Below are 57,671 nucleotides of genomic sequence, written 5' to 3' on the forward strand. Positions count from 1 at the left end.
CGTGCTGGCTGGGGTGAAAGTCGGGGCGCAGGTACTCGCGCCAGGGGCGCCAGGTCTCGCGCACCAGACCGCCCTTGCCGAACAGCGTGCGTGCGGCGCTGGTCCACGTGCTCCATTTCCACAGCGAGCCATCGCGGCGCAGGTTCAGCACCGTCTGGCGCAGCACATCGCCGAGGAACACCACCGTGATGCGACGGAACCAGGTGATGCGCCACTCGTGGTTGCCGCCCAGGGCCTGGTAAAGGTCGAAGGCCGTGTTCTTGTGCTCGGACTCTTCGGCACAGTGCCATTGCCACATCGTGGCCAGGCGCGGCTCGGCGCCCTGCAGTACCTCGGGGTGGGCGAGCAGCCATTCGGCGAGCAGGGCGGTGAAGTGCTCGTTGGCAGCGGTCACAGCCAGCGGATGGCGTGGGTCGGCGCCCGCAAACAGCTTCATGCGCTCTTGCGCACGCGGGGCCCATTCATTGGCGAGGCCCTGCTGGTCGAGGTGGCCGTTGAACAGCGCGTGGATGCGGCGGTGTGTGGCCTCCTGCCCGATGAAGCCACGCACTTCGTCGGCAAACTGCGCCTGCCTGTCGGGGGGCAGGGCCTTGTGGCCGTCACGCACGGCGTCGATAAAGAACTGCTCGCCCACCGGGAAGCTCATCGACAGCGCGTTGAACAGCGCAGAGCGAAACGCGTCGCCACCACACCAGTGGCGCGCAAACGGCGTCTCCAGGTCGATCAGCAGGCGGCGGACAACGAGTTCGGTCATTAAGAGGGCTCCTGGCGCAAGGGGGCCACGCGGTGGTGCATGGATTTGGTACTTTGCAGTACCGGTGGATTTGTATGATGCAGATCAACTATGGTACTGTCAAGTACCTCGTCGAATTTTCTGCATTGCGATCAGCCTCCATGAGTGACGTCACCGCCCCAATTGCTGCGCCCGCTGCACCCGCTGCGGGCACCGAACACCGCGCCCGCCTGCTGGAGGGCATGGCACGCGCCGTGGCCGCCAAGGGCTATGCCGACACCACCATTGCCGACATCGTGCGCGAAGCCAGCGTGTCGCGCCGCACCTTTTATGAAAATTTTGCCGACAAGGCCGAGTGCCTGACCGCGCTGTACGAGGCGGCCAGTGGCAACGCGATTGCGGTGCTGCGCTCTGCCATCGATCCGCACAGCGACTGGGAAGCCCAGGTGGAGCAGGCCATGGCAGCCTACTTTGGCGTGTTGGCACGCAACCCCGTGCTGCTGCGCACCTTGTTCATCGACATCCTGGGCCTGGGCCCCACGGGGCTGGCCGCGCGCCGCCGCGCCAACCAGCAACTGGCCGACCTGATGCTGGACGTGGTGAACAACCGCGCGGGTGAGCGCAAACGCAAGACGCCCCTGCAGCCCATGATGGCCATGGCGGTGGTGGGGGGCATCAACGAGATGGTGCTGCACTCCATCGAGCAGGACCGGGCCGGGCAGCTGCAAGAGCTGGTGGAGCCCGCGGCAACTTTGTTGCGGGCGGCGATCTCGGCCGAGTTCTGATCGTTGTGTGGGAGACCGTACTGCGATCGGTGCAGCCAGCGCCTCACACCTCGTTGGCAATCTCGATCAGGTTGTCGTCCGGGTCGTAAATGTAGACCGAGCGCAGCCGGTGGCGGGCGCCCGTTGCGCCCACTGGGCCTTGCACGATGGGGACGCCTTCGGCCTGCAGGTGGGCGATGACGTCGTCGAGCGGCATCTGGGTGAGAAAGCACAGGTCGCCGGAGCCCGCCGTCGCGTGGCGCACATTGGGGTCCACCACCGTGCCCACTTCGTGCAGGTTGATCTTTTGCGCGCCGAAGTGCAGTGCGTACCGCTGGGGCTTGAACTCCCGGGCGGTCATGCCCAGCACACGCTCATAAAACGCAATGGTTTTGTCGATGCTGGCGACGGTGAGCACGACGTGGTCGATGGATTCCAGAACAATGGGCATGGTGTAGGGCGGGGGGATCAGGCGAGAGAAGTATGGCGCGCCAGTGTGGCGGGCTGCAGCCAGCGCTTGTTGGCCGTAAACACCACCGCGAGCAGCAGCCCGGCCAGCAGGGCCATGAACCAGTGCAGGGGCGATAGCGGCACAAACCTGAAAGCGTTGGCCAGCCACGGCACGGTGGTGATGGCCGTCAGCGCGGCCAGCGTGCCGCCCGCCACCCACAGGCTGACCGGGGTGAGTCCCGCCCACAGGCTGCGCCACACCGTCTGGCTGCTGCGGCTGGGCAGTATGAGCGCGGCGTTGGCGGCCACCAGCACCACAAACGCGGCCGTGCTGGCGGTGGCGGCATGTGCGGGCTGGCGCAGCAGCCAGGCATACAGGCCCACCACGGCAGCGGTCACCACGCTGCCCTGCAGCACGCTCAGCAGGATGTGGCGGGCGGACAGCAGGGGTTCGTCGGCCGCGCGCGGCGGCTGCTGCATGAGGTCGGCAGCGCCTTCTTCGGCCTCGAACACGATGGAGCAGGCCGGGTCGATGACCAGCTCCAGAAACGCGATGTGCAGCGGCGCCAGCACCAGCGGCAGCCCGAACAGCACCGGCAGCAGCGCCAGCCCAATGATGGGCACGTGCACCGCCAGCGTGTAGACCATGGCCTGGCGCAGATTGGCAAAGGTCTGCCGCCCCCGGTGAATCGCCAGCACGATGGCTGCAAAGTCGTCGTGCAGCAGCACCAGGGCGGCAGCCTCGCGCGCCACATCGGTGCCGCGCTGGCCCATGGCGATGCCGATGTGTGCCGCCTTGAGGGCGGGGGCGTCGTTCACACCATCGCCCGTCATGGCCACCACCTCGCCCTGGGCCTTGAGGGCTTCGACCAGTGCCAGCTTCTGGTGTGGCTTGATGCGCGCAAACACGCTGACCTGCCGGACCTGGTCGGCCAGCACCTGCGGCGGCATGTGGACCAACTCGTCGCCGGTGATCACGCGGTCGTTGGCGATGCCTGCCTGGGCGGCAATGGCGCGCGCGGTGCGGGGGTGGTCGCCGGTGATCATCACTACGCGAATGCCCGCCTGGCGGCACTGCGCTACGGCCTGGGGCACCTCGGGGCGCAGCGGGTCGGCCAGGGCCACCAGGCCCAGCCATTCAAAGTCAAAGTCGTGCTGGGCTTCGGGCCAGGTGTCTTGCGTGTGGTGCCGGGCCTTGGCCACGCCCAGCACCCGCAGGCCCCGATCCGCCAGGCGCGCGGCCTGGGCGCTGACGGCAGCGCGCTCGGCGTCGGGCAGGTGGCAGAGGTCGGCCACGGCTTCGGGTGCGCCCTTGGCGGCCACCGTGTCGTGTGCCGAGGTGCCGTCGCGCCACAGGTGGCTCATGGCCAGCAGCTGGGGCGACAGCTCGTACTCGCGTGCCAGCGACCATGCGGGGTGCAGGTGCTCGGTGTCCACCAGGTGGTCGGCCGCCATGCGGTGAAAGGCCTGCTCCATGGGGTCGTGCGGTTCTATCTCGCTGGCCAGCACGGCGTATTCGAGCAGTTCGTGGAAGGCATCGGGCAGCGCGCTGCCATCCGCAGCGGCAGGCAGGTTCTGCACATCCAGCTCCTGGCCCGCAATGCACAGCGCCGCCACTGCCATGCGGTTTTGGGTGAGGGTGCCGGTCTTGTCCACGCACAGCACCGTGGTCTGGCCCAGCGTCTCGATGGCGTTGAGCCGCCGCGTGAGCACCTGCTGTGCCGCCAGCCGCCGCGCGGCCAGGGCCAGGAAGATGATCATGATCACGGGCAGTTCTTGCGGTAGCACCCCCATGGCCAGCGTGATGCCCGCCAGCACGGCCTGCAACCAGTCGCCGCGCAGAGCCCAGAACAGGGCCACCAGCAGCGCGCACAGCGACAGGCCAATGACCACCAGCTTGCGCGTGAGCCGCGCCATTTCCTCGCGCAGCGGCGAGGCCTGCAGGGCAATGGTGTCGAGCGACTGGCCAATGCGGCCCAGCTCGGTGTGGCGGCCCACAGCGGTCACCTTCAGCAGGCCCTGGCCGCTGACCACCAGCGTGCCCGCAAACACCTTGTCGGCAGGTTGTTTGGCCACAGGCTCCGACTCGCCGGTCAGCATCGACTCGTTGGCGGCCAGTTCGTGGGCCTGCAGCAGCGTTCCGTCGGCCGGGATGCGGTCTCCCTCGGCAATCATCAGCAGGTCTTCGCGCACCACGTCGCGGCCGGCAATGCGCACCAGGGTGCCGCCGCGCAACGCCAGCGCGCGGGGGCTGGAGAGGTCGCGCAGGGCGTTCAGCGCGTTGTCGGTGCGGCGCTCCTGCAGCACCGTGATCGCCATGATGATCACCACAAAGCCCAGCAGGATCATTGCCTCGTGCGCGTCGCCCATGGCGAGGTAGATGGCACCTGCACCCAGCAGGAGCAGGAACATGGGCTCGGTGACCACGTCCCAAGCCATGTCGCGCAGCGTGCGGCGCTGGCTGATGCCCAGTTCGTTGGGGCCTTCTTCACGCAGGCGCTGGGCGGCCAATGCCGGGTCGAGGCCAGTGGGGGAGTCGGTAGTGGGCATGTGGGGCGTGAGGCTGCTTTGCAAGGAGGGTCGCAGCGGTGTAACAGTTATACCGCGCGCTGGTGTCAGCCGCCCTGACGGAGCGCAGTGCGCCGCATCCCATCCGCCTTCTTCACACTTCGCACATCACAAAGTCTGCCTTGCCGACATTGCATTCGGGGCAGCGCCAGTCGTCGGGCACGTTGGCCCAGAGGGTGCCGGGTGCGATACGGTGGTCGGGCAGGCCCGCAGCCTCGTCGTAGATCCAGCCGCAGACGGCACACATGTAGATTTTCATAGGGCGGTTCCTTCGTGTTCGGTGGCTCTGCGTCAGTCGTCATCGTGGTGCCGTTGGCGTTCGGTCGATGTGCCGTTGGCAACCCAGCCGCTGGGCGACTGCTGCCACTGCCAGGCACCAAAGGCCAGTGTTGCGATCAGCAGCAGGGCGGCGAGCCAGGTGCGGTTCTTCGGGACCAGGTCCGGCCCCTTGCCCTCCACCCGGCCGGTGAGCATGGGCAGTGCCTGGTTCTTGCGGCGCAGCAGGCTCAACCCTGCAATCAGCGCGATGTGGGCCAACACCACAAACAGCAGGGCGTTGCCGAAGAACTCATGCACTTCTTCCATCGCTTCTCCCATCCAGTTGCCGCCCAGCGCGGCACCCCAGTCGTTGTACGTGGCATATCCGCTGAGGGTAAGGGGCACCACCAGCGCCAGCAGCAACACAATGGCCAGCGCCATCAGCAGGTTATGGCCCTGGGATGGGGCCTGGGGCAATGTGCGCAGCCATGCGGGCGCCCCAGCCAGCTTGCGCCACAGCAGGCCCAGGCCCGAGGTGCGTGGCCCGAAGATGCCGTACAGCAGTCGAAAGCCCAGCAGCCCCGCCATGGTGTAGCCCAGCGTGACGTGCAGCAGCCGCCAGTGTTCGCCGTCGGCTGTGGCGTAGGCCCCCGCAAAGCACAGTGCAAACAGCCAGTGGAACATGCGTGTGGGCGCATCGGTCACCCGGCGACTGGGAGCCCTGGCGGGGGCGGGTTGCGCCGAGGCATCGGCGGGATGGAGGGTAGGTGTGTTGTTCATCGTGTGTTCCTTGATGGGGCGCAGTTCAGATTCACCGCTCTCAGTCGTTCCAGGCGCGGCGTGAGCGGGCATCCAGCCCCGCCGGCATGCGCAGGTTGTGTTCGTCAAACTGCCCCTGGTCCGCGCCCGTGTGGCAGGCCGCACAGTTGGCGGCGCTTTTCACGCTGGCGAGCTTCCAGGTGGTGGGTTCGATCTTTCGGTGCTTGCGTTCAAACCAGGCCGAGCGGGTGATACGGTCCTCGGGTGGCTCCTCGTTCACCCGCTTGTAGGTGCCTGCGTGGGCCTGCAGCCACTGGTTGAGTTGGCGTACGGTGGCAGCGTCCAGCGATGCGTCGGTGCCGTAGTGCTTGTCCAGGCCCGTCATCACGCGGTTCCAGGATGCTGCGGGCAGCAGGCCCGGCGGGTAGGCGGCGTGGCAAGCGGCGCATTCCTGTGTGTAGGCACTGGGCACGTTGCGGGGCATGGCGCGCCCGCTGTCTGCATGGGCGCTGGAGAGTGACAGCAGGGTCAGTGCGCACACAGCGGCGGCCAGGGCTGCAGGGCGTAATTGGGCTGGTTTTTGCATGGTGTCGGTCTCAGGGCTTGAGGGCATTGAGGTAGGCCAGCACGTCGGCTTTTTCCACTGCTGTGCATTCACGGCTCAGCACGTCGTTGCAGTTGCGGCGGAACCACTTGTCCACCTTGGCGGTGTCGGTAAATGCCTTGGGGTTGAAGGCCGGAGCCAGGGGCGCAATCGACTTGCCGGTGCTGGCGTGTTTGCCCTGTGCGGTGGGCGGTGTGCCGTGGCAGGATGCGCAAGACCATTCGCCACCATGGCGTGCGTTGAAGAACACCTTGCCTTTGTCGGCATTGCCTGGGCTGCCGGCCTGTGCGCTCCAGTGGGCGAGCTGCTGGGCTGCGGTGGTGTCAGCGGCGTGGCTGATGCTGGTGGTTGCAAGTGCACAGAGCGCCGCCAGAGTCAGGGTGCGAAGGGAAGTCATGCTGTGGTCCTTGTGGGTTTCATCGCTTGTGCAGCCATTGTTGAAATCCCCGCCTGAACGGCGTGTGAAAGGGCTGTTCATCGGCCGTTCAGATATCGCGCAGGACAATGCGCCCATGCCTTTCCCCTTCCACGCTGCTTGTGCGGGCCGCCATGTCCGGCGCATGTGCTTGGCGGCGTGTGTGCTGGGGGCTACAGCGCTGGCCGTGTCATCTGCCTGGGCCAGTGGCAAGGAAGACCACGACCGCGCACGGCAGGCCGTGCAGGCGGGCCAGGTGCTGCCACTGCCCGTCGTGCTCGATCGCCTGCAACGCGAGGTGCCTGGCCAGGTGCTGGAAGTGGAGCTGGAGCAGGAGCGCGAGCGCTGGATCTACGAGATCAAGCTGCTGACGCCTGCCGGGCAGTTGACCAAGGTCAAGCTCGATGCGCGCACGGCGGAGGTGCTGCGTGTGCGATCCCGAGAATCGCGCGAAGATCAGCAGCGAAGCCGTGACAATCGCTGACACCCTTCCGACCACGACACCTCCATGCGCATCCTGCTGGTAGAAGACGACACCCTGCTGCGCGCCCAGTTGCGCAATGCCCTGCACGGCGCGGGCTACACGGTGGACGAGGCAGACAACGGGCGCGACGCGCAGTTTCTGGGCGACACCGAGGCAGTGGATGCCGTGGTGCTGGACCTGGGCCTGCCGGTGGTGGACGGGCTCACGGTGCTCAAGCGGTGGCGGGCCGAGGGGCGCAACATGCCGGTGCTGATCCTCACCGCGCGCGACAACTGGCACGAAAAAGTCGCAGGCATCGATGCCGGTGCCGACGACTACCTGACCAAGCCCTTTCACCTCGAAGAACTGCTGGCGCGCCTTCGCGCACTCATCCGCCGCGCCAGCGGGCAAGCGTCGGCCGTGCTGCAGTGTGGAGACTGGTCGCTGGACACACGCAGTGGCCGCGTGACCTGTGCGGGCCAGCCGGTGACGTTGACAGCGCATGAGTACAAGGTGCTCGACTACCTCATGCACCGGCCTGGCGTGCTTGTGTCACGCGCGGAGCTGACCGAACACATCTATGCGCAGGACTTTGATCGGGACTCCAACACCATCGAGGTCTTTGTGGGGCGCTTGCGCAAGAAGATGTTGCCTCCTGCGGCTTCGTCGGCTGCCCTGACGGATTCGGCCCGCATCGAAACCGTGCGTGGCATGGGCTACCGCCTGGTGCCGCCATGAGCGCGCAGGCTGTGCCACCTGCGCCTGCCGTGCACTGGTCCCGGTCGTTGCGGGTGCGGCTGCTGGCCGTCACGCTGGCGGGGGCGGCCGTGGCCATGGCGCTGGCTGGGCTGGTGCTGAGCGGATTGTTCCGCGAGCATGTGCAGCAGCAGTTTCAGGCTGCACTGCAGCTGCAGCTGGACCAGATCACGGCGCGGCTGGAGTTTGACGCCCAGGGGCAGCCGGTGATTGCTGCCGAGGCGCTGTCCGACCCCCGCTGGCTCAAGCCTTACTCCGGCCTGTATTGGCAGGTGGACGCCATGGCGCCCGACGGGCGGGAACGGGCAGGGGTGTTGCGCTCGCGCTCGTTGTGGGACACCAGCCTGGCGCTACAGGTGGATGCGTTGGCCGATGGCACCGTGCATGTGCACGAGATGACAGGCCCGCAGAGCGCGCCTTTGCTGGTGCTGGAGCGCACGGTGCGCGCCGAGGGCGTGCATGCAGCGCGCTGGCGCTTGATTGTGGCCGCCGACCTGCAGGCCACGCAGGCAGCCACGGCCCGGTTCACTGGCGTGCTGGGGCTGTCGCTGGCGGTGTTGCTATTGCTGCTGGTCGCCGCCGCCTGGGCGCAGGTGGCGGTGGGGCTTAAGCCCCTGCAGGCGCTACAGCGCGCGGTGCAGGATGTGCAAGAAGCGCGGGCTTCGCAATTGCAAGGCAGCTTCCCTGCGGAAGTGCAGCCGCTGGTCGACGACTTTAATGCCGTGCTGCGCCGGCATGGCGAGGTGGTGGAGCGGGCACGCACCCAGGCGGGCAACCTGGCCCATGCGCTCAAGACGCCTCTCACGGTGCTGGAGAACGCGGCCCGCACACAACCGCACACTGATGACCCGGAGCTGGCGGCGCTGGTGCGAGAGCAGGTGGTGGTGGCCCGCAGGCACATCGACTGGCACCTGGCGCGGTCGCGGGTGGCGGCATCTGCGCGCTTGCCCGGGCAGCGCACGCCGCTGCAGCCGGTAGTGGATGGGCTGGTGCGCGTGATGAACAAGGTGCATGCGGACCGGTTGCTCGATATCAGTGTCGAGTCTTCAGCGGTGCCGCTTTTCTTTGCGGGCGAGGCGCAGGACCTGCAGGAAATGCTGGGCAACCTGCTGGACAACGCCTGCAAGTGGGCGCAGGCTGCGGTGCGGCTGCAGATGCAACTGCTGCCCGCCGGATCGGGCGCTGCGCAGCCCCAACTGGTGGTTGCGGTGGAAGACGACGGCCCCGGCATTGACGCCGCGCAACGTGATCAGGCGCTGGAACGCGGCGTGCGCCTGGATGAAACCGTGCCCGGTACGGGACTGGGCTTGGCCATCGTGCAGGACCTGGCAGCTTTGTATGAGGGGCGGCTGGATCTGGAGCCCACAGGCCTTGGCGGCTTGCGGGCGACGCTCACCCTGCCTGCTGCGAGCGCTCTCTGAGCCGCAGTGGCTGCGGCTGATCGACACGCCAAAAAGGTCCTGCTGGGCGGGGCGCCTGGAGAAAAACCGCCAAAGCGGAAACCCATTAAAAAAGCCCGCCAAAGCGGGCTAAGGCCCTGACAAATTCCCCTGAATTTTACAAAGCCTTGGAGTGATGGAGACAGGGTATCACCGTCTGCCGTGTTTGACCACTTTTGTTGTGCAAGCGGCCTTCAGTGCCTGCTTTCCACGCTGTTTTGCATGGCTGTCTGAGCGACGGCGTCCAGGGCGTTGTCCACCACGGTGTGCTCGGACAGCACCTGCATCGCTCCCTGTTGCAGAAGCCGGTCCAGCAGCCGCAGGGTCATCGATTGGGTGCGGCCAGCGGCGCTGGTAAAGAGGAACAGGTTGCCGTGCGAGCCGATCCAGGACAGCTGTGTGCGCTCCCACTGGCCCGCCACCTGCAGATTGACCCAGGTGCCCACCGTGATGGTGGCGGCGGGCAGCGGCAGGGGCGCAGCGCTGCTGGGGGCAGCCTCGGGGGCCGTGTCTGCGCCCTCGCTCTCGGGCGATTGCGAGATATCGATGTAGCCGGACTCCCTCGCTTCGGAGGGCGCAACCCAGGGGTCGTCGTCGTCAAGGGGCGCCGGTTGTTGCGGCTCTGCCGCGGGCGTTGCAAAAGTCGCTGCGGCTGCAGGGGCTGGCGCAGCCACCCGGGGCCCGGGTTTGAAGGCCTGCTGGTGCAGTTGCATCAGCAGCTCAAAAACAGCCTCCGTGCGGTCTGCAGGGTAGTCGATGGACGCCAGACCTTCGCGCAGTTTGGCCAGCAGCTTGGGCAGCAGGCGAGCCAGCTGGCCCGTGTTGGCGCGCGTCAGTTCGGGTTGTACGCTCCAGATCAGCGCGTCCACCAGTTCCTGGTAGCGGCCCGGGTCGGTCGTGCCTGATTTGTCCGAAAGACGCGCCTCCGCCATGACCTGGGCCCAAGCGCCCAGCAAAAAGCGCGAGATGGCGTCCGGCACCTTGCCGATGTCGGGCAGCAGCCAGATCTCGCGCGATATCTGTGCGGCCAGCAGATGGCGCTGCTCTGCATGCTGCAGGGCCTCGATGGCGCGCAAGCGCTCCTGCTTGAGCGCCTGGTCCTTCTCGGCCCATTTGGCGTGCAGTTGCTGCAGCACTTGTTCAAAGTCATCAGCGCTGTCGATGGTGGCGGTAGCCAGCGGGCCTGCGATGTGCATGAGCGAGCGCATGAAGCTCTGAAAACCAGGGGCTTCGGGGCTGTTGAAGGCCTGGCTGCGGTCGGTGATGTCCTGCAGCAGGCGGCGCGCGGCATGCTCCTTGTGGCTGAAAAAGCGGGGGTCGGCCAATGCCAGCTGCATCAGCGCAGGCTCCAGCGCGCGGATGAACTGTTGCACCGGCCACAGCAGCCGGGTGTCGCGCGCGATGTTGTCCACCATCAGCGCCACCACCTCCATGCTCAAGGCCTGGCCCAGGCCCTGCGCCTGCGCCCGCTGCGCGGCAGCAGGGCTGCCGTCTGCATCGTTGCCGGCTGGCGCGCGTGGCGTACCCAGGCGCTCCATCATCTGGCCGACCTGGTTCATCTCTTGCAGCGCCTCAAACGCCGCGGGCACCGTCATCGCGAAATCCGTGGCCGGTGGGTCGATCTGCGGTAAACCTTGTGACGGGTGTTCAAACTCCCGGTCAAACCGGTCTGCGAAAGATTCCTGGGGGTTGTCGCCGCTGGCGTGCATGTCCGCAGGGGCGGGTGCGTCATTGAACTCGCCTAGCAGCAGGCGGCGCAGGCGGTCCAGCGTCAGCAACGGGTCGCCCGTGCTGGTGGACGACACGTACAAGTCGTTGTCGGCTGCAAAACCGGGGGACGTCCCGGCGTCGGCCGGCGCCACAAAGACCACTTCACCCGTCGCCTGCCGCATGGCATAACCCACAGGCTTCACACCACTTTGCTTGAGCTGGTCGATTTGCGCGAGGTACAGGCTGCACAGCTCGGCGCCCAATGCCTGTGCCATCAGCCCTACCCAGTCGTGGCGCACCTGGGGTGTGACCTGCATTTGCGACACCACGGACTGCAGAGCCTGCAAGAACACGTCGGGGCGCAGCGGGTTGTGCTCCGGCTGCACCCGGGACAGCCCCTGGGCCGCGCACACCAACGCGTCCAGGTCAGCCAGCGGACCTTCCACTGCAGCGATCAGTACCTGACGGGCACGTGCGCGCTCCACGCTGTCGTTGATCTGCGCCTCGTCCATCAGTTCGAGGTCGTCAAAGTGCACGGTGAACAGGGACCGCGTGGGCTTGTCGTCGCCCTGTGCCGTGTCCTGGTCCAGCGCCTTGCGCAGTGCGTCGGGGTAGCGATCTGCCATCACCGATGCCAGCCGCACCAGTTGCTGCCGTGCCTCCTGCATCGCATGGTGCTCGCCAGGGGTACGGGCACTGTCCAGGCGCGCTTGCAGGGACACGCGCGTGGCCTCAATGACGCGCTCCACCACAGGCCGGGCCTGGGCCAGCGCGATCTGGACGATGCGCTGCTGGGTCGCAGCGGGGCTGTCGGTCGGGGCCGGGGCGGGCAGGGTGGTGTGTGTCAAGGCCATCTTCAGTGGAACGCGATACCAGTGGCTGCTGCAGTGGATGCGATGTTACGCGTCAAAAAGGGGCCAGAGGCCCCTTTTTGACGATGGTGGGGCGGTTTTACCCGCCGTGGAACTTGACCACCAGCGGCACGATGAGCAGTGCCACGATGTTGATGATCTTGATCAGCGGGTTGATGGCCGGGCCGGCCGTGTCCTTGTAGGGGTCGCCCACGGTGTCACCGGTCACGGCGGCCTTGTGCGCCTCAGAGCCCTTACCGCCGTGGTGGCCGTCTTCGATGTACTTCTTGGCGTTGTCCCACGCGCCGCCGCCGGTGCACATGCTGATCGCGACAAACAGACCTGTGACGATGGTGCCCATGAGCAAGCCGCCCAGCGCCTTGGGCCCCAGCAGCAGGCCCACCACAATGGGAACCACCACCGGCAGCAGGCTGGGGATCACCATTTCCTTGATGGCGGCGGTGGTCAGCATGTCCACGGCCTTGCCGTATTCGGGCTTGCCCGTGCCGTCCATGATGCCCTTGATGGTGCTGAACTGGCGGCGCACCTCCACCACCACAGCGCCTGCGGCGCGGCCCACAGCCTCCATGGCCATGGCGCCGAACAGGTACGGAATCAGCCCGCCGATGAACAAGCCCACGATGACCAGCGGGTCCGACAGATCAAAGGTGATGGCCTTGCCGTAGCTCTCCAGCTTGTGGGTGTAGTCGGCAAACAGCACCAGGGCAGCCAGGCCGGCGGAGCCGATGGCGTATCCCTTGGTCACGGCCTTGGTGGTGTTGCCCACGGCGTCCAGCGGGTCGGTGATGTCGCGCACACTGCTGGGCAGCTCGGCCATTTCGGCAATGCCACCCGCGTTGTCGGTGATGGGACCATACGCATCCAGCGCCACCACAATGCCCGCCATGCTCAGCATCGACGTGGCTGCCACCGCAATGCCGTACAGGCCAGCCAGGCCATAGGACACGATGATGGCCGCGCACACAAACACCACGGGCCAGGCCGTGGAACGCATCGAAACGCCCAGGCCCGCAATGATGTTGGTGCCGTGGCCGGTGGTGGACGCCTGGGCAATGTGCTGCACGGGCGAGTACTGCGTGCCGGTGTAGAACTCGGTGATCCAAACCAGCGCGGCCGTCAGCACGAGGCCGGTGGCGCAGGCGCCAAACAGCCGCAGCTGGGTGCCCGTGGCCGTGACCGCGTTGTCCGGCATGATCCACAGCGTGACGAAGTAGAAAGCGATGAGCGACAGCACGCCTGCGATCGCCAGACCCTTGTACAGCGCGGGCATCACGTTCTTCATGCCGGGCGTTGCCTTGACGAAGAAGCAGCCAATGATGGATGCGACGATGGACACCGCCCCCAGCGCCAGCGGGTACACCACCGCATTGACCTGGGCCGTGGCCACCATCAGGGCGCCCAGCACCATGGTAGCGATCAGTGTCACCGCGTAAGTCTCGAACAGGTCGGCCGCCATGCCTGCGCAGTCGCCCACGTTGTCGCCCACGTTGTCGGCAATCACGGCCGGGTTGCGCGGGTCGTCCTCAGGGATGCCGGCCTCCACCTTGCCCACCAGGTCGGCGCCCACATCTGCGCCCTTGGTGAAGATGCCACCGCCCAGGCGCGCAAAGATCGAGATCAGCGATGAGCCGAACGCAAAGCCGATCAGCGGGTTGAGCAGCGTGGCCAGATGGGTGGTAGGCGTGTGGTTGCCATTGCCCGCCAGGAACCAGTAAAAGCCCGTGACACCCAGCAGACCCAGCCCCACCACCAGCATGCCGGTGATGGCACCGCCACGAAACGCGACATCGAGCGCCGGGCCAATGCCTTGAGTGGCCGCCTGCGCGGTGCGCACATTGGCGCGCACCGAGACATTCATGCCGATGAAGCCGCAGGCGCCCGAGAGCACGGCCCCCACCACAAAACCGACCGCCGTGGTGCCGTCCAGAAACACGCCGATCAGAACCGCCAGCACCACGCCCACAATGGCAATGGTCTTGTACTGGCGGGCCAGGTAGGCGGCGGCGCCGGCCTGGATGGCGGCTGCAATCTCCTGCATGCGGGCGTTGCCCGGGTCTTTGGAAAGGATCCAGCCCCGGGCCCAGATGCCGTAGGCCACCGCGATGAGCCCGCAAACGAGGGCGAGGATGAGAGGGGATGTCAGTGCTGAACTTGCAGCCATTCAATTCTCCTTGGTGTGTTGCACGGAGGGGGACCAACGCATCGGTGGCTTCCCCGCTGCGTTGCTTCCTCGTGCTACCCATGCGTTTCGCGCAGGAGCCGATTGGCCAACAGGCCCAATTTACAGGCAAACGCCGGTTTGCAAGCGGGCAGAAAGGGGCGTGCGCCTAAAATCAGGGTTAATCCCGACGCTTCGTTGCGCTGCATCAGTGCCGAAGGCCTCGCGGGTTATCGTCAACAAACCACTATCCAAAGACATGTCCCTCAACAACGTCCCCCCAGGCAAGAACGTTCCTGACAGCTTCAACGTCGTCATCGAAATCCCGATGAACGCCGATCCGATCAAGTACGAAGTGGACAAGGAATCGGGCGCCATTTTTGTGGACCGTTTCATGACCACCGCCATGCACTACCCCACCAACTATGGGTATGTGCCGCAGACGCTGTCGGGCGACGGCGACCCGGTCGATGTGCTGGTGATCACGCCTTACCCGCTGTTCCCCGGCGTGGTCGTGCCCTGCCGCCCCCTGGGCATCTTGATGATGGAAGACGAGGCCGGTGTGGATGGCAAGGTGATTGCTGTGCCCACGTCCAAGATCCTGCCCATGTATGACCACTGGAAGACCATCGACGATGTGAACGCCATGCGCCGCAACGCCATCGCCCACTTCTTTGAGCACTACAAGGACCTGGAAAAGGGCAAGTGGGTCAAGGTGCTGGGCTGGGAAGGCATCGACGCCGCCAAGAAGGAAATCACCGACGGCATCGACAGCTACAAGAAGTCGCAGGCCTGATAGGTCAGATAGGCCGGTAGCGCTGGTGCTGATTGCGCCAGCTGCTATCAAAATAGAAGCACGCCATCCGCCATGGATGGCGTGCTTTTTTGTGGGCAGTGCCCCGGTGGGATAGGGAAAAGCCGCGCAATGTGCGGTCAGACCCGCTGATAGACTGCATTTGGTTACACACTTGGGGTGGTCCCGGTGTCACGAGGTACTTTGAGGTGATTCATGAAAATTTCTGATCTGCGCATCGGCGTGAAGCTGGCAGCGGGTTTCCTGGCGGTGGTGCTGCTGACCGCCTTGCTCGGCGCCATTGCGCTGGTGCAGATGTCCCGCATCCATGCCAACGCCGAGGAGATCGCCACCAACCTGCTGCCCAGCGTCACGCAAACGGGCGAGCTGCGGGTGCTGCTCAACCGCATGCGCCGTGCGGAGGCGGGCATGGTCACGGCGCGCAGCGCGGCCGAGGTCAAGGCGTTTGCCGAGCAGGTGGCGCAGCGCCACAAGGACCTGACCCGTGTGGAGGCGATCTACGAGCCGCTCATCGACATGCCCAAGGAACGCGAGGTTTTCCAGGCCTACAAGGCGCGCAAGGCGGCCTATGTGGCGTTGCAGGACAAGCTGGCGGACATTGCCAAGGGCGTGGACTTCAGCACCACCGAGACCATGGAACTCACGGTGGACACCTTGAGCATGTTGTATTCAGGCGAATCGGAGTCGGCCTTTGTGGCCACCGCCGAGACCTTGGGCGAGCTGCAAAAGATCAATGCGGACGCTGCATTGCAGGCCAATGAGGAAGCGATGACAGTGTTCAATGCGGCACGCATCTGGGTGCTGGGCACCCTCGCGCTGTGCGTGGCGTTGGCGGCCGTACTGGGTGTGGCCATCACCCGCGCCGTTACGCGCCCCGCCCATCACGCCGTGTTGGCCGCCCGCGCGATTGCCGATGGCGACCTGGCGACCGAGGTGCCCCCCGGCGGTAAGGATGAAATGGGCCAGCTGCTGAATGCGCTGGGCGACATGCGGGCCAACTTGGCGCGTGTGGTGTCGGGCGTGCGCAGCAACGCCGAAGGCGTTGCGTCGGCGAGCGCACAGATCGCCTCAGGCAACAACGACCTGAGCGCACGCACAGAGCAGCAAGCCAGCGCGCTGGAAGAAACAGCCGCCTCGATGGAAGAACTGGGCTCCACCGTGCGCCAGAACGCCGACAACGCGCGCGCCGCCAACCAGCTGGCCGTGAGCGCCAGCACCGTGGCCGTGCAAGGCGGAGACGTGGTGGCCGAAGTGGTCGAGACCATGAAAGGCATCAACGCCAGCAGCAACAAGATCGCAGACATCATCAGCGTCATCGACGGCATCGCCTTCCAGACCAACATCCTGGCGCTCAACGCAGCCGTGGAAGCCGCCCGCGCCGGCGAGCAGGGCCGGGGCTTTGCTGTGGTGGCCGGAGAAGTACGAAACCTGGCAGGACGCAGCGCAGAAGCCGCCAAGGAAATCAAAGCCCTCATCACCGCCAGCGTGGAACGCGTGGAACAAGGCACCGCCCTGGTCGACAAGGCCGGAGCCACCATGACCGAAGTCGTCAGCGCCATCCGGCGAGTGACCGACATCATGGGAGAGATCAGCGCCGCCAGCAGCGAACAAAGCGCAGGTGTCGGCCAGGTGGGAGAAGCCGTCACGCAAATGGACCAGGCCACCCAGCAAAACGCCGCCCTGGTGGAAGAAATGGCCGCGGCCGCCAGCGCGCTGAACGCCCAGGCCGGCGAACTGGTCAACGCCGTGGCCGTGTTCAAGCTCGACGCCAGCAGCACGAACAGCAGCTACAGCCAGAGCCGCCACACGGCAGCCCCCGCCCGCCCCCCCCTTGCAGCACCCAGCTACAAAGCCCCGGCCCGCAGCACCAGCCTGGGCAAAAGCGCCAAGACCGGCAGCAAACCCGCCGCCAGCCTGGCAGCGCCCAAGGCCAGCAGCCCGGCAGCCTCACCCGCCGCCAAGCCCGCAGCGCCCAGCCCGGCCCCGGCACCCAAGGCCGCGGGAGGCGACGACGACTGGGAGAGCTTCTGACCAGGGCTGCGCAGGCCCCTGGGTGAAGAAATCAGATCAAAACGGCTGCAAGCGCAGGTGGAACATGCGCTGAAAGCTATCAAAAACAAAGCAAGAAAGCACGCAGAGGGGGGGCTACCTTCTGCGTGCTTTTTTGTGGGCGGGCGCTTCGCGTCGCGTAGTCGGATGCGCTGCTGCACCTGCCGGTCAGCGGTGCGGGTTGGGGTACACCAGATGCAACCCTGGCAGCTGGGGGCGCTGGAACGGCTGCCACACCACGCCTGGCCCGTGCGGCTGGCCCAGACGGTCGGCCACGGCCCACCAGGCACTGGGGTTCAGGCCGATGCCAAAGTGGCTGGCCACCACCTCGATGTTTTCGGTGTGGGGGTTGTGGTCGGCGGGCGCCTGGATGCTGCCGCGCCATGCCACCACGCCATCGGTGCGGGAGTAGATGCTTGTGGTGGGCACCGGGGGTGCTTCGGGCAGGTTGTAGTTCTCGGTTTCGCGCTCGATGCTGCGGCCGCTGGCGAACTGGTAAATGCGCCAGGCGTTGGTGGAGGTGTGGGGCCCGGCAAACGGGGTGCCCAGGGTCACCACGCAGCGCACCAGGTCCGGCATTTCCTTGGCCAGCTCGCGGGCGTAGATGCCGCCCAGGCTCCAGCCCACCAGGCTCACCTTGTGGCCGCTGGCATCCACCGCTTGCTGCAGCTGGGCCTTGGCGTTCTCCAGCACGCCATCGCGCGGCCCCAGGTTCAGGCCCTGGCCCCAGCCCAGCGTGTTGTAGTTGCGCGATTCGAGGTAGCGACGCAGGGGCAGGGTGGTGGCGTCGCCAGCTGTCAGGCCTGGAAACACGATGACCGTGTGGCCATCGCCCAGTGGAGCGCGCTGCAGAACGGGCCATGCGGGCAGCACGGCGCCAAATTCCCAGGGGGCCCGCAGCTCCAGCGCCAGCAAGGGGAGGCTGGGCGGTGGCATGTGGTCAGGGGCGGCGGATTTGCGGTCGGAGAAGAGAGGCATCAAGTCGTCGTTCCAAAACGGGCGCCTGCCGGGCAAGGCAGGCGGGTCGTGCGACGGTAGCAGTTTTTGCGCACCAAGGCGGGGCGCGAAATGGAGCAAGCTCTCCAATTGCCCCCGCCCGGGCCGGGGGAGTCCCCTTCGGATTGCGGGGGGGATTGCCCGCGAATGTCACATTTTGCAACCGTGCGCTGCTATGCTTTGGATAGCTTTTGCGTTCGTCGCGTTCTGGCGCTGTTCGCAACCCTCCCGTTCCAACCGCCTGAAAGCCCGCGCCATGACCGCTATTGCCGACGCCGCTGCGCCTGCCGCCACCCACTCTGCGCACCGCGCGCTGGCCCCAAGCCCCACCGCAGCCCCTCGTGAATTCCTGACCTTCCGCCTGGGTGCGGAGGAGTACGGCATTGACATCCTGCGCGTGCAGGAGATCCGCTCATACGAGAGACCCACGCGCCTGGCGCAATCGCCCGACTTCATCAAGGGCGTGATCGATCTTCGCGGCCGCATCGTGCCCATCCTGGATCTGCGGGTGAAGCTGCAATGCCCTGAAGCCAGCTACACCGACTTCACCGTGGTGATCATTCTGGACATCGGCTCTACCGTGATTGGCGCGGTGGTGGACGCGGTGGCCGATGTGGTCTCGCTCACTCCCGACCTCATCAAGCCCACGCCCCAGTTCGAGCGGCAGGGCCATGTGGACCCGGCCTTTGTCACTGGCATTGCCAGCCTGGGCGAGCGCATGCTGATCGTGATGGACATCGAGGCCCTGCTCAGCAGTGACGAAATAGGACTGGTGAGGTCAGCTGTGCACAGGTAATGTGACAACTCACTACACAAGATCAACACAGAGGAGAAGAAGGATGAATCAGTTAAAGATTTCAACCCGGCTGGCTGTGGCATTCGCCGTCATGGTGCTTCTGTTGGTCGCTTTGGGGGCTGTGGGCCTGGTGCGGTCAGCCAACCAGCGCGAAGAACTCAAGGATGTGATCGATGTCCGAATACCCATCGTCAAAGCGCTGGGTGCCCTCAACGACGGCGTGAACGAGCAGGCGATTCAGCTCCGCAACCTGGCGATCTTCACTTCGGATGCGATCGTGAAATCGGCGACAAGTCAGATAGCGGCTGCGGCGACGGATGTGGACGCGCAGTACAAAACACTGAACACGTTGGTCAGCTCTGAAAAGGGCAAGGAACTGATGGCGCGCATGCAGCAGCGGCGCGGTGATTTCTTGAAGCTGAGAGATCAATACCTGGCGGCACTCCAGCAAGGGCAGCGCGACGAAGCCCTGAAGCTGCTGGAAGAGCAACTGCGCCCTGCGCAGCGGGCCTACATGGCCGCCATAGACGAACAGTTTGAATTTCAATCGCAGAGAACTGTGGACGCCGGCGCGCGCGCCGAAGCTGCCGCCGTGTCGCTGCAGCGCGATGTACTCATCGCGGGTGCGCTGGCCATCGCCATCGCCATCTTTCTGGCCATCACCATCATCCGCTCCATCACCCGCCCCCTGGCGCAGGCGGTGGAAGCAGCCGACCGCGTGGCCGGTGGCGACCTGAGCGGCCAGATCGTCGTGCAGTCCAAGGACGAAACCGGCCACCTGCTCAGCGCCCTGCAGCGCATGCAGCAAAGCCTGGTCAACACCGTCAGCTCGGTGCGCCAGAACGCCGAAGGCGTTGCGTCGGCGAGCGCACAGATCGCCTCAGGCAACAACGACCTGAGCGCACGCACAGAGCAGCAAGCCAGCGCGCTGGAAGAAACAGCCGCCTCGATGGAAGAACTGGGCTCCACCGTGCGCCAGAACGCCGACAACGCGCGCGCCGCCAACCAGCTGGCCGTGAGCGCCAGCACCGTGGCCGTGCAAGGCGGAGACGTGGTGGCCGAAGTGGTCGAGACCATGAAAGGCATCAACGCCAGCAGCAACAAGATCGCAGACATCATCAGCGTCATCGACGGCATCGCCTTCCAGACCAACATCCTGGCGCTCAACGCAGCCGTGGAAGCCGCCCGCGCCGGCGAGCAGGGCCGGGGCTTTGCTGTGGTGGCCGGAGAAGTACGAAACCTGGCAGGACGCAGCGCAGAAGCCGCCAAGGAAATCAAAGCCCTCATCACCGCCAGCGTGGAACGCGTGGAACAAGGCACCGCCCTGGTCGACAAGGCCGGAGCCACCATGACCGAAGTCGTCAGCGCCATCCGGCGAGTGACCGACATCATGGGAGAGATCAGCGCCGCCAGCAGCGAACAAAGCGCAGGTGTCGGCCAGGTGGGAGAAGCCGTCACGCAAATGGACCAGGCCACCCAGCAAAACGCCGCCCTGGTGGAAGAAATGGCCGCGGCCGCCAGCGCGCTGAACGCCCAGGCCGGCGAACTGGTCAACGCCGTGGCCGTGTTCAAGCTCGACGCCAGCAGCACGAACAGCAGCTACAGCCAGAGCCGCCACACGGCAGCCCCCGCCCGCCCCCCCATTGCAGCACCCAGCTACAAAGCCCCGGCCCGCAGCACCAGCCTGGGCAAAAGCGCCAAGACCGGCAGCAAACCCGCCGCCAGCCTGGCAGCGCCCAAGGCCAGCAGCCCGGCAGCCTCACCCGCCGCCAAGCCCGCAGCGCCCAGCCCGGCCCCGGCACCCAAGGCCGCGGGAGGCGACGACGACTGGGAGAGCTTCTGACCAGGGCTGCGCAGGCCCCTGGGTGAAGAAATCAGATCAAAACGGCTGCAAGCGCAGGTGGAACATGCGCTGACAGCTATCAAAAACAAAGCAAGAAAGCACGCAGAGGGGGCTACCTTCTGCGTGCTTTTTTGTGGTCGGGCGCTTTGTTGGTGATGGCTGAAGGCATGCGTGGGGCGGGTCTGCCACCCGCTGGCGCGATGCTTGCTGCAGGTGCGTGATGGCGAGTTGCCGTTATGGGCAGCGGCGCGCCAATGTTGGCGGGCGATTTGTACGCAAACGTAACGGAAAGCGCTATGCTGAGCGGGCCCGCCACGGCGCGCGGCCCGTCGGTGGGTGGACATTCCTTTTTTGGCGCCGTTCTCCACAGGAGTTCTGCAATGGACCGAGGTTTCAACGCGTCGCGCACGTGCATGGGTGGCCGCCCCATCATCACCAGCGCGAGCTGCTGTGCGCCTGCCGTGTGGTCTGCGACGCCAACCGGGGCGCAGCCCAGGCCACACCTGAGTCTGCCGCGCGCTCTCCGTATGCCCCTTTCCAACCGCTGGTGCGCTGCCAGCCGGGCGCAGCCTGTTTGCTTGTTTCCCTCAGGAGTGTTGTCATGAACCAGTTCAAGATTTCCACCCGCCTGGCGGGTTTGCTTGCGGCCTTGTGTCTGCTGGTGTTGCTGGTGGGCGTGGCGGGGCTGTATGGCATGGGCAATTCCAATGCCGGGCTCAAGTCGGTATACGACGACCGGGTGGTGCCGCTCAAGCAGATCAAGGTGGTGGCGGACATGTATGCGGTCAACGTGGTGGACACGGCCCACAAGGTGCGTGATGGCGCGCTGACACCCGCACAGGGCCTGCAGTCGGTGGCCGATGCGCGCAAGGCCATCGAGGCCAACTGGAAGGCCTATCTGGCCACCCAGCTGGTGCCGGAGGAAACGCAGTTGGTCGAGCGCTTCAAGCCGCTGCAGGCCAAGGCAGATGCGGCCACCGATGTACTGGCGGGGCACTTCAAGTCGGGCGATGTGGCGGCCCTGACCGCGTTTGCGGCCAAGGAGATGTACCCCGCCATCGACCCATTGCAGGAGGTGCTGGGCCAGCTGATGCAGGTGCAGCTGGACCGTGCCAAGGCCGAGTACGACAGTGCGGCCGCCAGCTACCAGACCATCCGCGCACTGGCGGTCACGGCCGTGGTGGCGGGCATCGTGCTGGCGGTGCTGATGGGCGGCGCCATGATCCGGCAGATTTCGCGCGCGCTGGGCGATGCGGTGCAGATCACCGACGCGGTGGCGCAGGGCGACCTGACCGTGGCGATCCACGCGCGGGGCAAGGACGAGATCGCCCAGTTGCTCAGCGGCCTCACCGCCATGCGGGACAACCTGGCGCATGTGGTGTCGGGCGTGCGTGGCAATGCCCAGGGCGTGGCGTCGGCCAGTGCCGAGATCGCATCGGGCAACAACGACCTGTCCATCCGCACCGAGCAGCAGGCCAGCGCGCTGCAGGAAACCGCTGCGTCGATGGAGGAGCTGAGTTCCACCGTCAAGCAAAACGCCGACAACGCGCGCCAGGCCAACCAGCTGGCGATGAGCGCATCCACCGTGGCGGGGCAGGGCGGCGATGTGGTGGCCGAGGTGGTGACCACGATGAAGGGCATCAACGACAGCAGCAAAAAGATCGCCGACATCATCAGCGTGATTGACGGCATTGCGTTCCAGACCAACATCCTGGCGCTGAACGCGGCCGTGGAGGCCGCCCGCGCGGGCGAGCAGGGCCGGGGCTTTGCGGTGGTGGCGGGCGAGGTGCGCAATCTGGCCCAGCGCAGCGCCGAGGCGGCCAAAGAGATCAAATCGCTCATCACTGCCAGCGTGGAGCGGGTCGAGCAGGGCACCCAGCTGGTGGACAAGGCGGGCATCACCATGACCGAGGTGGTGGGCGCCATTCGCCGCGTGACGGACATCATGGGCGAGATCAGCGCGGCCAGCAGCGAGCAGAGCACGGGCGTGTCGCAGGTGGGCGAGGCCGTCACGCAGATGGACCAGGTCACCCAGCAGAACGCGGCACTGGTCGAGGAAATGGCGGCTGCTGCCAGCAGCCTGAGCCACCAGGCCCAGGCCTTGGTGGGGGCGGTGGCGGTGTTCAAGCTCACGGCCGACCAGGCACGGGCATCGCAGCCTGGCGGCGCTGTGGACCCGGTGCCGCGCCCTGCGCCCGCCGCGGACACGCGCAAGGCGGCGATGGGTGGCCATGCGGCGGGCAGCAAGGCAACCCTTGCTTTGCGCTCTCCCTCTGCTCCTGCCGCCAAAAAGGCACCTGCTGCCAGTGCCACCCCCAAGGCCGCGGGCGCCGCACCCAAAGCAGCCCCACAAGCAGTGGCTGCCGGTGCCGAGGACGACTGGGAGAGCTTTTGACCGACGGCAGGCCATGCCTGCACCGTTTGTAAGCGTGACGCCCCGTTTTGGGGCGTAGACTTCCCCAAGTTGGTTCGGTGCTTGGCACTGCGCCGACAGCGCCCGCGATGTAGCACCCCAGCCCGAGCGTGCGCTGCACGCGCGGGGCCTTGTGCGCTGTTTTGATATCCCCACGGCTCACACAGGGGGCCGCACCCATGCCCCCACCGGCGCAGCGCTTGCGCAGTGGGCCGTCGACTCTCTTGTGATGATTCAAATTGATAAAATCATATTTATCATAAATATAATATAATTATCACATTCCAGCCGCTGATTCCTTGTTGTCCCGCGCAGGTGCGTGGCACCACATCGGCGCACCCATGGCTGGCAAAAGCCCCCATAAAAACCACGAAAGATTCCCATGAGCAACCTGAAAATCGGAGCGCGCCTGAGCCTGGCCTTTGGCCTTGTGCTGTTGATCACCGCCACCATCGCCGCCACCGGCGTCTGGCGACTGGCGGTACTCAAGGAGGCCAGCAGTCGCATTGCCACTGTCGAAATGGAACGCAACGCCCTGGCGCAGGAGTGGAAGGCGGCCATCGACCTGAACTGGGTGCGGGCGTCGGCGTCGCTCAAGGCCACGGATGCGGGCTACATCCAGTCGCTCACGGCAGACATGGCCACCACGTCCCAACGGGCCAGCGAGGCGCAAAAGAAGCTGGAGGCGCTGGTGGACGACCCCACCGAAAAGGCGCTGATGGAGCGTGTGGCGGTGACCCGCAAGGCCTATGTGGACGCGCGCGCCAAATTGCTGGAGCGCAAAAAGGCTGGGGAAGACGTGTTTGCGCTGGTGGACAGCGACCTCAAGCCCCTGGCCACCGCTTACCTGCAGTCGCTGGCCGATGTGGCGGACAACACGCACAAGCAGCTCGATGAGTTCGAGGGCGCCATCATCCAGGCCGCAGGCACCAGCCAGTGGGTGCTGGCGCTGGGGGCGGTGGTGTCGGTGGTGCTGGGCGCATTGTTTGCGCTGTGGACCACGCGTTCCATCGTGGGGCCGGTGCAGCGTGCGGTGCAGGCGGCCGATGAAATCAGCCACGGCAATCTGTCGGTGCAGATTCCCGACGTGGGCAACGGCCGCAATGAGATGGCCCAGCTGCTGCGCTCGCTGGACGAAATGCAGCAAAACCTGTCGCGCATCGTGGGGCATGTGCGCTCCGGCTCCGAGAACGTGGCCACGGCGTCGTCGGAGATCGCCCAGGGCAACAACGACCTGAGCGCTCGCACCGAGCAGCAGGCCAGCGCCCTGCAGGAGACGGCGGCATCCATGGAGCAGCTCAATTCGACCGTGCGCCAGAACGCCGACAACGCCCGCCAGGCCAACCAGCTTGCGCAGAGCGCATCGACGGTGGCCGTGCATGGCGGAGAGGTGGTGAGCCAGGTGGTGGACACCATGAAGGGCATCCACGACAGCAGCAGCAAGATCGCCGACATCATCGGTGTGATCGATGGCATTGCCTTCCAGACCAACATCCTTGCGCTGAACGCGGCCGTCGAAGCGGCGCGTGCGGGTGAGCAGGGCCGGGGCTTTGCAGTGGTGGCGTCCGAGGTGCGCAGCCTGGCGGGCCGTTCGGCCGACGCGGCCAAGCAGATCAAGACCCTGATCAACGACAGCGTGGAACGCGTGGCCGCAGGCACCACGCTGGTCGATCAGGCGGGGGCAACCATGACCGAGGTGGTGGGCTCGATCAAACGTGTCACGGATTTGATGGGCGAGATCAGTGCCGCCAGCTCTGAACAAAGCCAGGGTGTGACCCAGGTGGGCGAGGCTGTGACGCAGATGGACCAGGTCACCCAGCAAAACGCTGCCCTGGTGGAAGAAATGGCCGCCGCCGCCGCCAGCCTCAACAACCAGGCGCAGGACCTGGTGAGCACGGTGGCGTTCTTCAAGCTGTCGCCAGCGCAGGCTGCGCAGCCGGCTGCGTCTGCCTCTGCGTATGTGCCCAAGGCTGCAGGCCCATCTCCGGCCTTGGCCGGTTCCAGCCGACCAGCCCCTGTGGCCCAGTCCAAGGTGCCGCCCCTGCGTGCGGCCGCCAAGCCCGCACCGGCTCTTGTGTCAACGGCGCCAGCTCGTTCGGGCAGCGGCAATGATGCTGACTGGGAGAGTTTTTGACAGTGACTCGCCGCCCTCGGCAGGCGTGACGGGCCCTGCCTTCGCCGTGTGTTGATTCAAACCTGGCTTTGATCTCGTCCGCGCGTCCTGCCTGACCACTGCAGGTCAGGCGGCCCTGAAGGGGCTTCGCGCTTGCAGGTCGCCGAGGTAGCTTTCCACGCCCGCGCCTTCGCGGTCCAGAAAGCGCTGCACCGCCTCAGCAAATGCCGGGTGTGCCAGCCAGTGCGCGCTGGTGGCCTGCACGGGCAGCAGCGCGCGGGCCATCTTGTGCTCGCCCTGGGCTCCCCCCTCAAACCGCACGGCACCGTGGGCGATGCACCACTGCAGCGGCTGGTAGTAGCAGGCCTCGAAGTGCAGGCAGTCCACACGTTCCAGCGCGCCCCAGTAGCGGCCATAGGCCACCAGCTCGGAGCGTGATTCGGGGCGTGATTCAGCGTCTTTTGGGGCTGAAGCGCTAGATGCATATGCGCCGGTAGCTATCAAACTGCTAGCAATAGGCCGCCCGTCCCTCTCCCCCACAAACAGCAGCCAGGCCTCGGGCATGTCCGCTGCCATGCGGGCGAAGAAGTCGCGCGTGAGGTAGGGCGGGTTGCCGTGCTCCAGGTAGGTGCGCTCGTAGCAGCGGTAGAAAAAATCCCAGTCTGCAGCGCTGATGTCCGCCCCGCGTGACCAGCGGAAGGTGACTCCGGCATCGGCAACGCGGCGGCGCTCCTGGCGGATCTTCTTGCGTTTGTCTTGCGACAGGCTGGCGAGGAACTGGTCAAAGTCCTGGTAGCGCGGGGTTTCGCCGTCGGTGGCGGCTACCCCCTGGGCCACAGGGAGCGTGGGCCGCTCATTCTTCCAGTGAAACTGCACGGTGTGCCGCAGCATCAGGTCTTGTTGCGCGCTGGTCAGCACATCGTCATCGCTGGCAAACAGCACATGCACGGACGACACGTCTTCTTGCTCGCACCACTGGCACACCGCCTGCACCAGCAGGGCGCGCGTGGCGGCATCGCGGGCCAGCAGCCGGCTGCCCGGCACGGGCGTAAAGGGCACGGCAATGACGGCCTTGGGGTAGTAGGGCACACGGTGCTGCTCGTAAGCGCTGGCCCAGGCCCAGTCAAACACATATTCGCCGTACGAATGGCTCTTGAGGTACAGGGGGCAGGCTGCCACCAGGGTGTCGCCGTCCCACAGCGTCATGAAGCGGGGCGTCCAGCCGGTACGCGGCGTGGCGCTGCCGCTGCTTTCCAGCGCGGCCAGGTATTCATGCCGCATGAAGGGCGTGGGGTGGCTTTGCTGCGCCAGCAGGTGGTTCCAGGCGGCAGTGTCCACGTCCAGCACGGAGGGGAGCACGCGGGCGATAATGGCAGCTTCAGCCATGCAGGCCCCTGTGATGCACCTTTGATTGCGGGCCTGCAACGGCGGTATTCAACCTGGCCGCAGGGGCCGATTCCAGTTCCATGACGCTCTCCATTTGCACTGCGCAGCTCAACTTTGTTGTGGGCGACATGCCCGGCAACGCCCAAAAGATCATTGCGGCAGCCCGCGAGGCCTATGCCCAGGGCGCTCGCCTGTTGTTGACACCGGAGCTGGCCATCTGCGGCTACGCGGCCGAAGACCTGTTCCTGCGCCCTGCCTTCATTGCGGCCTGCGATGATGCCGTGAAAACCGTGGCCCGCGAGACTGCGGGGTTGAAAGGCCTGGCCATCGTGCTGGGCCATCCACAGGCCATGGCCCCTGGCGCCCAGGCCTTCAGCGTCTGCTTCAACGCCGCCAGCGTGATGCGCGACGGCAAGATCGAGCAGACCTATGCCAAGCGCGAGCTGCCCAACTACCAGGTGTTTGACGAGCGGCGCTACTTCGTGCCCGGCAGCAAGCCCTGCGTGTTCGAGGTGGAGGGCGTGAAGGTGGGTGTGCTGGTGTGCGAAGACGCCTGGTTTGCCACCCCCGCGCGCGATACCGCTGCCGCCGGTGCGCAGTTGCTGGCAGTCATCAATGCATCGCCTTTCCATCTGGGCAAGGGCACAGAGCGCGAGGCCACCATGCGCGCCCGTGTGGTCGAGACGGGCCTGCCGCTGGTCTACGCCCACCTGGTGGGCGGGCAGGACGAGGTGGTGTTTGAAGGCCGGTCGTTTGCGCTGGCCGCCGACGGCTCGGTCGCGGCCCGGGCCCCTGCTTTTGTGGAAAAACTGGTCTATGCGCTAGTCGAATCTGCCCAGGGTGCTATCAAAATTACAGCAGAGGTTGCCCCAGAGCGCACGCTGGAGGCCGACCTGTGGGATGCCCTGGTGCTGGGTGTGCGCGACTATGTGGGCAAGAACGGCTTCCCGGGCGCGCTGCTGGGGTTGTCGGGCGGCATCGACTCGGCGCTGGTGCTGGCGATTGCGGTGGACGCGCTCGGTGCCGACAAGGTCCGCACGGTGATGATGCCGTCGCCCTACACCGCCGACATCAGCTGGATCGATGCGCGCGACATGGCCGCTCGCATGGGCGTGCGCTATGACGAGATTTCGATCAAGCCGCAGTTCGAGGCCTTCAAGGCCGCGCTGGCCACCGAATTCGCCGGGCTGCCCGAAGACACCACCGAAGAAAACCTGCAGGCACGCATCCGGGGCACGCTGCTGATGGCGCTGTCCAACAAGTTCGGCGCCATCGTGCTGACCACCGGCAACAAGAGCGAGATGTCCACCGGCTACTGCACGCTGTACGGCGACATGGCCGGCGGCTTTGCCGTGATCAAGGACGTGGCCAAGACCCGGGTGTTTGATCTGGCCCGCTGGCGCAATGCCAACGACCCGTATGGCACCTGCGCCAGCCCCATCCCTGAGCGCATCATCACCCGGCCGCCCAGTGCCGAGCTGCGACCCGACCAGAAGGACCAGGACAGCCTGCCGCCGTATGAGGTGCTGGACGCCATCGTGGCCCGCTACATGGAAAATGATGAGCCCATCGAGTCCATCATCGCCAGCGGCTTCGCCCGGGCCGATGTCGAGCGCGTGACGCGCCTGATCAAGCTCAACGAGTACAAACGCCGCCAGGCGCCGGTAGGGATTCGTGTCACGCGCCGCAGCTTTGGCAAGGACTGGCGTTACCCTATCACCAGCAAATTCAGGGCGTGACGCTTCGGCGCCGTGCCCCCAGCCCGATTTTTTACATCCTCCAGGAGACCCGCCATGAAAATGATCACCGCCGTCATCAAGCCCTTCAAGCTCGAAGAAGTCCGCGAAGCCCTGGCCGAATGCGGCGTGACCGGCCTCACGGTGACCGAAGTGAAGGGTTTTGGCCGCCAGAAAGGCCATACCGAGCTGTACCGCGGCGCGGAATACGTGGTGGACTTTCTGCCCAAGGTGAAGGTCGAGGTCGTCGTCAAGTCCGAGGATGTGGACCGCTGCGTGGACGCGATCGTGAACGTGGCGCGCACCGGCAAGATCGGTGACGGCAAGATTTTTGTGACCGCCGTGGAGCGCACGGTGCGTATTCGCACGGGCGATCTGGACGACGCAGCGGTGTGAGGTGACAACCCCCTGAGTCGTTTCTTACCTTGCCCTTTCTCTTGAACGGCTGCGCCATTCGAGAAAAGGGAGGCAACGCCAGCGCAAGCAAGCGAAGCGCCGAATGCGCAGCCTGTTGGCCCTTGCTCGGTGGCCTTGGCTTGTGGGCCGCTCCAGTTTCGGAGTGCGGGGGAGTCAGATCACCGAGCGCAGCGGGACAGGCGCTTGGTCGGGCCCCGCGTCTTGCACCAGCGCGCGCAGCAGGCCCTCTGCATCGGTGGATGCGTGCAACAGGCCCATCTGCCATTCACCCATGAAGCCACTGGCCACGCTGCCCTGCAAGAAACCCAGCAGGCCATCATAGTAGCCCCCCACGTTGAGCAAGCCCAAGGGCTTGTCGTGGTAGCCCAGCTGGCGCCAGGTCCACACTTCAAACAGTTCTTCAAAGGTGCCGATGCCGCCGGGCAAGGCGAGGAAGGCATCGCTGCGCTCTGCCATCATGGCCTTGCGTTCGTGCATGGTCTGCACGATGTGCAGCTCGTCACATTGGCGGTTGGCCAGCTCCTTGTCCACCAGCGCCTGCGGTATCACCCCCACCACCCGGCCGCCCGCCAGACGCGTTGCCTCGGCCACCGTGCCCATCAGGCCACTGCGGCCACCGCCGTATACCAGTTGTCCGTTGTGGGCGCCGATCCACTGGCCCACTGCCTGCGCCGCCTGGGCATAGGCGGGGTTGTCGCCGGGGCGCGATCCGCAATATACGCACACAGAAAAAGTGGGTTCAGCCATGGAAAAACCTCTGAAACAATGCGGCGGCCCAGATGCCGATGCACAGCAGCAAGGCCAGCAGAACCGCTGCGCTGCCCATGTCCTTGGCGCGTTTGGACAGGTCATGCCACTCGGGCCCGATGCGGTCGATGGCGGTCTCGATGCCCGTGTTGAGCAACTCCACAATCATCACGATGACCACGGAGCCCGCCAACAAGGCGACTTCGACCCAACTGCGGCCCAGCCAGAGCGACAGCGGCAGCAGCACCATGGCGGCGATGGCCTCCTGGCGGAAGGCCTTCTCGTTCCAGCCGGCCCGCAGCCCTTCCATGGAATAGCCGGCGGCATGCCAGATGCGGTTGAGACCCGTGCGTGCCTTTTGGGGGTTGGCCGGGGCCGCTGAAGGAGGGGAAGAGGGTTGCATGCGCTTATTTTTTGGGAATTTCGTAGTGCACCAGCCGGGTGCCAGCCAGCGCGTCGTGCCAGAACTGCCGCGTGGGGTGGAACCGGCTGAGCAGCGCCCAGATGGCCACCCAGCCCAGCACGATCACGGCGGACTCGCCTCCCGACAGGGAAAATGGTGCGATTGCCGCCAGCGGCGGCAGAAACCACAGCCAGCTCAATACATACCGCAACAAGGCGCGCGGCTGGCTGATGGGTTGCCCTGCAGTGCCCACCACGCGGATGTGCCAGGTTTTCTGTGCGAGGGTCTGGCCTTTGGCCCAGAACCAGGTGAAATAAATACCGAACACCACAAAGAGAAAGGCTTGCAGCGCATGGCGGTTGTCCATCGCATTGCGCGTCTGGCTCAGCGTGCCAAACAGGTACCCGGCGATAAAGACCACGCCGAACATCAGCATGCCTTCGTACAGCCAGCAGGCCATGCGCCGCCACAGGTTGGGCGTGGGGCCGCCCGCAAGGACACCGCTTGATGCGTTGGCCGCAGGCTGGGGCGTGGTGGGAGAGGGAGAAACGGACATTCCAGGTCAGGCCCGTCGGGCCAGGGCAGGTTGAAACCTACTGAGGATACAGGCCGGAGGTGTCAGGTGTTACCGCGGGGGTGCCGGGCGAGCCCGTGCTGTCGGCTCCGCCAGAGCCCAGGGGCGGAAGTACAGCAGGCACCGCACTGGGGATCGCCACGGGCGCTGTTTCCACGCCACCCATCGAGGTTGCCGGCGCTGCGGATGCGGGGGTGGATGGCATCGCAGGCGCCGTCGGCTGAGGCACAGGGGCCGCAACGCGGGGCGAGTGGTCTACCACCGGTGGAATCTTGGGGGCGTTGGGCCGATCGGGGTTGGCTTGCGTTGCTGCGGGCACCTGGGCCAGCTTTTTGGGCGAGACAGGGCGCAGGGCCGTGGCAGCCCCATGGGGATTGGGGGTCGCCTTGGAGGCCAACGCCTTGCGCTCTTCGTCAGACAGTGCCTGGTAGGCCTCCCACTGCGCCCGTTTGTCGTCCCCAGCCAGGCGCTTGGTGACCGCGTAGTTCAAGCGTGCCTGGTTGCGCTGCTGGGCACTCAGATTGGCCCAGTCGGTGATGCGGTCATGGAACTTGCGTTGTTCCTCTTCCGAAAGACTGGGGTAGTTGATGGCCAAGTCGAGCCAGCGGCGTTTTTGGGCTTCGCTGATCAGCGCCCAGCGTTCCGACAGCGGATACAGCGCCAGTTTTTGCGCCGTGGTGAGCGTGCCCCAGCCTGGTCCTGATTCCGTGGCAGGGGGCATGTTCACGGCAGACAGGTCTGTGCGGGCGTTATTGGGGCGGGCCACTGCGGCCTCAGCGCCCGCCTGGAGCACTGTGCTGGGGGCCATGCGCATCTGCACCAACGCCTGCCAGCCACCAGCAGTAAGCGCACCCAGAAGCGCCAATGCCAGCACGAAGGCTGGCAGCGTGGAGGGGGCTTCAGAGGGGCTTGGGTGCATGCAGTCCAGAGTCAGGCAGGTCAGTTTGACTGCGCGGAGGTCTTGAGGAATTGTACGAAGCCTGGGTCCGAATAAGCGGCGGGAGGCAGGTCATCGGTCAGCAGAGCGGCATCTACCTCGGCCACATCGTTGGCACTGCGTTCGTCCTGCGCGATGTTGATGACCACCAGTCCCACGACCAGCGCCAGCAGAGGCACGGCGGACACCAGGGCATTCCACCAGCCACCGCCTTCGCCGCCACGGCCCAATGTGGCGGTGCTGCCTGCGTTGACCACCACTGCTGCGGAGGCGGTGCGATGCACTGGCGCGGTGACTTTACGTTTGGCCAACGCCTGCATGCGCGAGGCGCGCAGCCGCTCGGAGATGTCATAGGGCAGGGCGTCGGTGCCGCTGGACAGGCGCGCCGTGACGCGCAGCGCAAAGCGCTCGGCAGCAGCTTCAGCTTGGGTCGGTGGGGTCTGTACAGTGTTCTTCATGGCTCGATTCCTTTGGCCTTCAGTGCCTTGCTGAGGGTTTGTATGGCGCGAAAGCAGTGTGTTTTGACACTGCCTTCGGAGCAGCCCATGGCGGCAGCCGTCTCTGCGACGTCCATTTCCTCCCAATAACGCATCAGGAACGCTTCCCGTTGACGTGGTGGCAACTCTGCAATTTCTTCTTCAATGCCCTGGAATATCTGGGCCCGGCGGGTCAGGTCTTCCGCGCTTTCGGCTTTGTCGCCGTCTTCTGTCCCCGAGTACGCTTCGAGCAGATCAAAATCCGTGCCATCTTCACCTGGGCCTTCGAAGTCGCTCATGCTCGAAAACAGTGCATTGCGCGTCTTCTGGCGGCGAAACCAGTCCAGGGTGCAGTTGGAAAGAATCCGCTGGAAGAGCATGGGCAGTTCGCCCGCCGGTTTGTCCCCGTAATGCTCGGCCAACTTGAGCATGCTGTCTTGCACGATGTCGAGCGCCGCTTCCTCGTTGCGAACGTGGTAGACCGAGCGCTTGAACGCGCGCTTTTCTACGCTTTTGAGGAAATCGGAAAGTTCTTGTTCGGTTGCCAAGACGGGTCAGCCCGGGAGGAGATCGGCGCAGATATCTGCAGTTTCGCAACTCAACGGCGCCGTAAAACCGCAGATTATCGCACCCGCCGGAGTTTTTTTCGGCTGCGGAGCGTTTTGTGAGTGTTGCAGTGCGATAATCCACCTGCAATTCAAAAGGCAAACGGGTCACGGTCCGGCGCGGCAATCATCCCGCCTATGTCCTTGGCCTCAAGTTCCAAGCTGGCTTCACAAGAGCGCGTGCGAGGGGCACCCAAGGTTTTTCGTCAGAGAAATTCACAAAGGTTGATCGATCATGGAAATCTCCAAGGCTGAAATCTCTTCAGCAGCTGCTGCTTCGCAGGGCAACACATCTCCCGCTTCCGGTTCGCAGGACCTCATGGGTTCTGAGATCCTCATCAAGGCCCTCCAGGCAGAGAACGTCCAGTACATCTGGGGCTACCCTGGCGGCGCGGTTCTGTACATATACGACGCGCTCTACAAGCAAGACACCATCCAGCACGTGCTGGTGCGTCACGAACAGGCCGCCGTGCACGCTGCCGACGGCTACGCTCGCGCCACGGGTGAAGTCGGCGTGGCCTTGGTCACTTCGGGCCCCGGCTTGACCAACGCCGTGACCGGCATCGCGACCGCGTACATGGATTCGATCCCCATGGTGATCATTTCTGGTCAGGTGCCCACGCCCGCCATCGGGCTCGATGCCTTCCAGGAGTGCGATACGGTCGGTATCACCCGCCCCATCGTCAAGCACAATTTTCTCGTCAAGGACCCGCGCGACCTGGCCGCGACGATGAAGAAGGCCTTCCATATTGCCCGTACCGGCCGCCCAGGCCCTGTGGTGGTGGATGTGCCCAAAGATGTTTCCTTCAAGAAGGTGCCTTACACCGGCTACCCGCAAACGGTAGAAATGCGCTCGTACAACCCCGTACGAAAGGGCCATGGCGGACAGATCCGCAAGGCCCTGCAGCTGCTGCTGGCGGCCAAGCGCCCTTACATCTATACGGGCGGCGGCGTGCTGTTGGGCAACGCCACCAACGAGCTGCGCACGCTGGTGGACATGCTGGGCTACCCGGTCACCAACACGTTGATGGGCCTGGGGGCCTATCCGGCCAGCGACCGCAAGTTCCTGGGTATGCTGGGCATGCACGGCACCATCGAAGCCAACAACGCCATGCAGAACTGCGACGTGCTGCTGGCAGTGGGTGCGCGCTTTGACGACCGGGTGATCGGCAACCCCAAGCACTTCGCGCAGAACGACCGCAAGATCATCCACGTCGATATCGACCCGTCGAGCATCTCCAAACGCGTGAAAGTCGACATCCCGATCGTCGGTGACGTGAAGGACGTGCTCACCGAGCTGATTTCCATGATCCGCGAGAGCAGCACCCGCCCTGACGCCGGTGCCCTGGCTGCTTGGTGGGACACTATTGAAGGCTGGCGCAAGCGCGAGTGCCTGAAGTACAGCATGGGCAGCGGCGATGTGATCAAGCCACAGTATGTGGTAGAGACGCTGTGGAACATGACGAAGGATGGTGATACGTACATCACATCCGACGTGGGGCAGCACCAGATGTGGGCGGCGCAGTACTACCGCTTCGACGAGCCGCGCCGCTGGATCAATTCCGGTGGTCTGGGTACGATGGGTGTGGGCATTCCCTATGCCATGGGGATCAAGCTGGCAAAGCCACAGTCCGAAGTGTTTTGTATTACGGGCGAAGGCTCGGTGCAGATGAACATCCAGGAACTGTCCACCTGCCTGCAATACAACACGCCGATCAAGATCTGCTCGTTGAATAACCGTTATCTGGGCATGGTGCGCCAGTGGCAGGAGATCGAATACTCCGGTCGGTACAGCCACAGCTACATGGACGCGCTGCCCAACTTCGTGAAGCTGGCCGAGGCCTATGGCCACGTAGGTATGCTGATCGAACACCCCAAGGACGTGGAGCCTGCGTTGCGCGAAGCACGCAAGCTCAAGGACCGCACGGTGTTTATGGACTTCCGCACCGACCCCACCGAGAACGTGTTCCCGATGGTGCAGGCCGGCAAGGGCATCACCGAAATGCTGCTGGGGTCGGAAGACCTTTAAGCCAAATCGGCCTCAGGCGCATGTTTTTCATGCGCTACCAGCTATCGAATAGATAGCATCTAAATTTTTGACGAATCTATTGCCTGCCAAGCCCATGCATTACCGTGCATGGGGGAGGGCAGCAAAAAGAGGAATCTCTTCATCATGAAACACATCATTGCTGTCTTGCTGGAAAACGAGCCTGGTGCTCTTTCCCGCGTCGTGGGGCTGTTCTCGGCCCGTGGCTACAACATCGAGTCGCTCACCGTGGCGCCCACCGAGGATGCATCGCTGTCGCGCATGACCATCCAGACCACGGGCTCCGATGACGTGATCGAGCAGATCACCAAGCACCTGAACCGCCTCATTGAAGTGGTCAAGGTGGTTGACCTCACCGAAGGTGCCTACACCGAGCGTGAGCTCATGATGGTGAAGGTGCGCGCGGTGGGCAAAGAGCGCGAGGAGATGAAGCGCATGGCGGATATCTTCCGTGGCCGCATCATCGACGTGACCGAGAAGAGCTACACCATCGAGCTGACGGGTGACCAGTCCAAGAACGACGCGTTCCTGCAAGCCATCGACCGCACGGCCATCCTGGAAACCGTGCGCACGGGCGCCAGCGGCATCGGCCGGGGCGAGCGCATTTTGCGTGTGTAAGACAATTCACCCCGTTTTTCCCATTTCAATCCCCCCAACAACGCATTTCAACCGGAGCGACCCATGAAAGTTTTCTACGACAAAGACACCGACCTGAGCCTGATCAAGGGCAAGACCGTGGCCATCATCGGCTACGGCTCGCAGGGCCATGCCCACGCACAAAACCTGAACGACAGCGGCGTGAAGGTGGTGGTCGGCCTGCGCAAGGGCGGTGCCTCGTGGGACAAGGTCGGCAAGGCTGGCCTGAACGTGCTGGAAGTCAACGACGCCGTGAAGGCCGCTGACGTGGTCATGATCCTGCTGCCCGATGAAGACATCGCAGCCGTGTACAAGAACAACGTCGAACCCAACATCAAGCAAGGCGCTTCGCTGGCCTTTGCCCACGGTTTCAACGTGCACTACAACCAAGTCGTGCCCCGTGCTGACCTGGACGTGTGGATGGTCGCCCCCAAGGCCCCAGGCCACACTGTGCGCAACACTTACACCCAAGGCGGCGGCGTGCCTCACCTGGTGGCCGTGCACCAAGACAAGTCCGGCAAGGCCCGTGATCTGGCGCTCTCCTACGCAGCAGCCAATGGCGGCGGCAAGGCCGGCATCATCGAGACCAACTTCAAGGAAGAAACCGAGACCGACCTGTTCGGCGAACAAGCCGTGCTGTGCGGCGGTGCGGTGGAGCTGATCAAGATGGGTTACGAAACCCTGGTCGAAGCCGGCTACGCGCCCGAAATGGCCTACTTCGAATGCCTGCACGAGCTCAAGCTCATCGTGGACCTGATCTACGAAGGCGGCATTGCCAACATGAACTACTCGATCTCGAACAACGCCGAATACGGCGAGTACGTGACCGGCCCTGAAGTGATCAATGAGCAGTCGCGCGCTGCCATGCGCAATGCCCTCAAGCGCATCCAGAACGGTGACTACGCCAAGATGTTCATCCAGGAAGGCCGCCTGAACTACCCATCGATGACGGCCCGCCGCCGCAACACGGCCGACCACAGCATCGAAAAGGTGGGCGGCCAGCTGCGCGCCATGATGCCCTGGATCGCCAAGAACAAGCTGGTCGACCAGACCCGCAACTGATGTTTCGTTTCTGAAGCGTCAAAAGGCCACTTCGGTGGCCTTTTTCATTGGCGGGCGGCATGGTGGGCAGGCGCTACACTGCGGCCTTCGCCTTTTGCGCGCTTGGCAGTCGGTATTCCTGCGGGAAATGGTTCAATACTATAAATTTAATAGCTGCTTGTGCAATACTTGCAAGCGCTGGAGGTCTGTTTGATGCATGACGGCAATGAGTCCACCGAGAACCCCGGTGTGATGGTGCGCAAAAGGCGCAAAGGCATCTACATCCTGCCCAATCTGTTCACGCTGGCGGCGCTGTTTGGGGGCTTTTACTCCATCGTCATGGCCATGAATGGCCGGTTTGATCAGGCGGCGGTGGGCGTCTTCTGCGCGATGGTGCTCGACAGCCTGGACGGGCGCGTGGCCCGCATGACCAATACCCAGAGTGCGTTTGGCGAGCAGATGGACTCGTTGTCCGACATGGTGTCCTTTGGTGCTGCGCCTGCCCTGATTGCCTATGAGTGGTCCCTGCAGGGTCTGGGCCGCTGGGGCTGGATTGCTGCGTTTGTGTACTGTGCCTGTGCGGCGCTTCGCCTGGCGCGCTTTAACGTGAATACGGGCGTTGTGGACAAGCGCTATTTCCAGGGGCTGCCTTCACCAGCCGCTGCGGCCTTGGTGGCAGGATTTATCTGGTTGATGACCGAGCTGGGCGTGCGTCCCGGCGAAGACCACTGGCTGACATGGAGCCAGGTGACCTGGATCATGTTCTCCTTCACGCTGTATGCAGGGCTCACCATGGTGACCAATGTGCCGTTCTACAGCTTCAAGGATGTGCAGATGAAAAAGAGCGTGCCTTTTGCTGCCATCGTGCTCATCGCGCTGGGCATCGCTGTCATCAACATCCACCCCCCTATCGTGCTGTTTGGTGTGTTCGTGTTCTATGGCCTGAGTGGTTATGGTGTGTACGCCTGGCGCAAGGCCAAAGGGCAGCACAGCAGCGTGATCAGCACCTCTACCGACGAACCTGACGAGCGCGGTCTGCACAAGTGATGACCGTGATATCCGGCCAGTTGTGCTACATTGCGCCATATGAATTTGTTTGCTCTGGCGCTACTGCTACCTCCCCACGGGCGGAGACAGTAGGCGCACGCGCACACTTTCCACAAAGGCCCGTTTGCACCCGCGACGGGCCTTTTGTTTTGGGCGCCAGATTTCTACGTTGCGGGGCCCCACCCACTGATACCAGGAGAACAACATGGCTGACAAACTGATCATTTTCGATACCACCTTGCGCGATGGGGAGCAGTCTCCCGGCGCCTCGATGACCAAGGACGAGAAGCTGCGCATTGCCCGCCAGCTCGAGCGTCTGAAGGTGGATGTGATCGAGGCCGGTTTTGCAGCCAGCTCCAATGGCGACTTTGAAGCCGTGCAGGCGATTGCCAACGCCATCAAGGAGTCCACCATCTGTTCCCTGTCTCGGGCCAATGATCGTGATATTTCACGCGCTGCCGAGGCCCTCAAGGGCGCGGCGAGTGCCCGTATTCACACCTTCATTGCCACTTCGGCGTTGCACATGGAGAAAAAGCTGCGGATGACGCCTGACCAGGTGCTGGAGCAGGCCAAACAGTCGGTCCGTTTCGCCCGCAACCTGGTGGGTGACATCGAGTTCAGCCCTGAGGACGGCTACCGCAGCGACCCCGACTTTTTGTGCCGCGTGCTGGAAGCCGTGATTGCAGAAGGTGCCACCACCATCAACGTGCCCGATACCGTGGGCTATGCCGTTCCGGAGTTGTACGGCAACTTCATCAAGACACTGCGCGAGCGCATCCCCAATAGCGACAAGGCGATCTGGTCGGTGCATTGCCACAATGATCTGGGCATGGCAGTGGCCAACTCGCTCGCCGGTGTGAAGATTGGTGGTGCGCGGCAGGTCGAATGCACCATCAACGGTCTGGGTGAGCGCGCCGGTAATTGCTCCCTCGAAGAGGTCGTGATGGCAGTCAAGACCCGCCGTGACTACTTTGGCCTTGAACTGGGGATTGATACCCAGCACATTGTCGCAGCCAGCCGCATGGTCAGCCAGACCACTGGTTTTGTGGTGCAGCCCAACAAGGCCGTGGTGGGTGCCAACGCATTTGCTCATGCCAGCGGTATCCACCAGGATGGCGTGCTCAAGGCACGCGATACCTACGAGATCATGCGGGCGGAAGATGTGGGCTGGAGCGCCAACAAGATCGTGCTGGGCAAGCTCAGTGGTCGTAACGCCTTCAAACAGCGCCTGCAGGAACTGGGTGTCAGCCTGGACAGCGAAACTGAAGTCAACACCGCTTTCACGCGCTTCAAGGAATTGGCCGATCGCAAGAGCGAGATCTTTGACGAAGATATCTTGGCACTGGTGAGCGACGAGAGCGTGACTGCTGAAAAAGAGCAATACGGGTTCGTATCCTTGTTCCAGCAAAGCGAAACCGGTGAGCAGCCCCGTGCGCGCATCGTGTTCACCGTGGATGGGCATGAGGTGCGCGGCGAGGCCGAGGGCAACGGTCCTGTCGACGCCTCGCTCAAGGCCATCGAATCGCATGTGAAGAGTGGCGCCGAAATGGTGTTGTATTCCGTCAATGCCATCAGTGGCTCTACCGAGAGCCAGGGCGAGGTCACAGTGCGGTTGCAGAACAGCGGGCGTGTGGTGAATGGTGTGGGCGCGGACCCAGACATCGTCGTGGCGTCGGCGAAGGCCTACCTTAGCGCTTTGAACAAGTTACAAAGTAAAGCCGATCGGGTGGCCGCACAAGGCTGAGTGATCAATTTATAATTCACTCACTTTCTCGGAAAGTCGCGCAAGGTATTGATCTTGCGCGACTTTTTTTGATTCTGTACACTGCTCAATAATTCTTACCGTTTGGAGCACTTTGATGCACCATCGCCGCAACGCTGCAGTGAATCGATTTTTCCAGTGGATGGGTTTCGCGCTCGTGAGCGCTGCCCTCATTTCCCCCTCTGTGCATGCGGCAGATGTCAAAAAGCCAGGGGTCAAAAAACAGCAGGTCAGCGCAAGCAACGCGAAGCGTGCCGTGGCACCACGCAAGGTGGCCGCCAGCATCAAGCCCACGCGCGTCGCTGCCCGGACTGCCAAAGCACCTACCAAGGTGGCGTTTGTTCCAGCCAAGCCCTCTTTCGGCCAGATGGCGGGCTTGCACGAGGTCAATGATCCGCTGGACCTCAAGTCCAGCGTAGCGCTGGTGGTGGACCAAGACACCCATGAGGTGTTGCTCCGCAAGAACGATCAGGCTGTGCTTCCCATCGCCTCGCTGACCAAGCTCATGACGGGCATGCTGATTTCGCAGGCCAAGTTGCCCATGGACGAGCCTGTCACCATCACGCAGGACGATGTAGACACCGAAAAGGGGAGTCGGTCGCGTCTGACCGTGGGTACCACGCTAACGCGTGGCGAGATGCTGCACTTGGCGCTGATGTCCAGCGAGAACCGGGCAGCCCATGCACTGGGTCGTACTTACCCGGGTGGGTTGGAGGTCTTTGTGACGCAAATGAACGCCAAGGCCAAGTCGCTGGGCATGAACGATACCCACTATGTGGAGCCCACGGGTCTGTCCAGTCGTAACCAGTCCAGTGCCCGCGATCTTGCAACGCTGGTGGGTGTGGCGCATGGAGATCCTTTGTTGCGCGAGCTGTCCACTTCCCCCGGCTATGAAGTGGCGGTGGGGCATAAGACGCTTCAGTACAACAACACCAACGGTCTCGTGAAAAATCCTACCTGGGACATCGGTCTGCAGAAGACCGGTTATATCTCCGAGGCAGGGCGTTGCTTGGTGATGCAAGCCCAGGTGGCCGGGCGCAAATTGATCATGGTGTTCCTGGACTCTGCAGGTAAATTCAGTCGATTGGGCGATGCCGAGCGGGTGCGCCGCTGGGTGGAGTCGAATCCTTCGCTGGCCGCACCTTTACAGGCGGTACGGAGCAACAACGGCTGATAGGCAGACATCTCCCCACATGCGCCTGACAGGCTGGTCCTGTCAGGCGTTTTTGTTTGTAGTGCGAGTCCGTACTCGCAAATGGTCTTGGGTGAATCGGGTCAGCGGTCATCTCTTGCCTTGAATGGGTTGGGACGCGATGAGCTGGCAAGACCGTGCCGGAGGCCTGCCGCGCGTGTCCCATCCACACCGTGCAGCGCCAGCCTCGATGCCTCAATGCGCCACTGCGGCCCCGCCCATTGCGCCTTTGGCAAATGGGGTGTGGATGTAGAACGTCAACGCAATTCGGTGCGTTGGTTGGTGATTGGGTTGTGACTGGCGTCGGTACTTGGTGTATGACCCAGGGCCAGTGAAATTTCGTTCGCCGTTGCTTGCAGCTTGGGGAGCCAGCCTTCATCCAGTCTGTCAGCGGGGGCTGAAATGGACAGGCCTGCTACCAGTTTTCCCTGGTCGTCATACACACCGGCTGCCATACAGCGCACGCCCAACTCAAGCTCTTCGTTATCGCGGGCAATGCCGTATTGCCGGGCCTTTGCCAGTTCTCGCTCCAGCACGGGCAGCTGGGTGATGCTGTTGCGGGTATGGCCTGCAAGACCGGTGCGGGTGGCGTAGGCACGAACGCGCTGGGGGTCATCCAGTGCGAGGAAGAGCTTTCCTGTAGAGGTCAGGTGCAGTGGTGCCCTGCCGCCGATGGCTCGCACCACCTGCATACCCGACCGCTCACTGTAGGCGCGCTCCACATACACAATCTCATCGCCCTGGCGCATGCTCAGGTTCACGGGCTGCTGGATCAGCTTGTGCAGACTGCGCATGGGGGTCAGCGCCGCATCACGAACGCTCAGGCGTGCCTTCACCAGGTTGCCCAGCTCCAGCAGTCGCATGCCGAGCCGGTAGCTGCCAGATTCGGGGCGGTCCACAAACCGTCCGATGGTCAGGTCATTCAGGATGCGGTGAGTCGTAGAGGGGTGCAGCCCTGTCTTTTCGCTGATTTCCTTGAGGGAAATCGCCTCTTCACGAGAAGCCAGAACATCGATCAGAGTGAACATGCGCTCAAGCACCTGAACGCTGGGTTTGAGAGGGATGCTGGAATCGGTTTTTTTCATGAGCGGCTATGGTGCGAAGGCCGCTACATTTTATCTTGTGAAATGTTAACGCGTATTCAGGTGCTCGCGTGGCCGGTGTCTGATACCCGGTGCCATAGCCCATCGGTACGGATTTCGTGGGGCACAAAGCGTGCCTTGTAGTTCATCTTGGGGCTGGTTTCTATCCAGTACCCCAGGTAGACATGGGGCAGGCCCAGTGCATGGGCTTGCGCAATTTGCCACATGACGTTGTAGGTGCCGTAGCTGCAATGGGGCTCGGGTTCGTAAAACGTATACACGGCAGACAGGCCGTCATCGAGCACGTCAAGAATGGAGACCATCTTGAGCGCACCGGGTTCGCCTGATGCGTCGGTCTCGCGGAACTCCACCAGTCTTGAGTTCACCCTGCTTTGCAGCAGAAACTGTGTGTACTGGTCGATGCTGTCATGGTCCATTCCCCCGCCTGCATGGCGGCCGTTCTGGTAGCGCAGGTACAGCTGGTAATGTTCGGGCACAAAACACAGCCGTAGCACCCGGGCCTGCAACTGGCCGTGGCCTATTGCCGCGCGTCTTTGGCTGCGATCAGGCTTGAATTCGTTGACCAGGACCCGCAGCGGTGTACACGCCTGGCATCCGTCGCAATAGGGGCGGTAGGTGAACATGCCGCTGCGGCGAAACCCTTTGGTTACGAGGTCGGAATAGAGATCGCTCTGGATCAGATGGCTGGGGGTGGCGACCTGCGATCGTGCCTGACGGTCCGGCAGGTAACTGCAGGGGTAGGGGGCTGTCGCGTAAAACTGCAGGGTCTGCAGTGGAAGGTCATTGAGTTGCGTCATGCCGGATCGATCTTGGTTGGCAGCAGCTCGTTCCAGTATACGGGCTCAAATCTCCAGGGGATGGCAGGCTGTTGTCGCGCTTTGTCCACATGTACCAGGAAATCGGCGCGGGGTATTTCCCGGCCGCCCAGGGAGGTCAGGTGCCGCGTATTCTGCTGGCAGTCAATCAAGGTGATGCCATGGCGGCGGCACAGGCAGACCAAGGCTGCAAGAGCGATCTTGGAGGCGTCGGTCGCATGGGCAAACATGGATTCTCCGAACACCGCACGACCCAGTGCCAAGCAGTACAGGCCCCCTATGAGCTGGTCGTCCACCCAGGTTTCCACGCTGTGGGCATGGCCTGCTCGGTGTAAATCAGTGTAGGCGTTCACCATCTCCGGCACGATCCAGGTTCCAGCCTGGCCCTCGCGTTCCTTGGTGGCACAAGCCGTGATGACGTCGTGGAATGCGCTATCGACGCGTATTTCGCAATGCGCCTGTCTGCGAAACGCCTGCAGCCGTTTGTTCAGTGATCGATGCAGCCGAAATTCCGACACTGGCAGCACCATGCGCGGATCGGGTGCCCACCACAGGATGGGTTGCCCAGGGCCATACCAGGGAAAGGTACCCTGCGCATACGCGGCACGGAGGCTGTCCACATCCAGTGCACCACCTGCGGCCAGCAGTCCCGGCGCAGGGTCGCCCTCTCCCCACGCAAGGGTCGGGGCGGGAAGGGGGGCGTCAGGTTCGAGCCAGGGTAGTTGCGGGGGCATGCGGGTGTGTGTCGCAAAGGCACCATTGTCTGGCACGCACTGGCACGTTGCGTGGTCGGGGCGGCCAACAAAAAAGCCCCACACTCAGAAAGTGTGGGGCTTTTTCAGATTGGCTCCTCGACCTGGGCTCGAACCAGGGACCTACGGATTAACAGTCCGGCGCTCTACCGACTGAGCTATCGAGGAATGATCGGTATCTATCAACTGACTAATTAAAAGGCCCCGCTTTTTTCATGCAGGGCCTGCAAATTCTTGGCTCCTCGACCTGGGCTCGAACCAGGGACCTACGGATTAACAGTCCGGCGCTCTACCGACTGAGCTATCGAGGAACAAGACTTAGATTATATACACAAAAATTGTGCCGAATCCACAAAACTGACTGCATCGGTTCGCAAACCCACGCGCCAACCGGAAGCCGTATGGCGCGATATGCTGGGCACCCTGCTGCCAATTTGGCAGTCTGTGCCTTGTCTCCAAGCCTGTCTCATATTTCATGACCATCCACACCATTTTGAAAATGGGCGACCCCCGCCTGCTGCGCGTGGCGCAGCCTGTCACTGCGTTCGACACTGACGAGTTGCATCAGCTGGTGCGGGATATGTTCGAGACCATGGCCTCCGTGAACGGAGCCGGCCTTGCCGCGCCGCAGATTGGGGTGGATCTGCAACTGGTGATTTTTGGTTCCAATGACCGCAATCCGCGCTATCCGGATCGGCCGCTTGTGCCGCCCACCGTACTGCTCAACCCGGTGATCACGCCACTTGGGGTGGAAGAAGAGGAAGACTGGGAGGGCTGCCTCTCCGTGCCGGGCTTGCGCGGCAAGGTGCCCCGCTGGTCGCGCATCCGCTACACAGGCTTCGATCTGTACGGCGACCCCATTGACCGCACGGTAGAGGGCTTCCATGCGCGCGTCGTACAGCACGAATGCGACCACCTGATCGGCAAGCTGTATCCCATGCGGGTGCGTGATTTCACGCAGTTCGGGTTTACCGAGGTGCTGTTCCCGGAGATCAGTGCCACCGAAGACGACTGATAGAGATCCTCTCCTGGGCCTATCCCCGCGCGGTCAGGACGACAGCTCCTGCAGGAGCTCGGTCTCGATCTGGATCTGGCGGGCGTTGTTTTGCAGCTCTGGGCCCTGGATGAGAAAGGTGTCTTCCACCCGCTCGCCCAGGGTACTGACCTTGGCCAGTTGCACGCTCAGGTGATGCTGCGCCAGGATGCGTGCCACGAGATAGAGCAGACCGGCACGGTCGCTGGCCGAGATCGCCAGCAGCCAGCGCTGCGCCTTTTCGTCGGGGCGCAAGGTCACCCGGGGCGCTACCGGAAAGCTCTTGACCCGGCGTGACACCCGCTTGCGGGTGGGTTCAGGCAAAGGGCCGCCTTCCTCGATCACGCGCATCAGGTCGCTCTCGACCATGTGGGTCAGCTCGCGGTAGTGTCCGGGCTGCTCCGATGCCGAAGAGGCCACGACCTGAAAGGTGTCCAGCGCATAACCGTTGTTGGCGGTGTGCACCCGCGCATCGAGGATGCTGAAACCCACACGATCGAAGTAGCCGCAGATGCGTGCAAACAGGTCGGCCTGGTCGGCGGCGTAGACCATCACCTGCAGCCCATCACCCGCCAGCGACTGGCGGGCGCGCACCACCGGCTTGGCCGTGCCCACATGGCGCGACAGGTGGCGTGTGTGCCAGGCAATGTCGGCAGCGTCGTGGCGCATGAAATAGCTCACATCCAGCGTGGCCCACAGCGCCTTGTGGGCCTCAAAGGGCAGGGCGTTGAGCGCCAGCAGGACCAGCGCCTCGCGCTTGCGGGCTTCGATTTCGGCCGCAGCATCGGGTGCGCGGCCACCCAGGGTGCGCAGCGTGGCGCGGTACAAGTCTTCCAGCAGCTTGCCTTTCCAGGCATTCCAGACCTTGGGGCTGGTGCCACGGATGTCCGCCACCGTGAGCAGGTACATGGCCGTGAGGTTGCGCTCATTGCCCACGCGGCGTGCAAAGGCAGCAATCACATCGGGGTCGCTCAGGTCCTGCTTTTGCGCCACGGTGCTCATGGTCAGGTGCTCACGCACCAGAAACTCGATGAGCCGGCCATCTTCGCGGTCCACGCCGTGCTGGCGGCAAAAGCGCCGCACTTCTTCAGCGCCGATTTGCGAGTGGTCGCCACCGCGTCCCTTGCCAATGTCATGGAAAAGCGCCGCCACATACAAAATCCAGGGCTTGTCCCAGCCGCCCGCCAGCTGCGAGCAAAACGGGTATTCGTGTGCATGCTCCGCCATGAAGAACCGGCGTACGTTGCGCAGCACCATCAGGATGTGCTGGTCCACCGTGTAGACGTGGAACAGGTCATGCTGCATCTGCCCCACGATGCGACGGAACGGCCACAGGTAGCGCCCCAGCACCGAGGTCTGGTTCATCAGCCGCATGGCGTGCGTGATGCCCGAGGGCTGCTGCAGGATGCGCATGAAGGCATCGCGATTGACCGGATCTCGACGGAAGGCGCTGTCCATCACGCCGCGTGCGTTGTACAGCGCGCGCAAGGTGCGCGCCGACAGGTCCTTGAGTCCGACCGTGGTCTGGTAGAGCAGGAAGGTCTCCAGGATCGCAAGCGGGTCGCGGGTGTAAAGGTCGTCGCTGGCCACCTCGATAAGACCCGCCTTCTCAAAGAACCGTTCGTTGATCGGACGCGGCTCATGGGTCGATGGGTTCAGGCGCTCTTCAATGTTGAGCAGCAGGATCTGGCTGAGTTGCGACACGGCCTTCGCTGCCCAGTAGTACCGCCGCATCAGACTTTCGCTGGCCCGCATGGGCAGGCGCGAACCATCGGGTGCTTGCGAGCGGTAGCCGAACGACTCGGCCACGGCGGTCTGCAAGTCGAACACCAGCCGGTCTTCGTGCCGCCCGGCAGCCGCATGCAGACGGGCGCGAATCAGGCACAGCAGTGCCTCGTTGCGCTCGATCTGGCGCACTTCAAAGGCCGTGGCCAGGCCACTGGTGGCCAGTTCCTTCCAGTTGCTGCCCAGCCCGGCAGCCTGTGACACCCACAGGATCATCTGCAGGTCCCGCAGCCCGCCGGGCGACTCCTTGCAGTTGGGCTCCAGCGAATAGGGCGTGTTCTCGTACTTGGTGTGGCGCTGGCGCATCTCCAGGGTCTTGGCGACCAAAAACGCCTGGGGGTTCATCTGCGCGCGGTACTGGCGCTGGAATTCTGCAAACAGCGCGGCGCTGCCACACACCAGCCGCGATTCGAGCAGCGAGGTCTGCACGGTGACATCGCCCGCGCTTTCGGCAAGGCACTCGGCCACCGTGCGCACGCTCGATCCGATCTCCAGGCCCGTGTCCCAGCAGCTGCCGATGAAGCCTTCCAGCTTGGTGCGCAAGGCACTGCCGGCCTCGGGCGCCGTGCCGTCGGGCAGCAGCAACAGGACATCGACATCGGAATAGGGGAACAACTGGTCGCGCCCAAATCCGCCGACGGCCACCAGGGCCATGTCGTCGGGCAGCTCAGCACGCTGCCACAGGGCCTGCAGCAGGTTGCCCGCCAGCGACGACAGCTTGCGCAGGAGCACACGGATGCCGCGTGTCGATGCGCCGGTGGATTGCATGGCCGCCAGCAGCGCGGCCTTGTCGCTGCGGTAGGCGTCGCGCAGGGCATGGAGTTCAGTCATGGTCGGTAAGTATCGTGGGAGGCCATGAAAAAGCCATGCAAGAGTTGTGCAAGCGGCTGCCTTTTTGCGCGGGAACCGGTGGCCCGGCGCTCGCCTCAGGTCTTGGTGGCAGTCACAAAGGACGGCAACGGGGGCGAACCTGCTGACAGCGTCATCACCTCGTACCCCGTGGGCGTGACCAGTACCGTGTGCTCCCACTGGGCCGACAGGCTGTGGTCCTTGGTCACGATGGTCCAGCCGTCGTTGCCAAATTCCTTCACTTCGCGGCGGCCGGCATTGATCATGGGCTCGATGGTGAACACCATGCCGGGTACCAGTTCTTCGAGTGTGCCGGGCTTGCCATAGTGCAGCACCTGGGGTTCTTCGTGGAACTTTTGGCCAATGCCGTGGCCGCAGAACTCGCGCACCACCGAGAAGCCGTGCCCTTCGGCAAACTTCTGGATCGCGTGGCCGATATCACCCAGCCGCGCGCCAGGCTTGACCTGCACGATGCCATGCCACATGGCTTCAAACGTCAGCGCTGACAGGCGCTTGGCAGCGATCGAGCACTCGCCGATCAGGAACATGCGGCTGTTGTCACCGTACCAGCCGTCCTTGGTGATCACGGTCACGTCCACATTGACGATGTCGCCCTTCTTGAGCGGCTTGTCGTTGGGGATGCCGTGGCATACCACATGGTTGACCGAGGTGCACAGCGAAGCCGGGTAGGGCGGGTAGCCCGGTGGCTGGTAGCCCACGGTGGCCGAGATGGTGCCCTGCTGGGCCATGCATTCGGCGCCCAGGCGATCGATTTCTTTGGTGGTGATGCCGGGCTTGATGTGCGGTGTGATGTAGTCCAGCACTTCGGAGGCCAGACGGCAGGCCAGGCGCATGCCCTCGATGTCCTCGGCGCTTTTGATGGTGATGCTCATGGCGCAATTATCCCATTGGGCCCCCGGCTGCGCAGGCGGCCCGGCCATGCCCGGTAAAATGGAAGGCTCCGGTGCTGGTTGCACGCTGGCGCCCGGAGCCACCCTCTACCCCTGACACCCCCCAACAGGCCGCTACCGTGACCTTGCACATGACCACGCTGGCGGGCGGCAACGCCCTCAGCTCCTTCCGCGCCCAGCAACTTCAACCCGCCCTGGAGGCGATCCACCCCAAGATCAGTGGCATTGCAGCGCGTTTCGTGCACCTGGTCGCTACCGATGCGGCCCCCACTCCTGCAGAACAAGAACGCCTGGCCGCGCTGCTGACCTATGGCGACCCCTACGCGGGCCCTGAAGACGGCGCCGCGCTCATCGTTACGCCCCGCCTGGGAACGCTGTCGCCCTGGGCCTCCAAGGCCACCGACATTGCGCGCAACTGCGGCATCGCCATCCGCCGTGTCGAGCGCATCACCGAGTACCGCATCAGCCTGAAATCCGGCCTGCTGGGCAAGACACCCGAGCTGACGGCCGAGCAACTGGGCCAGATCGCGGCCCTGCTGCACGACCGCATGACCGAATCGGTGGTGGCCGACCGCAGCGCCGCAGCCGCCCTCTTCACCGAACTGCAGCCCGCCCCCATGGAGCATGTGGATGTGCTGGCCGGTGGTCGCGCGGCACTCGAAGCGGCCAACACCCGCTTCGGCCTGGCCCTCGCCGACGATGAAATCGACTACCTCGTGACGGCCTTCACGGGCCTGAAGCGCAACCCCACCGACGTGGAACTGATGATGTTCGCGCAGGCCAACAGCGAACACTGCCGCCACAAGATCTTCAACGCCGAGTTCACCATCGACGGCGTGGCGCAGAGCAAGAGCCTGTTCGGCATGATCCGCAACACGCACCAGCTGGCGCCCCAGCACACGGTGATCGCGTATTCGGATAACGCCTCGGTCATGGAAGGCCATCAGGTGGAGCGTTTTGTGGCAAAAATGGCCGCAAGCGCTAGTGAATCAAGCGCCAATAGCTATCAAAAAAGTAGCGTTACCCAGCATGTGCTGATGAAGGTGGAAACGCACAACCACCCCACGGCCATCTCGCCCTTCCCAGGCGCATCGACCGGCGCGGGCGGCGAGATCCGCGACGAAGGCGCCACGGGCCGCGGCTCCAAGCCCAAGGCGGGTCTCACGGGCTTCACCGTGTCCAAGCTCTGGGGCAGCACGGTGGGCAAGCCTGAGCACATTGCCAGCCCGCTGCAGATCATGGTCGAAGGCCCCTTGGGCGGCGCGGCGTTCAACAACGAATTCGGCCGTCCCAACCTGAACGGCTACTTCCGCGAGTACGAGCAGAACGTCGGCGGCGTGCAGCGTGGCTACCACAAGCCCATCATGATCGCGGGCGGCGTGGGCGTGATCGATGCAGAGCTGACCAAAAAGATCGAATTCCCTGCAGGCTCGCTGCTGATCCAGTTGGGCGGCCCCGGCATGCGCATCGGCATGGGCGGCAGCGCGGCCAGCTCCATGGCCACAGGCACCAATGCGGCCGAGCTGGACTTTGACTCGGTGCAGCGCGGCAATCCCGAGATCGAGCGCCGTGCACAAGAGGTCATCAACCACTGCTGGGCGCAGGGCGCGGCCAACCCCATCCTGGCCATTCACGACGTGGGCGCGGGCGGTTTGTCCAACGCCTTCCCCGAGCTGACCAACGACGCTGGCCGTGGCGCCCGCTTTGACCTCCGTGCCGTGCAGCTCGAAGAGTCCGGCATGAGCCCGAAGGAAATCTGGAGCAACGAGTCGCAAGAACGCTACGTGCTGGCGATTGCGCCCGAATCGCTGGAGCAGTTCAAAGCCTTTTGTGAACGCGAGCGCTGCCCGTTTGCCGTGATCGGCACGGCCACCGAAGAGCGCCAGCTGGTGCTGCATGACCCTGCTGCCACGGCCGACGACCAGAAGCTGCCCGTGGACATGCCGATGAACGTGCTGCTGGGCAAGCCGCCCAAGATGCACCGCGACGTGAAGACCGTGGTGCGCGAATTTGCACCGATGGACTTGACCGGCGTGCCGCTGCAAAAGGCCGTGATCGACGTGCTGGCCCACCCCACGGTCGCCTCCAAGCGCTTCCTCATCACCATTGGCGACCGCACCGTGGGTGGCCTGTCGCACCGAGACCAGATGGTGGGCCCCTGGCAAGTGCCCGTGGCCGATTGCGCCGTGACGCTGGCCGATTACAAGGGTTTTGCGGGCGAAGCCATGAGCATGGGCGAGCGCACGCCGCTGGCCGCCATCAACGCCCCCGCCTCGGGCCGCATGGCCGTGGCCGAGGCCATTACCAACCTGCTGGCCGCGCCCATTGAGCTGCCGCGTGTGAAGCTATCGGCCAACTGGATGGCCGCCTGCGGCGAGCCCGGCGAAGACGCTGCGCTCTACGAAACCGTGAAGGCCGTGGGCATGGAACTGTGCCCCGCGCTGGGCGTGTCCATTCCCGTGGGCAAGGACAGTCTGTCCATGCGCACGCAGTGGAATGAAGGTTCCAACAAGAAGAAGGTCACGTCGCCCGTCAGCCTGATCGTGAGCGCATTCGCCTCGCTGTCCGACGTGCGCGGCGCGCTCACTCCCCAGCTCAACGCCACCGAGGCCGATACCACGCTGGTGCTGATCGACCTGGGCAAGGGCCAGAACCGCATGGGCGGCAGCATCCTGGGCCAGACGCTGGAGCAGAGCGGTGATGTGGTGCCCGACGTGGACGACCCCCAAGACCTGGTCAACTTGGTCAACGCCGTGAACGCACTGCGCGCCAAGGGCCAGATCCTGGCCTACCACGACCGCAGCGATGGCGGCCTGCTGGCCGCAGCAGCCGAAATGGCTTTTGCAGGCCATGTGGGCGTGGCGCTCAACGTGGACATGCTGGTGACTGAAGGCGACGGCATCAGCGACAGCCGCATGGAAACCGGTGACGCCAAGAACTGGGCGCAGCAGGTCAGTGCCCGCCGTGAAGAACTGACGCTCAAGGCGCTGTTCAACGAAGAGCTGGGTGTGCTGCTGCAAGTGCGCACCGCCGAGCGCAACGATGTGATGCAGGTGCTGCGCGAGCATGGCCTGTCCAAATTCAGCCACTTCGTGGGCAAGACGCGCCCTGTGTCGTCCGAAATCGACGCAGGCAAGGGCGAACTCCAGGTCTGGCGCGATGCCAAGGCCGTGTTCAGTGCCTCGCTGGCCGACCTGCACCAGGTGTGGGATGCGGTGAGCTGGAAGATCTGCCAGCAGCGCGACAACCCCGCCAACGCCGATGCCGAGCACGCTGCAGCGGGCGAGCCCGCCGACCCGGGCCTGCACGTGCACCTGACGTTCGACGCGGCCGACAACGTGGCCGCGCCGTACCTCAACCTGGCCAAACCCAAGGTCGCCATCCTGCGCGAGCAGGGCGTGAACTCGCACATCGAGATGGCCTATGCCTTCACCGAGGCGGGCTTCGAGGCCTACGACGTGCACATGACCGACCTGCAGACCGGCCGCGTCCAACTCGAAGACTTTAAGGGCGTGGTGGCCTGCGGCGGCTTCAGCTATGGCGACACGCTGGGCGCTGGCATTGGCTGGGCGCGGTCCATCACCTTCAACCCCGTGCTGGCCGCACAGTTCCAGGGCTTCTTCGGTCGCACCGACACGTTCGGCCTGGGCGTGTGCAACGGCTGCCAGATGTTTGCCGAGCTGGCGGACATCATCCCCGGTGCACAAGACTGGCCACGCTTTACCACCAACCAGAGCGAGCGCTTCGAGGCCCGCCTGTCGCTGGTGGAAGTGCTGGAATCCCCCAGCCTGTTCCTGCAAGGCATGGCAGGCAGCCGCCTGCCGATTGCGGTGGCACACGGCGAGGGCTATGCCAACTTCAAGTACCGGGGCAACGCCGACAAGGCCATTGCTGCGATGCGCTACGTGGACAACCACGGCCGCGCGACGGAGCAGTACCCCTTCAACCCCAACGGCAGCGCGGGTGGCCTGACGGCAGTGACCACGGCCGACGGCCGCTTCACGGCCATGATGCCGCACCCCGAGCGCGTGTTCCGCAACGTGCAGATGAGCTGGACCAGCGAAGACAAGGCGCAGTACAGCGGTTGGATGCGCATCTGGCGCAACGCGCGTAAGTGGGTGGGGTAGCAGGGGGCATCCCCCTGAGCGGCTGCGCCGCTTCCCCCTTCCCTCGATTCGCTGCGCGAATCGGGAAGAGGGACGCAGCCCTCGCTGCGGGGCGGCCCTTGCTCGGCTGCCCTGGCGCTTAGGGTGCGCGGGCTCGGCGGTCTGATGGTGGCGCTATCGCGCCGGGCCAACCCTTCAAAGTCGTGTTCAGGCCGCTGTTAAGGTGCGCTGGTACATCAGCAGCCGCCCTTTGTACGCCGGCACATCGGCCAGGGCGGGGTGGTCCAGTCGCTCTTCGATCACATCGAAACGGTGCACAGCCATCTGCTTATGGAAAGTGGAGCGGTTGCCCCTGTTCGGGTCCACGATCCAGATCTGCGCGCCGTCGCCTGCGTGGTGGTCCAGAAAGGTGGCCAGGGACGCACGGGCGTCGCGTTCGTACAGCACATCGCTGCCCATGATGAGGTCGAACTGGCCTTGCACCGCGTTGGCCGGTGCTGGTGCGTCCGAGCCCCATTGACCCGTGCGGTACTTCACGGGTGACAGGCCGTTCAAGCGCGCGTTTTCCTGCAGGAACTGTTGGGCCAGAGGATGGCAGTCGCTGGCAGTGACATCGATACCGCGCCGGTGGCACACCAGGCTGGCCAGACCCAGTCCGCAGCCGATCTCCAGCACACGTTCGCCCGCCAGCAGGGGGCGGCTGGCCATGCGCTGGGCCAGCTGCGCGCCCGATGGCCACAACAGGCCGAAGAGGGGCCAGGCGGCCGATGAGATACCCAGCGCCTCGGCGGCGCCCAGCGGGTCGGCAAACTGCTGCTTGTCCAGCAGCGACTGGATGATCAGGTCTGCCGCGCCGGTGATGGCGATGTCTTCTTGCTTGGTCAGGTAGCCGGGCATGGCGGGGCGGTGAAGCCCGCAGAAGGCCCCATAGCGGGTAGTGGATGAGGGCGCGAGTATGCGCCTTGTGGCCGGGCAAGCATGCCCGCAGGCGGTGTGGGGCTATCTGCGAATGGCATGGCCGCTGCACGACGATGGGGCTTGCGCGGCGGTTGCCTGTGCGTTGCTATAGTGCGGCGCACACCGGCGGCTTGTTCGCCGCATTTTTTTGCGACTCATCCCAAGGACTTCTCATGGCCGCTGGCAGCCTGCTTGCTTTGCTCGACGATATCGCCACCATCCTCGACGATGTGGCCTTGATGACCAAGGTGGCGGCCAAGAAGAGCGCTGCCATGGCCGACGATGTGTCGGTGATGACCAAGGTGGCTGCACAGAAGACGGCGGGCGTGCTGGGGGACGACCTGGCGCTCAACGCCCAGCAGGTGACCGGGGTGCGCGCTGAGCGCGAGATTCCGGTGGTGTGGGCGGTGGCCAAGGGCTCGTTCATCAACAAGGTCATCCTGGTGCCCGCTGCGCTGCTGATCAGCGCCTTTGCGCCGTGGGCCGTGACGCCGCTGCTGATGGTGGGGGGCGCCTTCTTGTGCTTTGAGGGCTTTGAGAAGGTGGCGCACAAGCTGCTGCACGCCCAGCATGAAGATGAGGCCGAGCATGAGAGCCACGCCAAGGCCAATGCCAATCCAGCGGTGGATCTGGTGGCCTTTGAAAAGGACAAGATCAAGGGCGCCGTGCGCACGGACTTCATCCTGTCGGCCGAAATCATTGCGATCACGCTGGGCACGGTGGCCGCTGCGCCCTTCGTGCAGCAGCTCACGGTGCTGTCGGGCATCGCCGTCATCATGACCATCGGTGTCTATGGGCTGGTGGCGGGTATCGTCAAACTGGACGACCTGGGCCTGTGGCTCAACAACAAGGCCAGCAGCGCCGCGCGTGCCCTGGGATCGGGCATCCTGCGCGCAGCACCCTGGCTGATGAAGGGGCTGTCCATTGCGGGCACTGCGGCGATGTTTCTGGTGGGCGGTGGCATTCTGGTGCACGGCGTGCCTGCGTTGCACCATGCGGTTGAGGCCGCAGGCACGGCAGCGGCGCAATGGCCCGTGGGCGGGCTGTGGGCGGTGCTGGTGCCCAACCTGCTGAACGCCGTGGTGGGCATCGTGGCGGGTGGCCTGGTGCTGGCCGGGTGGACGCTGGTTCAGCGCCTGCGGGGCAAGTCCACAGCCTGATAGTGGGTATTCCTTGATCTAGGTCTAAGGGTTACTACCGAGGGCTTGAGGTAAGGCAAGGCCGGGTGGGGGCCGCAGCGGTTCAATGCATGCACGGGGGTCGTCCCCGTCCAACCGATGCGAATTACCATGAAAAAGAACCTGCTGGCTGTCGCCGTTCTCTGTGCCCTGTCTTCTGGCGCTGCCCTGGCGCAACAGGCCGAGGGCCCCTGGATGGTCCGTGCACGTGCGGTGCACCTGGACAGCGCCAACAAGGACAGCACACCGCTGGGCCTGTCGGTCAACAACAAGACCATCCCTGAAGTGGATGTGACCTACTTCTTCAACAAGAACATCGCGGCCGAGCTGATCCTGACCGTGCCCCAGAAGCACACGCTCAGCGCTGGCGGCGCAGCCATTGGCACGCTCAAGCACCTGCCCCCCACACTGCTGGCGCAGTACCACTTTGATGCCCCCGGCTTCAAGCCCTACGTGGGCGCGGGCCTGAACTACACGCGGTTTTCCAGCGTGAACCTGCCCGCGGGTGTGAGCATTGACCGCAACAGCTTCGGCCCCGCGCTGCAAGTGGGTGTGGACATCCCGCTGGCCAAGAACCTGTACCTCAACTTCGACGTGAAGAAGGTTTTCATCAAGACCGACGTGAGCGCAGGCGGTGCCAAGCTGGGCACCTTCAAGGTGGACCCCGTTCTGGTGGGCGTGGGTCTGGGCTGGCGCTTCTAAGGGCACAGGGCCCCAGGCGGGCCCTGCGTTCCTGACAATAAAAGTTCTCCAAGGGTCTGAAGGGCTGGCGCATGCGCCAGCCCTTTTTTTGTGGGTGCGGAAATGGCCTACACACGGCAGTCAGCGAGGCAACGCACAATGGGGTAGGGGAGCGTGTGGGGCGGGCCGCAATGTGGGCGCTCCAGGTGCCTCTGCTTTTGACCACCCGGCGGCGCTGCCGCCCCAACGTCCTGACGACCCATGCTCCTGCCTCGCTATTCCGACATCACCCGCGGACTGACCCAGCGGCCCGCACGTATCTCCCCCAAGTATTTCTACGACCAGCATGGCTCGCAGCTGTTTGAAGCCATCACACGCCTGCCGGAGTACTACCCCACACGCACCGAAATGGCGCTGATGCAGACACATGCAGACAGCATCGCGGGCGCCGTGGGCGCAGGCCGCACCCTGATCGAACTGGGCGCGGGCAACTGCCAGAAGGCCCGCACCCTGTGCCGTCTGGTGCAGCCGGCCTGTTTTGTGGGCGTGGACATTTCGGCGGATTTTCTGGAGCAGGCGGTGCAAGGGCTGCGCGACGACTTCCCGGCGCTGGATGCCCGCGCGCTGGCGGGCGACATGACCCTGGGGGTGTCACTGCCTGACGACATTCCCCGCACCGGGCGCCTCGTGTTCTACCCGGGCTCGTCCATCGGCAACTTCGACCCGCCGCACGCGCTGGAGCTGCTGGCCCACATGCGCGAGCTGATCGACGACGATGGTGGCCTGCTCATCGGCATCGATTTGCCCAAGGATGTGGCGGTGCTCGAAGCCGCCTACGACGATGCAGCGGGGGTCACCGCCGAGTTCAACCGCAATGTGCTGCGGCATGTGAACCGCCTGATCGGCAGCGACTTTGACGTGGCGCAGTGGCGGCACCGTGCGTTCTTCAACACCGAGGCGTCGCGCATTGAAATGCACCTGGAGGCTGCCTCTGACACCGAGGTGTGCTGGCCCGGCGGCGGTCGCAGGTTCGACCAGGGCGAGCGCATCCACACCGAGAACAGCTACAAGTACCCGTTGCCCGTGTTCACCGACATGCTTGCGCGCGCCGGTTTTGCGCAGGCCCAGGCGTGGACGGACGAGCGGGGCTGGTTCGCGGTCGTCCACGCCCGTCCTTGACCGGTGGCCGCCATGACCGTGACATCCCCCGCATTCGACACGCTGCTGGCGCGCTACACCGCCGTGCGCGGCCGCTCGCTGACCCTGGCGGCTCCGCTGTCGCCCGAGGACTGCGCCGCGCAGTCCATGCCCGACGCCAGTCCCACCAAATGGCACCTGGCCCACACCACCTGGTTCTTTGAGACCTTTGTGCTCGAAGCCCACGAGCCAGGTTTTCAGCCGTTTGCACCGGCGTTCCGGGTGCTGTTCAACTCCTACTACAACGGTGTGGGCGCCAAGCACCCGCGTCCGCAGCGCGGGCTGCTCACGCGGCCATCGCTGGACGAGGTGCTCGCCTACCGGGCCGACGTGGACGCCCGCGTAGCGCGCCTGTGGCCCACTGTGGCGCACGACGCTGCGCTGCGTGGCCTGATCGAGCTGGGCCTGCAGCACGAGCAGCAGCACCAGGAGCTGATGCTCACCGACATCCTGCACCTGCTGTCCTGCAACCCCTTGTTCCCCGCCTATGCCAAGGCTTCAGACGCTGTGGCGCCCGAGGCTGGCCAAGCACTGGCGTGGCATTCCTTTGACGGGGGGCTGGCCGATATCGGCCACGCTGGCAGCGGCTTTGCCTTTGACAACGAGGGCCCGTGCCATCGCGTGTATCTGCATCCCTACGCGCTGGCCTCGCGACTGGTGACGCAGGCCGAGTATCTGGCGTTTGTGGAAGGTGGCGGCTACCACAACCCGCTGCTCTGGCTGGCCGAAGGCTGGGACTGGCGGGCGGCGCAGGGTCTGGTGCAGCCTCTGTACTGGCATCGCGTCGACGGGGCCTGGCACCAGTTCACGCTGGCCGGCCTGCAACCGCTGCAGGGCAACCAGCCGGTGGTGCATTTGTCGTACTACGAGGCCGATGCCTACGCGCGCTGGGTGGGCGCGCGCCTGCCCACTGAGGCTGAATGGGAGCATGCGGCCGCGCGGGGTGCCGCCGGCATGGCGCAGTGGCACGGCGCTGCCTGGCAGTGGACGCAGTCGAGCTACGCGCCGTACCCCGGCTTCCGGGTGGCCGAAGGCGCCGTGGGTGAGTACAACGGCAAGTTCATGGTCAACCAGTACGTGCTGCGGGGCTCGTCCAGCGCTACGCCGCCAGGGCACGAGCGGCTGACCTACCGCAACTTCTTTCCGGCCACGGCGCGCTGGCAGTTCACCGGCATTCGGCTGGCACGCGACCTCGGCTGAAGGCGGCCAGCGCCCGGCGCTGGCCGTCATCGGCCCGCCGCGTTGGGGCCGGCATGACGGTGTCGCTGCGTGCCGTGGTCTTGTTTGCTATCAAATATGTAGCTGGTGGCGCATATTCCACTAGCGCTTGGACGCAAAAAGCCTCAAAAGTACGGTGACAGGTGCCTGGCCATGCGCTTTTGGGGGCGCATGGCCATTCGCACATCACACCTTGTCGAGTGCCTGCGCCAGGTCCGCCCGCAGGTCGTCGATGTGCTCGATGCCGACCGACAGGCGCACCATGCCTTCGCTCACGCCCGCCTTGGCCAGCTCTTCGGGATTGAGCTGGCGATGGGTGGTGGACGCGGGGTGGGTGGCCAGCGACTTTGCATCGCCAATGTTCACGAGGCGCGTGAAGAGCTGCAGCGCGTCGAGGAAACGGGCACCTGCCGCACGTGGGTCGGCGTCGCTGTTCTTCACGCCAAAGCTCAGGATGCCTGACGCCTTGCCGCCAGACTGGCGCTGCACCAGCGCGTGGTCCGGGTGGTCGGGCAGACCGGCGTAGCGCACCCATTCGACCTTGGGGTGGCTTTGCAGGTACTGGGCAATGGCCAGCGTGTTGTCGCAGATACGGTCCATGCGCAGCGCCAGGGTTTCGATGCCTTGCAGGATCAGGAAGGCATTGAGCGGCGCCAGCGCCGCACCCGTGTTGCGCAGTGGCACCACGCGTGCACGGCCGATGAAGGCGGCGGGGCCCAGCGCCTCGGTGTAGACCACGCCGTGGTAGCTCACGTCGGGCTCGTTCAGGCGCGGGAAGCGTGCCTTGTGCTCCGCCCACGGGAACTTGCCGCTGTCCACAATCGCGCCGCCCACGCTGTTGCCGTGGCCGCCCAGGTACTTGGTGAGCGAGTGCACCACGATATCGGCGCCATGCTCGATGGGGCGCAGCAGGTAGGGGCTGGGCACCGTGTTGTCCACGATCAGCGGAATGCCATGGTCGTGCGCCACCTTGGCCAGCGCAGCGATGTCGGTCACGTTGCCCAGCGGGTTGCCGATGGACTCGATGAAGATCGCCTTGGTGCGCGCATCAATGTGCTGCGCAAAGCTGGCCGGGTCGCGCGGGTCGGCAAAGCGAGTGGTGATGCC

The 57,671-nt window shown here is 64.4% G+C and carries 48 protein-coding genes and 2 tRNA genes (2 of these 50 cut by a window edge); 24 read left to right on the forward strand and 26 right to left on the reverse strand.

The window, feature by feature from the left end:
* Positions 1-754 carry the 5' portion of a metal-dependent hydrolase gene (locus IB236_RS13905; RefSeq protein WP_056743529.1) on the reverse strand. Its footprint begins 68 nt before the window's first position, so 754 of the gene's 822 nt are visible here — the first part of the coding sequence; the start codon lies at positions 752-754; the stop codon falls past the left edge of the window.
* Between the two features lie 140 nt (positions 755-894).
* Between IB236_RS13905 and IB236_RS13910 the strand changes: the two genes are divergently transcribed.
* Positions 895-1,518 carry a TetR/AcrR family transcriptional regulator gene (locus IB236_RS13910; protein ID WP_099732068.1) on the forward strand — a complete coding sequence of 208 codons (624 nt, stop codon included), beginning with the start codon at positions 895-897 and terminating at the stop codon, positions 1,516-1,518.
* Positions 1,519-1,561: 43 nt separating this feature from the next.
* On the opposite strand, the gene IB236_RS13915 is transcribed toward IB236_RS13910, so the two are convergent.
* The 6 genes from IB236_RS13915 to IB236_RS13940 form a co-directional block, all read right to left on the reverse strand.
* Complete coding sequence (locus IB236_RS13915; protein WP_056067315.1) at positions 1,562-1,948, reverse strand: VOC family protein; 387 nt, start codon at positions 1,946-1,948, stop codon at positions 1,562-1,564.
* 17 nt (positions 1,949-1,965) lie between these two features.
* Positions 1,966-4,497 (reverse strand): cation-translocating P-type ATPase, encoded by a 2,532-nt coding sequence (locus tag IB236_RS13920; protein ID WP_192421323.1) that lies wholly within the window; start codon positions 4,495-4,497, stop codon positions 1,966-1,968.
* 112 nt (positions 4,498-4,609) lie between these two features.
* On the reverse strand, positions 4,610-4,774 hold the full coding sequence (locus IB236_RS13925; protein ID WP_192421207.1) for a rubredoxin: 165 nt from the start codon (positions 4,772-4,774) through the stop codon (positions 4,610-4,612).
* A 32-nt stretch (positions 4,775-4,806) separates the two neighbouring features.
* A complete protein-coding gene (locus IB236_RS13930; protein WP_192421208.1) occupies positions 4,807-5,553 on the reverse strand; it encodes a cytochrome b/b6 domain-containing protein in 747 nt (248 codons plus the stop codon).
* A gap of 40 nt (positions 5,554-5,593) precedes the next feature.
* On the reverse strand, positions 5,594-6,118 hold the full coding sequence (locus IB236_RS13935; RefSeq protein ID WP_192421209.1) for a diheme cytochrome c: 525 nt from the start codon (positions 6,116-6,118) through the stop codon (positions 5,594-5,596).
* Positions 6,119-6,128: 10 nt separating this feature from the next.
* Positions 6,129-6,533 (reverse strand): DUF1924 domain-containing protein, encoded by a 405-nt coding sequence (locus IB236_RS13940; protein ID WP_192421210.1) that lies wholly within the window; start codon positions 6,531-6,533, stop codon positions 6,129-6,131.
* 115 nt (positions 6,534-6,648) lie between these two features.
* Here IB236_RS13940 and IB236_RS13945 point away from each other — a divergent pair, with 115 nt between their 5' ends.
* The 3 genes from IB236_RS13945 to IB236_RS13955 are packed head-to-tail and all read left to right on the forward strand — an operon-like array spanning position 6,649 to position 9,191.
* On the forward strand, positions 6,649-7,035 hold the full coding sequence (locus tag IB236_RS13945) for a PepSY domain-containing protein (RefSeq protein WP_192421211.1): 387 nt from the start codon (positions 6,649-6,651) through the stop codon (positions 7,033-7,035).
* Positions 7,036-7,059: 24 nt separating this feature from the next.
* Positions 7,060-7,752, forward strand: a complete 693-nt coding sequence (locus IB236_RS13950; protein WP_192421212.1) for a response regulator transcription factor — start codon at positions 7,060-7,062, stop codon at positions 7,750-7,752.
* Entirely contained in the window at positions 7,749-9,191 is a 1,443-nt protein-coding gene (locus IB236_RS13955) for a sensor histidine kinase (RefSeq protein ID WP_192421213.1), read from the forward strand. The genes IB236_RS13950 and IB236_RS13955 overlap by 4 nt, the downstream gene beginning before the upstream one ends.
* 212 nt (positions 9,192-9,403) lie before the next feature.
* Here IB236_RS13955 and IB236_RS13960 read toward each other — a convergent pair whose 3' ends face one another.
* Positions 9,404-11,773: a DUF1631 family protein gene (locus tag IB236_RS13960; protein ID WP_192421214.1), complete on the reverse strand. Its 2,370-nt coding sequence runs from the start codon at positions 11,771-11,773 to the stop codon at positions 9,404-9,406.
* Positions 11,774-11,870: 97 nt separating this feature from the next.
* The gene (locus IB236_RS13965) at positions 11,871-13,952 is read right to left on the reverse strand and encodes a sodium-translocating pyrophosphatase (protein ID WP_146872377.1); all 2,082 of its coding nucleotides are present in this window, start codon (positions 13,950-13,952) and stop codon (positions 11,871-11,873) included.
* A gap of 256 nt (positions 13,953-14,208) precedes the next feature.
* Between IB236_RS13965 and ppa the strand changes: the two genes are divergently transcribed.
* Both ppa and IB236_RS13975 read left to right on the forward strand, forming a co-directional pair.
* The gene (gene ppa, locus IB236_RS13970) at positions 14,209-14,745 is read left to right on the forward strand and encodes an inorganic diphosphatase (RefSeq protein WP_056067328.1); all 537 of its coding nucleotides are present in this window, start codon (positions 14,209-14,211) and stop codon (positions 14,743-14,745) included.
* A 213-nt stretch (positions 14,746-14,958) separates the two neighbouring features.
* Entirely contained in the window at positions 14,959-16,794 is a 1,836-nt protein-coding gene (locus IB236_RS13975; protein WP_192421215.1) for a methyl-accepting chemotaxis protein, read from the forward strand.
* A 186-nt stretch (positions 16,795-16,980) separates the two neighbouring features.
* Here IB236_RS13975 and IB236_RS13980 read toward each other — a convergent pair whose 3' ends face one another.
* Complete coding sequence (locus IB236_RS13980) at positions 16,981-17,790, reverse strand: alpha/beta fold hydrolase (protein WP_108499302.1); 810 nt, start codon at positions 17,788-17,790, stop codon at positions 16,981-16,983.
* 274 nt (positions 17,791-18,064) lie between these two features.
* Here IB236_RS13980 and IB236_RS13985 point away from each other — a divergent pair, with 274 nt between their 5' ends.
* The 4 genes from IB236_RS13985 (at position 18,065) to IB236_RS14000 (ending at position 24,994) form a co-directional block, all read left to right on the forward strand.
* A complete protein-coding gene (locus IB236_RS13985; RefSeq protein WP_056067332.1) occupies positions 18,065-18,604 on the forward strand; it encodes a chemotaxis protein CheW in 540 nt (179 codons plus the stop codon).
* Positions 18,605-18,647: 43 nt separating this feature from the next.
* Positions 18,648-20,447 carry a methyl-accepting chemotaxis protein gene (locus tag IB236_RS13990; protein ID WP_192421216.1) on the forward strand — a complete coding sequence of 600 codons (1,800 nt, stop codon included), beginning with the start codon at positions 18,648-18,650 and terminating at the stop codon, positions 20,445-20,447.
* A gap of 601 nt (positions 20,448-21,048) precedes the next feature.
* Positions 21,049-22,842, forward strand: coding sequence for a methyl-accepting chemotaxis protein (locus tag IB236_RS13995; RefSeq protein ID WP_192421217.1), 1,794 nt, complete (start codon positions 21,049-21,051; stop codon positions 22,840-22,842).
* Positions 22,843-23,242: 400 nt separating this feature from the next.
* A complete protein-coding gene (locus IB236_RS14000; RefSeq protein ID WP_192421218.1) occupies positions 23,243-24,994 on the forward strand; it encodes a methyl-accepting chemotaxis protein in 1,752 nt (583 codons plus the stop codon).
* A gap of 105 nt (positions 24,995-25,099) precedes the next feature.
* On the opposite strand, the gene IB236_RS14005 is transcribed toward IB236_RS14000, so the two are convergent.
* The gene (locus IB236_RS14005; RefSeq protein ID WP_192421219.1) at positions 25,100-26,359 is read right to left on the reverse strand and encodes a GNAT family N-acetyltransferase; all 1,260 of its coding nucleotides are present in this window, start codon (positions 26,357-26,359) and stop codon (positions 25,100-25,102) included.
* A gap of 80 nt (positions 26,360-26,439) precedes the next feature.
* Between IB236_RS14005 and IB236_RS14010 the strand changes: the two genes are divergently transcribed.
* Complete coding sequence (locus tag IB236_RS14010; protein ID WP_056067341.1) at positions 26,440-28,098, forward strand: NAD+ synthase; 1,659 nt, start codon at positions 26,440-26,442, stop codon at positions 28,096-28,098.
* A 54-nt stretch (positions 28,099-28,152) separates the two neighbouring features.
* A complete protein-coding gene (locus tag IB236_RS14015) occupies positions 28,153-28,491 on the forward strand; it encodes a P-II family nitrogen regulator (RefSeq protein WP_015013651.1) in 339 nt (112 codons plus the stop codon).
* Between the two features lie 174 nt (positions 28,492-28,665).
* On the opposite strand, the gene IB236_RS14020 is transcribed toward IB236_RS14015, so the two are convergent.
* The 6 genes from IB236_RS14020 to IB236_RS14045 are packed head-to-tail and all read right to left on the reverse strand — an operon-like array spanning position 28,666 to position 32,197.
* Positions 28,666-29,259 (reverse strand): TIGR00730 family Rossman fold protein, encoded by a 594-nt coding sequence (locus IB236_RS14020; protein ID WP_056067344.1) that lies wholly within the window; start codon positions 29,257-29,259, stop codon positions 28,666-28,668.
* Positions 29,252-29,662 carry a diacylglycerol kinase gene (locus tag IB236_RS14025; RefSeq protein WP_056067346.1) on the reverse strand — a complete coding sequence of 137 codons (411 nt, stop codon included), beginning with the start codon at positions 29,660-29,662 and terminating at the stop codon, positions 29,252-29,254. The genes IB236_RS14020 and IB236_RS14025 overlap by 8 nt, the downstream gene beginning before the upstream one ends.
* Before the next feature lie 4 nt (positions 29,663-29,666).
* Positions 29,667-30,218: an RDD family protein gene (locus IB236_RS14030; RefSeq protein ID WP_082522553.1), complete on the reverse strand. Its 552-nt coding sequence runs from the start codon at positions 30,216-30,218 to the stop codon at positions 29,667-29,669.
* A 37-nt stretch (positions 30,219-30,255) separates the two neighbouring features.
* On the reverse strand, positions 30,256-31,155 hold the full coding sequence (locus IB236_RS14035; RefSeq protein WP_056067350.1) for a DUF3106 domain-containing protein: 900 nt from the start codon (positions 31,153-31,155) through the stop codon (positions 30,256-30,258).
* 20 nt (positions 31,156-31,175) lie between these two features.
* Complete coding sequence (locus tag IB236_RS14040; RefSeq protein WP_099729939.1) at positions 31,176-31,631, reverse strand: DUF3619 family protein; 456 nt, start codon at positions 31,629-31,631, stop codon at positions 31,176-31,178.
* A complete protein-coding gene (locus tag IB236_RS14045) occupies positions 31,628-32,197 on the reverse strand; it encodes an RNA polymerase sigma factor (RefSeq protein WP_056067354.1) in 570 nt (189 codons plus the stop codon). The genes IB236_RS14040 and IB236_RS14045 overlap by 4 nt, the downstream gene beginning before the upstream one ends.
* A 292-nt stretch (positions 32,198-32,489) precedes the next feature.
* On the opposite strand from IB236_RS14045, the gene IB236_RS14050 reads away from it, so the two are divergent.
* From IB236_RS14050 to pbpG, 6 genes are all read left to right on the forward strand, one after another.
* Positions 32,490-34,283: an acetolactate synthase 3 catalytic subunit gene (locus IB236_RS14050; RefSeq protein ID WP_056067357.1), complete on the forward strand. Its 1,794-nt coding sequence runs from the start codon at positions 32,490-32,492 to the stop codon at positions 34,281-34,283.
* Positions 34,284-34,427: 144 nt separating this feature from the next.
* Entirely contained in the window at positions 34,428-34,919 is a 492-nt protein-coding gene (gene ilvN / locus IB236_RS14055) for an acetolactate synthase small subunit (RefSeq protein WP_015013659.1), read from the forward strand.
* Between the two features lie 63 nt (positions 34,920-34,982).
* Complete coding sequence (ilvC, locus tag IB236_RS14060) at positions 34,983-35,999, forward strand: ketol-acid reductoisomerase (RefSeq protein ID WP_056067358.1); 1,017 nt, start codon at positions 34,983-34,985, stop codon at positions 35,997-35,999.
* Between the two features lie 192 nt (positions 36,000-36,191).
* On the forward strand, positions 36,192-37,025 hold the full coding sequence (gene pssA / locus IB236_RS14065; RefSeq protein ID WP_056067359.1) for a CDP-diacylglycerol--serine O-phosphatidyltransferase: 834 nt from the start codon (positions 36,192-36,194) through the stop codon (positions 37,023-37,025).
* A gap of 205 nt (positions 37,026-37,230) precedes the next feature.
* Complete coding sequence (locus IB236_RS14070) at positions 37,231-38,769, forward strand: 2-isopropylmalate synthase (protein WP_121943206.1); 1,539 nt, start codon at positions 37,231-37,233, stop codon at positions 38,767-38,769.
* A 115-nt stretch (positions 38,770-38,884) separates the two neighbouring features.
* Positions 38,885-39,961 carry a D-alanyl-D-alanine endopeptidase gene (pbpG, locus tag IB236_RS14075; RefSeq protein ID WP_056067362.1) on the forward strand — a complete coding sequence of 359 codons (1,077 nt, stop codon included), beginning with the start codon at positions 38,885-38,887 and terminating at the stop codon, positions 39,959-39,961.
* A gap of 275 nt (positions 39,962-40,236) precedes the next feature.
* On the opposite strand, the gene IB236_RS14080 is transcribed toward pbpG, so the two are convergent.
* The 5 genes from IB236_RS14080 to IB236_RS14100 all read right to left on the reverse strand — a co-directional run bounded on the left by IB236_RS14080 (position 40,237) and on the right by IB236_RS14100 (position 42,960).
* On the reverse strand, positions 40,237-41,064 hold the full coding sequence (locus tag IB236_RS14080; protein WP_116749561.1) for an IclR family transcriptional regulator: 828 nt from the start codon (positions 41,062-41,064) through the stop codon (positions 40,237-40,239).
* A 56-nt stretch (positions 41,065-41,120) separates the two neighbouring features.
* A complete protein-coding gene (locus IB236_RS14085) occupies positions 41,121-41,879 on the reverse strand; it encodes an arginyltransferase (protein ID WP_192421220.1) in 759 nt (252 codons plus the stop codon).
* Positions 41,876-42,631: a leucyl/phenylalanyl-tRNA--protein transferase gene (gene aat, locus IB236_RS14090; protein WP_192421221.1), complete on the reverse strand. Its 756-nt coding sequence runs from the start codon at positions 42,629-42,631 to the stop codon at positions 41,876-41,878. Before aat ends, IB236_RS14085 begins: the two co-directional genes overlap by 4 nt.
* 110 nt (positions 42,632-42,741) lie before the next feature.
* Positions 42,742-42,817 (reverse strand) — tRNA-Asn (locus tag IB236_RS14095).
* A gap of 67 nt (positions 42,818-42,884) precedes the next feature.
* Positions 42,885-42,960: transfer RNA gene (locus IB236_RS14100), tRNA-Asn, on the reverse strand.
* Positions 42,961-43,124: 164 nt separating this feature from the next.
* On the opposite strand from IB236_RS14100, the gene def reads away from it, so the two are divergent.
* Positions 43,125-43,664 carry a peptide deformylase gene (gene def / locus IB236_RS14105; protein WP_116749563.1) on the forward strand — a complete coding sequence of 180 codons (540 nt, stop codon included), beginning with the start codon at positions 43,125-43,127 and terminating at the stop codon, positions 43,662-43,664.
* Between the two features lie 33 nt (positions 43,665-43,697).
* Here def and IB236_RS14110 read toward each other — a convergent pair whose 3' ends face one another.
* Together IB236_RS14110 and map are read right to left on the reverse strand one after the other, a co-directional pair.
* Positions 43,698-46,298, reverse strand: a complete 2,601-nt coding sequence (locus IB236_RS14110; protein WP_192421222.1) for a [protein-PII] uridylyltransferase — start codon at positions 46,296-46,298, stop codon at positions 43,698-43,700.
* 95 nt (positions 46,299-46,393) lie between these two features.
* Entirely contained in the window at positions 46,394-47,209 is an 816-nt protein-coding gene (gene map / locus IB236_RS14115; protein ID WP_056067376.1) for a type I methionyl aminopeptidase, read from the reverse strand.
* A 137-nt stretch (positions 47,210-47,346) separates the two neighbouring features.
* Between map and purL the strand changes: the two genes are divergently transcribed.
* Positions 47,347-51,354 carry a phosphoribosylformylglycinamidine synthase gene (gene purL / locus IB236_RS14120; RefSeq protein WP_192421223.1) on the forward strand — a complete coding sequence of 1,336 codons (4,008 nt, stop codon included), beginning with the start codon at positions 47,347-47,349 and terminating at the stop codon, positions 51,352-51,354.
* A gap of 186 nt (positions 51,355-51,540) precedes the next feature.
* Here the strand turns inward: purL and IB236_RS14125 are convergent, their stop codons facing one another.
* A complete protein-coding gene (locus tag IB236_RS14125) occupies positions 51,541-52,230 on the reverse strand; it encodes a methyltransferase (protein WP_192421224.1) in 690 nt (229 codons plus the stop codon).
* A gap of 233 nt (positions 52,231-52,463) precedes the next feature.
* Between IB236_RS14125 and IB236_RS14130 the strand changes: the two genes are divergently transcribed.
* The 4 genes from IB236_RS14130 (at position 52,464) to egtB (ending at position 56,546) form a co-directional block, all read left to right on the forward strand.
* Positions 52,464-53,450, forward strand: a complete 987-nt coding sequence (locus IB236_RS14130; RefSeq protein WP_116749567.1) for a DUF808 domain-containing protein — start codon at positions 52,464-52,466, stop codon at positions 53,448-53,450.
* Between the two features lie 129 nt (positions 53,451-53,579).
* A complete protein-coding gene (locus IB236_RS14135) occupies positions 53,580-54,170 on the forward strand; it encodes an OmpW family protein (RefSeq protein WP_015013729.1) in 591 nt (196 codons plus the stop codon).
* Positions 54,171-54,410: 240 nt separating this feature from the next.
* Positions 54,411-55,328, forward strand: coding sequence for an L-histidine N(alpha)-methyltransferase (gene egtD / locus IB236_RS14140; protein ID WP_192421225.1), 918 nt, complete (start codon positions 54,411-54,413; stop codon positions 55,326-55,328).
* Between the two features lie 12 nt (positions 55,329-55,340).
* Positions 55,341-56,546, forward strand: a complete 1,206-nt coding sequence (gene egtB, locus IB236_RS14145) for an ergothioneine biosynthesis protein EgtB (RefSeq protein ID WP_192421226.1) — start codon at positions 55,341-55,343, stop codon at positions 56,544-56,546.
* 204 nt (positions 56,547-56,750) lie between these two features.
* Here the strand turns inward: egtB and IB236_RS14150 are convergent, their stop codons facing one another.
* Positions 56,751-57,671 carry the 3' portion of an O-acetylhomoserine aminocarboxypropyltransferase/cysteine synthase family protein gene (locus IB236_RS14150; protein ID WP_192421324.1) on the reverse strand. Its footprint extends 363 nt past the window's final position, so only the last 921 of its 1,284 coding nucleotides appear in the window; the start codon falls outside the window, past its right edge — the gene reads right to left on this strand; it ends in the stop codon at positions 56,751-56,753.

Source organism: Acidovorax sp. ACV02 (genome assembly GCF_014851475.1).
GTDB classification, from domain to species: domain Bacteria; phylum Pseudomonadota; class Gammaproteobacteria; order Burkholderiales; family Burkholderiaceae_C; genus Acidovorax; species Acidovorax delafieldii.

Coding starts and splice junctions, on each gene's coding strand:
- IB236_RS14110 (WP_192421222.1), bottom strand. CDS start 46,298: ATGACTGAACTCCATGCCCTGCGCGACGCCTACCGCAGCGACAAGGCC.
- IB236_RS13935 (WP_192421209.1), bottom strand. CDS start 6,118: ATGCAAAAACCAGCCCAATTACGCCCTGCAGCCCTGGCCGCCGCTGTG.
- IB236_RS13940 (WP_192421210.1), bottom strand. CDS start 6,533: ATGACTTCCCTTCGCACCCTGACTCTGGCGGCGCTCTGTGCACTTGCA.
- egtD (WP_192421225.1), top strand. CDS start 54,411: ATGCTCCTGCCTCGCTATTCCGACATCACCCGCGGACTGACCCAGCGG.
- egtB (WP_192421226.1), top strand. CDS start 55,341: ATGACCGTGACATCCCCCGCATTCGACACGCTGCTGGCGCGCTACACC.
- ppa (WP_056067328.1), top strand. CDS start 14,209: ATGTCCCTCAACAACGTCCCCCCAGGCAAGAACGTTCCTGACAGCTTC.
- IB236_RS14035 (WP_056067350.1), bottom strand. CDS start 31,155: ATGCACCCAAGCCCCTCTGAAGCCCCCTCCACGCTGCCAGCCTTCGTG.
- IB236_RS14020 (WP_056067344.1), bottom strand. CDS start 29,259: ATGGCTGAACCCACTTTTTCTGTGTGCGTATATTGCGGATCGCGCCCC.
- IB236_RS13985 (WP_056067332.1), top strand. CDS start 18,065: ATGACCGCTATTGCCGACGCCGCTGCGCCTGCCGCCACCCACTCTGCG.
- IB236_RS13925 (WP_192421207.1), bottom strand. CDS start 4,774: ATGAAAATCTACATGTGTGCCGTCTGCGGCTGGATCTACGACGAGGCT.
- IB236_RS13945 (WP_192421211.1), top strand. CDS start 6,649: ATGCCTTTCCCCTTCCACGCTGCTTGTGCGGGCCGCCATGTCCGGCGC.
- ilvC (WP_056067358.1), top strand. CDS start 34,983: ATGAAAGTTTTCTACGACAAAGACACCGACCTGAGCCTGATCAAGGGC.
- IB236_RS14135 (WP_015013729.1), top strand. CDS start 53,580: ATGAAAAAGAACCTGCTGGCTGTCGCCGTTCTCTGTGCCCTGTCTTCT.
- IB236_RS14050 (WP_056067357.1), top strand. CDS start 32,490: ATGGAAATCTCCAAGGCTGAAATCTCTTCAGCAGCTGCTGCTTCGCAG.
- IB236_RS13965 (WP_146872377.1), bottom strand. CDS start 13,952: ATGGCTGCAAGTTCAGCACTGACATCCCCTCTCATCCTCGCCCTCGTT.
- IB236_RS13990 (WP_192421216.1), top strand. CDS start 18,648: ATGAATCAGTTAAAGATTTCAACCCGGCTGGCTGTGGCATTCGCCGTC.
- IB236_RS13960 (WP_192421214.1), bottom strand. CDS start 11,773: ATGGCCTTGACACACACCACCCTGCCCGCCCCGGCCCCGACCGACAGC.
- pssA (WP_056067359.1), top strand. CDS start 36,192: ATGCATGACGGCAATGAGTCCACCGAGAACCCCGGTGTGATGGTGCGC.
- ilvN (WP_015013659.1), top strand. CDS start 34,428: ATGAAACACATCATTGCTGTCTTGCTGGAAAACGAGCCTGGTGCTCTT.
- IB236_RS14080 (WP_116749561.1), bottom strand. CDS start 41,064: ATGAAAAAAACCGATTCCAGCATCCCTCTCAAACCCAGCGTTCAGGTG.
- IB236_RS13915 (WP_056067315.1), bottom strand. CDS start 1,948: ATGCCCATTGTTCTGGAATCCATCGACCACGTCGTGCTCACCGTCGCC.
- IB236_RS13955 (WP_192421213.1), top strand. CDS start 7,749: ATGAGCGCGCAGGCTGTGCCACCTGCGCCTGCCGTGCACTGGTCCCGG.
- IB236_RS14030 (WP_082522553.1), bottom strand. CDS start 30,218: ATGTCCGTTTCTCCCTCTCCCACCACGCCCCAGCCTGCGGCCAACGCA.
- IB236_RS13995 (WP_192421217.1), top strand. CDS start 21,049: ATGAACCAGTTCAAGATTTCCACCCGCCTGGCGGGTTTGCTTGCGGCC.
- IB236_RS14025 (WP_056067346.1), bottom strand. CDS start 29,662: ATGCAACCCTCTTCCCCTCCTTCAGCGGCCCCGGCCAACCCCCAAAAG.
- IB236_RS14010 (WP_056067341.1), top strand. CDS start 26,440: ATGACGCTCTCCATTTGCACTGCGCAGCTCAACTTTGTTGTGGGCGAC.
- IB236_RS14005 (WP_192421219.1), bottom strand. CDS start 26,359: ATGGCTGAAGCTGCCATTATCGCCCGCGTGCTCCCCTCCGTGCTGGAC.
- IB236_RS14130 (WP_116749567.1), top strand. CDS start 52,464: ATGGCCGCTGGCAGCCTGCTTGCTTTGCTCGACGATATCGCCACCATC.
- IB236_RS14085 (WP_192421220.1), bottom strand. CDS start 41,879: ATGACGCAACTCAATGACCTTCCACTGCAGACCCTGCAGTTTTACGCG.
- IB236_RS14015 (WP_015013651.1), top strand. CDS start 28,153: ATGAAAATGATCACCGCCGTCATCAAGCCCTTCAAGCTCGAAGAAGTC.
- IB236_RS14000 (WP_192421218.1), top strand. CDS start 23,243: ATGAGCAACCTGAAAATCGGAGCGCGCCTGAGCCTGGCCTTTGGCCTT.
- IB236_RS13930 (WP_192421208.1), bottom strand. CDS start 5,553: ATGAACAACACACCTACCCTCCATCCCGCCGATGCCTCGGCGCAACCC.
- IB236_RS14070 (WP_121943206.1), top strand. CDS start 37,231: ATGGCTGACAAACTGATCATTTTCGATACCACCTTGCGCGATGGGGAG.
- IB236_RS13910 (WP_099732068.1), top strand. CDS start 895: ATGAGTGACGTCACCGCCCCAATTGCTGCGCCCGCTGCACCCGCTGCG.
- IB236_RS13980 (WP_108499302.1), bottom strand. CDS start 17,790: ATGCCTCTCTTCTCCGACCGCAAATCCGCCGCCCCTGACCACATGCCA.
- IB236_RS13920 (WP_192421323.1), bottom strand. CDS start 4,497: ATGCCCACTACCGACTCCCCCACTGGCCTCGACCCGGCATTGGCCGCC.
- IB236_RS13975 (WP_192421215.1), top strand. CDS start 14,959: ATGAAAATTTCTGATCTGCGCATCGGCGTGAAGCTGGCAGCGGGTTTC.
- def (WP_116749563.1), top strand. CDS start 43,125: ATGACCATCCACACCATTTTGAAAATGGGCGACCCCCGCCTGCTGCGC.
- IB236_RS13950 (WP_192421212.1), top strand. CDS start 7,060: ATGCGCATCCTGCTGGTAGAAGACGACACCCTGCTGCGCGCCCAGTTG.
- aat (WP_192421221.1), bottom strand. CDS start 42,631: ATGCCCCCGCAACTACCCTGGCTCGAACCTGACGCCCCCCTTCCCGCC.
- IB236_RS14040 (WP_099729939.1), bottom strand. CDS start 31,631: ATGAAGAACACTGTACAGACCCCACCGACCCAAGCTGAAGCTGCTGCC.
- pbpG (WP_056067362.1), top strand. CDS start 38,885: ATGCACCATCGCCGCAACGCTGCAGTGAATCGATTTTTCCAGTGGATG.
- map (WP_056067376.1), bottom strand. CDS start 47,209: ATGAGCATCACCATCAAAAGCGCCGAGGACATCGAGGGCATGCGCCTG.
- IB236_RS14125 (WP_192421224.1), bottom strand. CDS start 52,230: ATGCCCGGCTACCTGACCAAGCAAGAAGACATCGCCATCACCGGCGCG.